Source organism: Pedobacter sp. ASV28, assembly GCF_016428855.1.
Lineage (GTDB): Bacteria > Bacteroidota > Bacteroidia > Sphingobacteriales > Sphingobacteriaceae > Pedobacter.
Map to the genome: position 1 here is coordinate 1 of NZ_JAELTN010000027.1, position 57671 is coordinate 57671.

Below are 57671 nucleotides of genomic sequence, written 5' to 3' on the forward strand. Positions count from 1 at the left end.
TGGTACTGGTTGTTTATGTTTTACTTTAAACGACGGTACTGCAGCGCTAGACAATCAAACTTTTTTTGGCCCAGGATTACAAATTGCCGGTAAGGTAAGTGTAGATAAAACTTTTGCGGTAATTAATGGGGCTAATAGTACCGTTTATACACCGCTTAGGCTGCCATCTGGAAACTTTGTTTTAAGCGGAGCTTTTGATGACTATGAAACGACGAAAGTAGCAAATTTGGGATTAGGCGGAATAGTACAGGTAAACACGTTAGGTGCAGTTGATAAATCCTTAAAGTTTGGGGTTGGCGCTAACGGAGCAATAACTTCAATGACTCGAATTACCTCAGGAAGCCAAACAGGAAAGTTTTTGATTGGCGGTACGTTTTCCAGTTTTAATTCGAGACGTAGTAACAGGCAAAACATCAATTTCCTTACCCGATTAAACGTTGATGGAACATTAGATAGCACTTTTGTAGATGTGATTAACCTGAGGCCTAATGACCCTACTAAAAACAAAGATACGGTGCCTTCTTTCAATGGAGGGGTTGGTCTTTTTGGCAACGGCTTTGGAGGTGTATTTACATTAGTTAAACGCGTGTTCAGCTTAGGGGACAAAGTATATGTTGTAGGAAATTTTGACAGGTATTTAAAAGCTTTCTATGAACGTTCTACTTTCGATACCAAGGTGTATGACAACACTACGATTAGACAAGTGGTACGTATGAGTGCAGATGGATCTATGGATTCTACCTACAGATTTGATGTTTCCACCAAAACTTCTCCAGCATCAGGTAATGGCGTAGTGAATGATGCCGTTCAACTGGCAGATGGAAGTTTGATATTGGTAGGTAGCTTTACCACTTTTGATGGAAGTACGAAAAATAGGATAGTTAAATTAAAACCAGATGGAACTGTAGATCAAACATTTGCTACAGGAACTGGTGCCAATGGTGATATTTTATCAATAGGATACAATGCAACTACTAATAAAATTGTAGTAGCTGGTGTTTTTACCACTTTTAATGGTCAACCCCTGGCTGGAGTAGCCTTGCTAAACGTAGATGGTTCATTAAGCTCAGGATTTACATTCCCTAGTCTAAGCGGGGGATTTCCAAGCTTCGCTCGTCAAATGAATAGTGGAAAAATTATTGTTTCAGGTGCATTTAATCGTTACAATGGCGTGCTTAGACAAGGTTTCATGGTGTTAAATCCCAATGGTAGCTTAGCTAATGGCTACAACAACACCGGAGTGTTTATTGGTCAAATTTTAGATATGATTGAAGTGACATCTAGCGACGGTAATCCGGCTGCCATTTTGGTGGGAGATATTATCCGCTTTAATAATAGTGCGGCTCACAATGTGATAAAGGTTGAATTTCAAAATTAATGGAAACTATGTCTAGAGATATTAAAAAATATAATGGAGCTAAATTATTTGGAAGCTCGTTATTAACAATGTTATGCTGTGTGGTTGCAATGGCTGTTACCTCTTGTAACAAAGATTTTGAAGGAGTGCCCACTACAAAATATAACAATGATAGCTTGGCGGTAAGCGCTGGGAAGAAGAAAGTTTTATACTTGATTTTGGATGGTGTTCGTGGTTCAGTTTTATCAACAATGAAACCGGTAAATGTTGTTAAAATCAATAAAAACGCAATTTATACCTTCAGTGGTTTAAACGATAGTACCGCTGTAGTACCAACAAATGCAGGTAGTTGGACAGACATGATCACAGGTGCCCCTGTAAAATCTCACAAAGTTATTTCTGAAGATTTTGCGGGCAATCAGTTGGCTCAATTCCCGTCAATTTTTACACGTTTAAAACAAGTGAACCCGAATTTGAAAACGGTTTCATTGGCGGCAAGTTCAAGCTTTGATACCAATTTAGCAGGTGATGCTTCAGAACATAGCCTTTTTAGTTCTGATGCAGCGGTGCAAACAGCGTTAAAAAGCAAAATTGGAACTACTGATGCAGACCTGATTGTGGCACAGTTTCATAGTGCCGATGTTGCCGGTACAGCTGGTGGTTACCATGCAGGGACTACGAATTATATCACCGCAATTACTACTTTGGATGGTTATCTAGGCGAGGCACTTAATGCGCTCAAAGCACGCCCTACCTATAAAGAAGAAAATTGGTTGGTCATTATAGCCTCTAATAAGGGAGGTGTGGATACGTCTACACCCATAACAGATGCCACATTGTTTGGAGATCCCGCTAAAAACACTTACGTGGCGTTGTATAACCCAGCTTATGATGCTAAACCTTATAATAAGCCAAATACCAACGAAATAGCTTATACAGGTAAAGCCCCTAGATTTCAATCTACCACAACTACGAATATTTATGCTACGTTGGCCAATACCACCGTAGGTAATTTTGGTAGCACTGGAGATTATACCATGATGCTTAAGATACGTGTTGATGAAACTACGAGTCAAACTTGGCCTCAATTTATTGGTAAATCACCTAGCACGGCCGATGTAATTGCAAATGGTTGGGAATTCGCAATGTCGGGAAATAATTACTTCTTCGACTATGGTAATTCGACTAGACCTGCACTAAAAGTTATTCGCGATGCGCAATGGCACACTATAGCTGTAAAATTCTACATGGTAGGAAGTAGTCGTTTTCTAACTGTATTTAATGATGGGGTGAAAGAAACAGGTGGTACAAATGCCAATACAGGTTTACCAATATATCCGTATGACATTACAGGTAGAAGCGTTTCCAATACCAACCCATTGAGAATTGGTTCGGGTTCTAATAAACCTACTAATTTTTTAATCAGGGATTTAGCTATTTTTAATATGGCCATTCCAGATAACGATTTGATCACCTACATGAAGCGTGAAGTAAATGGAAGCAATCCTTACTTTGCGAACTTACTGGGCTGGTGGCCTTGTAATGAAGGTAGCGGCACCGTATTGAAAGATCGTTCTGGAAAAGGCAATGACTTTACCATCACTGGAAACGTTGCATGGACTTCTCATAGCGATTTGTCACCAAACATCAGTCCATCAATTAGTGGTGTTGTTTATAGAACAGTACCAAATGGTGTAGATTTGCCATTTACCATATATAATTGGTTCAAAGTACTACCTCCGGCTAGCTGGGGTTTGTCTGGCCGCTCGTTTTCTCCTGTTTATTTAAGCCTTTCAACTAACTAATAAATATTTATAAGATGAAATTTTATAAACTATTGACATTTTCCCTTTTACTTACCGGAATAATTTTTTCTGGGTGTAAAAAATACGGATACGATTTCGCAGATGGCTACGATGATGCTTCCGGAAATCCACAAGCTGGAGTTTTAGATACTAATATGGCTGTTATTGATCGTTCGGCATATGCAAAGGCCAGGTTATTCCCTGGTTTGGTAGATGTATCAGAACCTCGGTTAACAGATTCAAAATTTACACTGGATCTAAATTTTGCCAACCAAACAAAAGATAATTTGAGGATTCAGGAAGCGCCTGAACCTCAGTTTAGTACTGGCTATTATGCTGCTCCTGGTGAATTGATTAAAATTATTGTACCAGCGGGAGTAAATGGATTGAGTATGCAGATTGGTTGTCATACTGATAATTTAACAGGAAAACCAGTTTTGTTACGTGATCCTGTTATTACAGCTAGAAAGGCATTATATCCTGGGGTTAATTATATGCGAAACCTATACGGTGGTCACATTTATATCAGAGCCTCTTTTGCCATACCTCAACCGGTAGAGTTTACCATCAGTGGGGCAGTTGCTTCACCAGATTTTATTTTAGATCAAAGTAACCACACCGAATGGAAGGCTAGGGTACTGGCTTCTAAAGTGCCTTGGTTAGAGTTAAGGTCGAAATATGTAATCTTTACCGTTCCAAGAGACAAGATAGTAGCACAATTTACCAATGCTGCTGAGCCTTTGAATGATATGGCACAGCCATTACGTTTATGGTCTGACGTTTTTAGATTAGATTACAACGGTTGGATGGGCTTGTCTGATAATGCCGCAAACGAGGTAGACCGTAGCCCACAAAGTGCTTGGAGAGGGGTGTTGGATATACAATTGTCTGCTGGTTACGGACATTCGGGTTTCCCTTTTGTAGGGCAAAACGACAGCGAATGGTTCGGTGCCTTCACCAGCGTAAAGCGCTTAACCACCAGTGAGCTAACATGGGGAGCCTACCACGAGTTTGGCCATAATTGTCAGCAACCTACAGTTTGGAGCTGGAGTACCTTGGGCGAAACCACCAACAACTTGTTTAGCTTTAAGGTGGCCAAAAGAATTAATGCGAATTACAGTGTATTACACGCTGCCGTGAATAGTGGTTTTCCTCAGGCCCTTGCTTATGCCGCAACTGCTGGAAGTAAGAATTTTGATACGGATGCCGCCATGAATGATCCTTTTAAAAGAATGACCCCTTTCGTGCAAATTTTTGAGCAATATGGTTACGGTGCTATGACTTACTTGTATACCGAAGCCAGACATGCAAAAAGATTGTCTAATAACGATCAAGATAAAAGAGATTTTGTTTTTGAGAAATTATGTGATTACACAGGGACCAATTTAATCGCATTTTTTCAAGCTTGGGGTATTCTTATTAGCCCAATATCTGAGAATAAAGTTGCTGCATTAGGATATCCGCTTTTAAATAAAGCCATTTGGACCTATAACCCTTTGACTAAAACAGGGGGTACGGGATCAGTTACTTATGCCACTTCAGTCGTTTCTGTTAGCTCCAACGCAAGTGGCGATGGAACTCCTGGTGCCTTGGTTGATGGCATTATATCTGCTGCTTCTTATTGGCATTCTAATTACTCAACCGCTACTCCTACAAATACAATAGGTTTTCCAATTAATATTATTTTGTCTACTGGAACACCTGTAGCCATACCTGTAAAGGGAATGACTTTTGCGCAAAGACAAAACAATTCAAATGGTTATGTGAAAGATTTAGAGGTTTTTGTAAGTAATGACAATGTAACTTATACGAGTGTAGGTACTTATACTATGGCACAAAATATAGCTTCTCAGATTTTTACCTTTCCAGGCGGACCTGTTAATGCTCGCTATGTAAAAGTGGTCATCAAGAGTGGTGTGAATACCGACTATGTAAGTATGTCAGAATGTAATATAATTAAGCAATAATCTAATAGCAAAAGTCAAATGAAAAATAAAATTTTTAAGATATTGTTAGTAACAGGATCGCTGCTTTCGATAGGATATATGGGTTGTAAAAAGTTTGACAATCCGCCACCTTTTTTTGAAGAAAAAGTTAATAAACCATCTCTCCAGAGAAAAGTGTTAATCATCAGTATAGATGGCGTTACTGGAAGTGAATTGCAAACTATAGCGCCTCCGGTAATAGAGGAGTTAAAAAAGACAGGTAAATATACTTACGATGTACTGAGGGGATCGGTATCAAATGATGCTTCTTCTTGGGCTTCAATGATAACGGGAGCCAGTTATAGTAAACACCTTATTAAAACCGATGCTTTTCAGCCAACGCCTAAAGAGAATTCTCATGATGCTCCGCCAACATATAGAACGGTATTAGATTACATTTTACAATATAAGTCGGTAAAAACTGCGGTGGTTACACCTTGGGCACCCTTACGCACTTATTTAAAATTGGCAGATATCAATCCTGTGGTAAGTACAGACTTGGCTGTTAAAGACTCTGTAGTAAATATATTGAATACACAGTCTGCTGTGGGTACAGTTGTTGTAAACTTTAGGGAAGTGTTAACAGCAGGAGCAAATGGAGGTTTTTTAGCAAGTAATAGTAATTATAAAAACGCGATTTTAAAAGCTGATGAATATGTTGGCAATATTGTTACGGCGTTAAAGGCACGCAAAAATTTTGCTAACGAAGATTGGTTAATTATTGTAACATCTAACCATGGAGGTAGTGATAGTGATACAAAACCAGGTTTTTTAATTGCTTCGTATAAGGATTTGAAAACAGAGTTGTTGAAGAAAAGTGGTTTTAATACCGTTTTATTTAAAGGATCAAATATATTGGCTGAAGTGCCTAATGATAATAATTTATACGACCCTGGAGAAACGAAAGATTTTACAGTACAAATGCAAGTAAAATTTAATGTACAAACTTCTTATCCAGGCTTTCTTTCTAAAGGGACCTCTATGATAGGCTCTTCCATTACGGGATGGATGTTTAGACAAGGTGGATCTGGTGTTTCTGCAGCTGTTGGTGGGACTTTAAACGGAGGTTCGGGTAAAGTTGAGTATTCTATCGGAAATGGTGCTAATGGTTCTTGGCATACACTTACAATGACCGTAAAAATGGACAATGGCACTACAAGAACTTTGACTACCTATCTTGACGGGGTACAGGTAACAACAGCAAATATTCTATCTAGAAAGAGCATGAGTACTAGCGAAAAGCTTACTATTGGATATAAGAATGTTGATAATGGCGGTACAGCATTATCTTTCTATGCGGCAGATTTGTGTTATTTTAACACAGCTTTAAGTGCTGCCACTATTTTGGGTAATAAAGATCTAAAGGATATTACGAAACATCCTAATTATGCCAATTTAACAGGTTATTGGCCAATTAATGAAGGGGCAGAAGCTATTATAAGCAACAAAGTTCCTGGGGGATATGATATGTTGTTAAGTGGCCCATTTACTTGGGTTGCTTTAGGGACAGATGTACCTCCATCTGTTACGCCAGATACTAATGCTAGCAATAGGTCTATTACGGTAACCCCTGCATCAGTTGCGGCTTTAACTTTATACTGGATGAATATCAGTATTTTACCAGACTTTGGCATTGATGGTAATCCCTTTTTAAATCAATTTGAAATAGAGTTCGTAAAATAAATTTTAAAATTTTAATGATCAAACTGCAAGAATTCGGGATTATGCCGTTTCTTGCAGTTTTTATTTTTAAAAAACGCATGTAAAATTGCTAAATTTACATTGTGTTAAATACAAAATCATTAAGCCCACTATTTGAAAAGCTCAGTTCTACCTTTGAAGGAGAACTCTATTTCGATAATTCTGCAGCGCATGAAGCGCAGAAGTTGATTTATGCAACCGATGCTTCCGTATATCAGGAAAAACCAATTGCCATAGCCATTCCCAAAACCAATGAAGATATCAAGCGCCTCATTAGCTTTGCCAATGAAAACCAATTGACCCTTATCCCAAGAGCTGCGGGTACATCCTTGGCTGGACAGGTAGTGGGTAATGGTATCGTGGTAGACATCTCTAAATATTTTGATCGAATACTGGAAGTTAATGAGAAAGAACGCTATGTAAGGGTACAGCCAGGGGTAATTAGGGATGACCTCAACGCGGCGTTGAAACCTTTCGGTTTAATGTTCGGGCCAGAAACCTCAACGGCAAGTAGGGCTATGATAGGGGGGATGATTGGCAATAATTCTTGTGGCCTGCATTCTATTGTTTGGGGAGATACCCGCGGAAACCTACTGGAGGCGACAGCCTTTTTAAGTAATGGCGATAAGATGGTCTTTAAACCTTTATCCTATACAGAAGTTGCTGAAAAATCAAAGTTGAACAGCCTGGAAGGAGTAATCTATAAAGGTATTGATGAGCTGGTAAATAACCCCCAAAATATTGAGGCGATTGAAAAGGGATATCCAAAAAAAACATTAACGCGAAGAAATACGGGATATGCACTTGATTTTTTAATTCCCGACAAGGATAAGACAACGCTTAACCTTTGCGAACTTTTGGCCGGATCAGAAGGTACACTGGCCTTTGTAACCGAAGCGAAATTAAAATTGTTGCCTTTACCGCCCAAGGAAGAAGCATTGGTCTGTGTTCATTTTAATTCATTGGCAGAATCCCTTTTAGCCAATATTATCATCTTGAAACATCAGCCTATGGCTTCGGAGTTGGTCGATAAATATATTATGGACTTTACCAAGGGACATCCTGTTTACCAACATAATAGGTTTTTTATCGAAGGCGAACCAGAAGCACTGTTAATGGTAGAGTTTTTTACCGAAACTAAAGCCGAACTAGATAAGAAGACCAATGCTTTAATTGCCGATTTAAAAGCCGCAGGATTAGGTTATGCCTATCCCATAGTTTATGGTCAACAAACCAAATTGGCGTGGGATGTAAGAAAGGCAGGCTTAGGTTTGATACGCAACCTGCCGGGCGACAAACAACCTGTAAATTTGATAGAAGATTGTGCGGTATCACCTGAAGATCTTCCTGCTTATATTGCAGAGTTACAGCAATTGTTGGACAGACACCAATTGAAGGCTTCGTACTATGCTCATGCCGGTGCTGGCGAACTCCATGTAGAGCCTATGATCAATCTTAAAACCAGTGAAGGAAAAGAACTGTTCAGAACGGTACTGCAAGAAACGGCTATTTTGGTTAAAAAGCATCAGGGATCATTGAGTGGTGAACATGGCGATGGTCGGTTGCGTGGAGAATTTATTCGCGATGTATTGGGCAATGAAGTATATGAATTATTAAAAGAGGTAAAACAGCTTTTTGACCCATTGGGCATATTCAATGCAAACAAAATTGTAGATACGCCTCCTATGAACGAGTTTTTAAGGTATGAAGCAGATAAAGAGATTAAGCCGGTACATACCATCTTTGATTTTGCTAAAAATGAGGGTATCTTAAGGTTGGCAGAAAAATGTTCTGGCTCTGGCGACTGCCGAAAAACACACGTTAGCGGAGGAACCATGTGTCCATCTTATATGGCCACCCACCAAGAGAAAGATACCACTAGGGCAAGAGCCAACATCTTAAGACAGTTCCTGACCAATTCTGTACAAGAAAATCCATTTGACCATCAAGAAATAAAAGAAGTGATGGACTTATGCCTTAGCTGTAAAGCATGTAAATCTGAATGTCCATCGGGCGTTGATGTGGCCAAAATGAAGGCAGAGTTTCTACAGCATTATTATGATGCTAATGGGGTGCCCTTTCGTACCAAAATGGTAGGCAATTTTACCAAATCTCAACAATTAGCATCCATATTTCCATCCTTGTATAATGGCTTAATCACCAATAGGTTTACAGGCAGATTGATAAAAAAGATAATTGGTTTTGCCCCAGATAGATCTTTGCCCACTGTAGGCCATACCACCCTACGTAGCTGGAAAAAGAAATGGGATGAGCAAAATAAACTGGCTGCTAAGCATGGCAAGAAAGTTTACCTGTTCTGCGATGAATTTACCAATTACAATGATGTAGAAATTGGCAAGACAACGGTTAAACTATTAACACATTTAGGTTATGAAGTTGAAATTCCCAAACATCAGGAAAGTGGACGTACCTATTTGTCAAAAGGGCTGTTGAGGGAAGCTAAAGCTTTAGCCAATGAGAATGTTGATAACCTGTCGGCTATAATAGATCATACTACCCCACTTTTGGGTATTGAGCCTTCGGCCATCCTAACCTTTAGGGATGAGTATCCCGACCTAGTGGATGATCATTTATTGGAAAAGTCGAAAGTGCTGGCGAAAAATACTTTTCTAATAGAAGAATTTTTAATGAGGGAGTTGGAGAATGAGCAGATTAGTGCATCCCAGTTTACCAATAAACATCAACTGATCAAGTTGCATGGCCATTGCTATCAGAAAGCGTTAAACGCCCTTACGCCTACTGAAAAGATATTGTCATTACCCATTAACTATAAGGTAGAGGTTATTCCTTCTGGTTGTTGTGGTATGGCCGGTTCATTTGGTTATGAAGCCGAGCATTATGACGTATCAATGAAAGTAGGAGAGTTGGTGTTGTTGCCAGAAGTAAGGAAACAAGCCGCAGATACGATTATTGCCGCTGCAGGTACAAGCTGTAGGCACCAAATTAAAGATGGTACTGCCAGAAAAGCAATGCACCCGGTAGAAATTCTATGGAAGGCATTAATTGATAATGGCTGATTACTATAGCTATCATCGTAACCTTGCAGGTTTTTAAAACCTGCAAGGTTATTTTTTACTTACTTTCCTGTCAATTCTGCTCTCCTTTCCGTCATTCCTTTTCCTTTCCTGTCATTCCGACGCTAGGAGGAATCTATACCGGAAATGCCCTTATTTAAATCCTTCACTACCGATAAATCGGTACAAGTTGAGTTCTGGATAATAATTTAGGTTAGGGGAAGGGGCTTCATAACCAAGACTGTTCAATCAAATACGAGTTAAAAGAACCATGCAGTTAAAGTGAATATTAAAATTTAATCTATTTAGTCTACCTTTTTGGTAGATTATTATTAATTTCTATATTTGCACCTGAAATTCCAATAGACAAACAACTTAACGACAAGTAAAACTAAACTTTAGGAGGTGCACTATGTGTTGAACTATACTTAAAAAATAAGGGGAATATTTATATTCCCCTTAGGTGTTAAATGAAGAAACAGGCATTCAATTGGCGTTGTCCCCTGCTTCAATTCTCTAATTAAACCCATTGTAAAATTATGCAAAAAATTGAAAAAGCAAACCGCTTTTTTCGCTCTTTGGCTGTAGCTATGCAGTTGAAAAACTCATCCATCTTTCTCTTCCTACTTTTTGTACAGTTTTCTTTTCATGCAGATGCACAAAAGAACCCTTTAATTAACTCCAAATTATCGGGCAAGGTAATCGATGCCAGAACAAAAGAACCCTTAGCAGGAGCGGTAGTACAAATAGAAGGGGTAACCAACCAAACCCAGACTGATAACGACGGAAATTTCAACCTCATCACCGGACAATCGTTCCCTTACAATTTGATAGTAAGCTATATTGGCTACGAGAAGAAAAAAGTTACCGCATCTGGCTCTCCTATTATCATTGCCCTGCAAGAGGCTACGAATGAATTAAGTGGTATAGTCATTACTGGCTATAACATACAGAAGAAACAAGACTTTACAGGATCTGCCGCAAGGATAACTGCAAAACAGATAGAAAATAGACCAGCTCAAAGCTTCGATCAACTGATAGGTGGTCAGGTTGCAGGAGTAAATATTGTACAGCCAAGTGGGGTACTTAATTCCACACCCGTTTTTCGTATTCGTGGCATCAATTCTATTTCTTCGGGTATTTATCCGTTAATTGTCATTGATGGAGTGCCTTCCTTTACCGGACAGCAAGGTGGAAATGTGGGCAATAATCCACTGGCCAATATCAATCCCAACGACATCGAATCCATCGATGTATTAAAAGATGCTTCCGCTACGGCCATTTATGGTTCTAGGGCGGCAAATGGAGTTGTTGTAGTAACGACTAAACGTGGTAAGAACGGCTCTACTAAAGTCAGTTATTATGGTTGGTTAAATGTAAGCACACCTGCCAACCTGCCCAAGCTTTTAGATGCCTATCAATATGTGGATATTAAAAATGAGTCCATGATCAATGCTGGAAAGCAGGCAGGTTTTGCTTTGCAGACCAGATCAGATGGTTCGGTAGTGAATACCGATTGGTATGATGTGGCTTACCATACTGGGGTATCACAAAACCATAATGTCAGTTTTTCAGGTGCCACGAATACCACTAATTATTACATTTCATTAGGTTATGGAAAACAGAATGGTATTTTAAGGACAAATGATCAGGAACAAAAAATAGCTAGAATTAATTTAGAGCATAAGTTATTCAGCAATATTAATCTAGGTACCCATATTTCTTATAACAATAGCCTAGGGCGGGGACCTGCTACTGGATCATTGCCTGGCCAATATATTGGTACAGATGCTTTATCACGTATGACCTATATATTGCCTCCAAATGTAGCGGTGTATAATGAGGATGGTTCCTATAATATTCAGGATAAGCAACGTGTAGGCTATGGGGCCAATAACAGTAACGCTTCAAGTTCTGGCTACATTGGCAATGTAAACGCCTATAACCTACAGCTCATTCTCGATCTCGATAAATATAGCTCCGAAAGCAATTCTTTACTGGGAGATGTATACGGAGAGTGGGAAATTGTCAAAGGATTAAAGCTTAAGACAACTTATGGTCTCAATAAGCTTTATATCGAAAATTTAAGCTTTCAGAATGGTCTTCATGGAGATGCAGGTGCTGCTAATGGTGCAGCAACCAACACCAACCGTAGGTTGAGCCGTACAGATTGGGCAAATACCTTAACCTATAATAGGACTTTTGCCGACAAACATAATTTGAATGCTTTGGTAGGCTATGAAGAGATCTTAACCACTGTAGACAGTTGGGGTGCCCAGCGTACCGGACTTTCAGACCCTTTGTTCAATAGTTACCAAGGTGGTTTTACCACCATCACACCTACTGGCAATTCACAGGGAAGAAATGGTTTTATTTCTTATTTCGCTAACCTGAACTACAGCTATGCCAGCAAATATTTGCTAAGCTACAGCTTCAGGCGAGATGGTTACTCTGGTCTGCCAAGAGATAATCGTTTCGGTAATTTCAGTGGAGGATCTATAGGTTGGGTACTTTCTGAAGAAGATTTTTATAAGAACTCTACACTGGCCACCGCAGTAAACCGTATTAAACTAAAGGCCAGCTATGGTGAGGTTGGAAACATTAATATCGGTGATTTCCCTTCGCTTGGACTTTATGGTGCAGCTACGTATAATGGTATACCAACCTTGGGATTTACCCAGGCAGGTAATGACCAGTTGAAGTGGGAAACCAGTAAAAAGAGCAATATAGGCTTGGCTATTTCATTTTTGAATGATCGTCTTAGCCTAGAAGCAGATTATTATTATAATAAGGTAGATGGCTTAATCTTAGATGCGAAACAGGCGCCTTCTAAGGGTATTCCTGGAAACGTAATTAGCGCAAATGTAGGCTCATTGTACAATAAGGGCTTAGAACTTAGCCTTAGTGCCGCTATTGTTCAACATGACGATTTCAAATGGAATGCAAACTTTAATATTTCTACCCTAAAAAATAAAGTAACTACCCTGTTCAATGGTACAGATATTTACACGCCCAGCAATTTTGGCATACAGAATATGACCAGGGAAGGGTATTCCATCGGGTCGATTTGGGCAGTACCTACCGATGGTGTAAATTCAGCTAACGGAAATAGGATTTTTATTAATCGTAACAACGAACGCGTACAATACAATCATATTGCAGCCAATAAATGGACTTATCTGGATGGTACAGTTGCGCCAGCTATAGACAACTACTTGGATGGTAGGATACAGGGACCTTCCTTGCCTACCTACTACGGAGGTTTGAACAATAGCTTCAGTTATAAACGTTTCGACCTGGACTTTGGTTTCATCTTTTCTGGCGGTAATAAATTGTATAATGGCACAAGGGCTAATCTGTTAGACCAACGTTATTTCAATAATGGCACTTTTGTATTGGACAGATGGACCACGCCAGGACAGGTGACCGATATCCCTAAACTATATTTTTCAGACAATGTATCTACCGGTTTTTCCATCACCAATGCAGCAATGGTAGAAGACGGTTCGTTCGTGAAATTAAAAAATCTGGCCCTTGGTTACCGTTTGCCAGTTCAAAAAGTATTTAATGGAAAGGTGACTGCGCTTAGACTTTATGCACAGGCCACCAACTTGTTTACCATTACCAATTATAGTGGTTCCGATCCTGAAATTTCTATTAATGGAAATGCTATTGCTTCTGGCAAAGACCATAATGCGGTAGTAAATGCAAGAACTTTTGCACTGGGTATCAACTTGCAGTTTTAACCTTATAATTTATTGACATGAGAACGATATACAGACATAAAAAAAATATAGCAGCAGGTTTAGTGGGCGGAATACTTTTTTTGATCAGCCCGTCCTGCACAAAAGATATATTGGATACGGCATCACAGACCTCTATTTCTGAGCTTACGGCCTTTAGCACACCGGAAAAGATATTGGCACAGGTAAATAATCTTTATTATAGGATACAAAGAGCCCAATTTTATGGTGGGCGCTATATCCTGTTTAATGAACAGAGAGGGGAAGAATTCAGTCAAAATTCTGGTAATGCCGCAGAAGGGGCATTAATATGGCAACATACCGCCCTGTCTACCGATAGTTTTGTAGGTAACCTATGGAGCCTAGCCTATCAGGCCATTAATAACTCGAATATATTCATTGATAGGGTAGGTAATGCTAACATCATTACGCCTGCACAACGAACACAATATCTGGCAGAGGCCAAATTCATAAGGGCCATCTCTTATTTTGTATTGGTGCAGGTATATGCCAAACCTTATGCTATAGACAATGGTGCTAGTGCGGGTTTACCACTTAGGTTAACGCCACAAACTTCAGCCGGAAACGATGACCTGCCACGCAGTTCGGTAGGAGCCATCTATAATCAGATTATTAAAGATCTGGATGAGGCAGAAGCAGGCTTGCCCGAAGGATACAGCAGTGCTGCACTGAATACTTCCAGGGCACATAAGGCATCGGCTATTGCATTGAAAACGAGGGTGTACCTCACTAAGGGAGATTACCCGAAAGTGGTAACAGAAGCCAAAAAACTTGTGTCTACTACAGCCCCTTACGTATACACGGCAGGTACGACTACACATCGCTTGGAAAATAACATAGCCACTGTTTTCGGCGGTAGCTATACAGGTAATGAAGCCATTTTTTTCCTTCCGTTTAATGCAGTAGATGCGCCCGATTCACAAAGTGCATTGGCGCATAACTATATTGGTGCGGTCATTCTATCGCTTAATAGTGCAGGCATTTATTCCAATTCCGCTTTGTCGGGTACTACATCTTCCGATGCCCGAAAAAACTTGATCACTGCTAAAAATGGGCTGAATGTATTATCGAAGTTCCCAAAATCGGCAAGTCCTTTTACCGATTACATTCCGGTATTGCGTTATGCTGAAGTCTTATTAAACTATGCCGAAGCTGCGGCAGAAACCGATGATCTGGTGACGGCAAGAGCACTCTTGGATGCAGTAAGAAAACGTGCTGATGCCACTTATGTATTCCCATCTGCGGCCACAGCACTCAAGGCGGATCTGATCAATACCATTTTAACAGAACGCAGAATAGAATTTTTGGGCGAAGGATTCAGGACACCCGACCTACAACGTAGGGTGCAACCCCTACCTGCCAAGACAGGTGGAATTGGCTCCTCTGCTCAGGTATTGCCTACGGCCAATAACTACATATGGCCAATCCCGGCAGATGAACAGGGTACGAATGGTTCAATCTAATGCTTAATTAATACAGGAACAATGAACAAGAATATTTTTATTATACCCGGAATATTAATGCTTTTACTCTTGCTATCGTTTAAAGAGTGGAAAAGGGAAAAGGCACAAGAGGCTGACCAGATTTTTATTAATGGCCACATTATTACCGTAGATTCGGCAAATACCATTGCCGAAGCATTGGCGGTTAAAGAAGGAAAAATATTGGCGGTAGGTCGTACTGCAAATATTCAACAGCTGAAAGGGCAACATACTGTAGTGGTAGATCTTAAGGGAAAAACGTTATTGCCAGGTTTTATTGATGGCCATAGCCATTTCATGAGTTTGGGTAGGTCTAAAACTGCGGATATATCTCCACCACCAGTAGGCAAGGTGCGCAACATCACAGATATTATTGCGGTGCTTAAAGCTTTTCAAAAAGAAAAGAAAATTAAGCCGGGAGAGTGGATCAATGCAAGGGGATATGATCCTGACCAACTGGCCGAAAACAGGCACCCTACCAAGGAAGACCTTGATGCAGCTTTTCCAGATAACCCAGTGCTGCTAACCCATACCTCTGGACATATGTCGGTGGTAAATTCTTATGCTTTAAAAATTTCAGGCGTAGATTCTCATACCAAAGATCCTGCAGGAGGACAAATTGTACGAGAGAAAGCTACGGGTGAACCTACAGGGCTATTATTGGAAAGAGCCCGTTCTGTATTAAAAAACACTGGTGAAAGAGAAAAACCAACCATTGATGAACAGCTTAGGTTGCTGGATGAGCAACAGGAATTGTATGCTAGCGAAGGGGTGACTACTGCACAAGACGGCAGCACAGGCTTGGCCTCTATAGAATTATTACAGGAAGCAGCTAAAAGAAAACGTTTATATATTGACATTGAAGCTTTGGCCGCTTATGCCACTTTAGAACGTTTGGTAGTTAATCCACAATATGTGTTCAACAAATTCGATAACCACTTTAAGATAAAGGGAACGAAAATTTTCACCGATGGTTCGCCGCAGGGTAAAACGGCTTTTTTTACCCAACCTTATCAGGTAGAAGTGCCAGGTTGCCATGAGCACTGTACAGGCATCCCGACCATTACACAGGAAAAACTAGACGAAGCGCTACTTTTTTGCTTTAAGCATAAAATACAACCTTATACTCATTGTAATGGCGATGCGGCCATAGATATGTATATAAAAGCCATCAAAAATGCCAACCGACAATATCCAGAAAGTAGCCATAAGCTAAGGCCTGTGGTTATACACTCCCAATTTGTAAGACCAGATCAATTGAACGACTATAAGGAGCTGGGTTTGATTCCCTCTTTCTTTACCAATCATGCCTTTTTTTGGGGAGATGTACACGTACGCAATTTGGGCAAAGAAAGAGCTTGGTTTTTAAGTCCGCTAAACTCAGCGTTAAATAAAAAAATTGTTTTTACCAACCATACCGATTTTGGAGTTACACCTATTAATCAATTGTTCCTGTTATGGACTTCTGTAGCCAGAGAATCGCGTTCCGGTCAGGTGATAGGTCCCGATCAGAGATTAACGGTACTTGAAGGCATCAGGGCCATTACCCTTAATGGAGCTTATCAATATGGTGAAGAAAAAGAAAAAGGGTCTATAGAGGTAGGTAAAAAGGCCGATCTCATTATCCTGTCTGATAATCCACTGAAAGTACCAACCGCAAAAATCAAGGATCTAGTGGTATTGACTACCATTAAGGAAGGAAAGACGGTTTATCAAAGAAAGGCAAAGTCATAATGAATAAAATTTCAATTTGTGGTTTTCTGCTGGCATTTTTGGGAGCTGTTTTCGTGGCAAAGGGCCAAACGGTAGTAGCCGATAAAGTTTTCTATAATGGAATTGTACTCACCGTTGATTCTAAGAATTCGATTGCACAGGCCTTGGCGCTAAAAGAAGGCAAGATCCTTGCCGTTGGCAGTTCGGCGAGCATATTTAAACTGCGTGGGAAAAATACCAAAACCATCGATTTAAAGGGAAAGACCATTACCCCTGGATTTGTAGATGGACATAGTCATTTTCTAGGACTTGGTCAACAAGACCTGGTCAATGTATCAGCCCCGCCCGTGGGTAAGGTGACCAATATTTCCCAATTGATTGCAGAACTTGAAAAGTTTAAGCAAGAACGTCAGCTGAAAGAGGGTGAATGGATTACTGCATACGGCTATGATATAGATCAGTTGAAGGAGAAACGACATCCTATTAAAGAAGACTTGGATGTTGCATTTCCCCGTCATCCAGTGGTAGTGGCCCATATTTCGGGGCACATGTTGGTGGCCAATTCCTTAGCACTTAAACTGGCTGGAATTGATCAAAACACCAAAGATCCAGCAGGTGGTGTCATCATCAGAAAAGAAGGGACAACCGAGCCTGCAGGTCTTTTGCAGGAGAATGCACAAGGACTTATCCTAAAAGAACTGGGCAAGATTAAACCTACATTGGCACAACAGTTGGAACGTGTGGACCGTCAGCAAAAGCTCTATGCCAGTTATGGAGTAACTACCGCTCAAGATGGTTTTACCGATAAAGCAACCTTAACCATTTTACAGGCTGCTGCAGAACAGAAAAAACTGCTGATCGATGTCATAAGCCTACCCTCTTTTTTACTGTTGGACGATTTGATTGCCGATACCCTCAACTACAAGTTTAAACAATATCATAACCGCTTGAAAATAGATGGTATTAAGCTTTCTGCAGATGGCTCTCCGCAAGGAAAAACAGCCTATTTTACCAAACCTTATTTAACGCTTGTGCCAGGTTGTAGCGAACACTGTACTGGCGTGCCTACGGTAACTAGCGAGATCTTTAATTCGGTGGTATTAAAGGCCTTTAGCAATAATATCCATTTGTACACGCATTGCAACGGCGATGGGGCAATAGATATGTATATAGCTGCGGTAGAAAATGCAAACAAAGTGTTGAATAAAAGCAGTGTTGGGCGTAGGAGCGTGGTTATTCATTCTCAGTTTGTTCGTCAAGACCAGTTGGATAAATATAAGCAGTTGGATTTGTTGCCTTCCTTTTTTACCAACCATGCCTTTTTCTGGGGTGATGTTCATAAACAGAATCTAGGTCAGGAGCGTGCTTATGGACTAAGTCCGTTAAGGTCAGCGATTAATAAAGGGATCATCTTTACCAACCATACCGACTATCCAGTTACCCCTATAGATCAGTTATTCCTACTTTGGTCGGCCGTAAACCGACTTTCTAGAACTGGTGAGGTAATAGGCGGAGCCGAAAAAATCAATCCAGTACAAGCACTAAGGGCATTGACCATTAATGGCGCCTATCAGTATGGTGAAGAAAAGACTAAAGGCTCTATTGAAAAGGGTAAACTGGCCGATTTGGTAATCTTATCTGCAAATCCTTTAAATGTAGACCCTGTAAAGATAAAGGATATTGTAGTGATAGAAACCATTAAAGAAGGTCAAACCATATATAAGAAAAATTAACATGTTAGAAGAAATTAAAACGGTAGCCATCAAAACCCCACAACGCATAGCAGAAATATCATGGTTTAATGATATTATAGGTGGAGATACGGAATATTTGGGTGTTTTGGATGGAAACCGAAGGAGTAGTTTTGAGCATTGTAAGAACATTACCCTTAAGGCAGAAAGTTTAGGCTACAGTAAAATATTACTGCCCAGTGCCTATACCGTTGGACAAGATGTACTCACCTTTGCTTCGGGGGTAGCGCCATTTACCAGCAAGATTAATATTTTGGCCGCTATCAGAACGGGCGAGCTTCATCCGCCCATGTTGGCAAGGGCTTTGGCTTCTTTAGACCATATGCTTCAAGGTCGGTTAACCATTAATATCATCAATTCTGATTTGCCAGGGTTAAGGGAAGATCCGGCATTGCGCTACTTGCGTTGTGCGGAGACTATAGAAGTTTTAAAACAAGCCTGGACACAAGATCATATCAATTTTAAGGGCGAACTGTACCAATTCAATATGCCTGCAGATCCGGTAAAGCCCTATCAACAAAATGGAGGGCCATTACTGTACTTTGGAGGTACTTCCGAAGGGGCCAGAGAGGTTTGTGCCAAATATTGTGATACCTTTTTAATGTGGCCGGAAACAGAGGAAAGTATGTATGAAACCATGCAAGATATGAGCAAGAGAGCAGCGGCTTATGGTCGTAAGATCGACTTTGGTTTACGCATCCATGTTATTGTGAGGGAAACGGAAAGTGAAGCCAAGGCACAGGCCAAAAAGCTGTTGAGCCATTTCAATGAACAAAGGGCCGCAGAAATCAGGGCTAGGGGAGAAGATTCACGTTCTTTGGGAGTTATCCGCCAAGATGAAATGAGGAAACATGCTGATGAAGAAGGCTATATAGAACCTCATTTATGGACGACCATAGGAAAGGTATTTTCTGGTTGTGGCGGTGGGTTGGTAGGTGATCCGGATCAGATCGTAAATAAGTTGAACCGCTACATGGACATGGGGATCCGATCTTTTATCTTCTCGGGCTTTCCCTTAATGGAAGAATCGGAAATCTTTGCGAAATATTTGCTGAGCCGTTTGCCCAACGCATCTCTGTCCGAACTGCATGGCCGTATTCCAGCAGCTACACCCATAACACCATTGACTACTGCTATTTTACAATAATACATATTATACAGGTTGTCTCATGATACTGCATGCGGTAGGGGAGCGCTTTATCAGCCTTAAAAAACAACTGTGCTGGTTCATAAATGCCAATAAAAAAATAGAAGCTAACGGATAGTATGCTCATCGTAGCTTCATCACCATTAAAATTATATACCGATGAAAATCTTAAAAAACGAAATACAGGAAAAATCGCCGCAACTTAAGCGAGAGCTTAACCTTTTGGATGCAACACTCTTGGTAGTAGGGAGTATGATCGGTTCGGGAATTTTTATTGTAAGTGCAGATATTGCCCGTAATACCGGTTCTGTTGGGTGGCTGGTTTTGGTATGGATTATAGGGGGCTTTATGACATTGACCGCTGCCTTAAGCTACGGAGAGTTGAGCGGCATGTTTCCTAAGGCAGGCGGGCAATATGTATACCTGAAAGAAGCCTATAATCCACTTACGGCATTTCTGTACGGTTGGAGTTTGTTTGCGGTCATTCAAACGGGTACTATTGCTGCCGTGGGTGTTTCTTTTTCCAAATTCTTGGCCTATCTTATTCCTGAGGTAAGCGAAGATCTTGTGCTTTTTGCTATTGGTAATTTCAAAGTCTCTCCGGCACAGACCTTGGCCATAGGCATTATTTTCCTGCTCACTTATATCAATACCCTCGGGGTAAAAAGTGGTAAATGGATACAGTTGATTTTTACCTTAACAAAGATCTTTAGCATAGCCGGACTGATCGTTTTTGGTTTTATTTATTTCGAGGCTGATGTAGCCAAGTTAAACTGGGAAAATGCTTTTAACCTACAAAAAATACTGCCCGATGGTTCATTTTTAAATTACGAAAACCTACCCGCATTGGGTGGTGCTTTAGCTTCGGCATTGGTGGGAGCGATCATGAGCTACGAGGCCTGGAACAATGTAACCTTTGTAGCGGGCGAAATGAATAATCCAAAACGTAACATTGGCTTAAGTCTGTTACTGGGTACGCTGTTGGTAACACTCATCTATGTGCTCTTGAATCTCATGTTTACCTTTGTGCTCCCTCTACAGGAAATTGCCACCACCCCAAAAGATCGGGTGGGTATCGCCGCTTCGCAGGTCATTTTTGGTGCAGATGGAACGGTAATCATAGCCATATTGATCATGGTCGCTACCTTTGGTTGCAATAACGGATTGATATTGGCGGGAGCCAGGGTATATTATAGCATGGCAAAGGATGGGCTATTCTTTAAGCAAACGGCAAAGCTGAATAAAAATGGGGTACCGGCATTTGCATTATGGATCCAGTTTATAATGGCCTCTATCTTGTGCCTAAGTGGCAAATATGGCGATCTGTTGGATATGATTACCTTTATTGCGGTACTTTTTTATGTGCTTACCATTGCAGGAATCTATATCTTAAGGGTGAAAAGGCCATCGGCAGAGCGTCCCTATAAGGCCATCGGCTATCCGGTACTACCTGCGGTCTATATCATATTGGGCCTAAGTTTTTGTATTTTGTTGATCATATATAAACCTTATTTCACTTGGCCAGGCCTAATTATTACATTGATAGGTATTCCGTTGTATTATTTGAAGAATAAAGTAAAAGCTTAGGGTTTTTATGCAGATGGGGCATTATCTCTGACCGATCATGAAATGTTCAAAGAGGGCATTAGAAAGACATTAAGGTGATGTACCCGCTGGCGTTTGTCAAAAATATAACAGTTCCTTAAGGTATTCGTTATTTCAAAGCATTCTAATTATAAATTGAATACAATTCAACAAGTTGAACATAAAATCGTTTATCTTAGAATGGGCCGAAGCTTAGCATCGTGGATAGGCTGCTAGAGAAAAAAGCTAAAGGAACTTTAAAAATAATGACATGAAACGCTTTAATTCCAAAAAACTATTGTTGGTTTTAGTTTTGATCCTGCTGGGCATTCAATTGTTCAGGCCAGAAAAGAATATTTCTATAGCTGTGCCTGCACAGGCCATATCGCCAACTTTGGTTCCAATGCAGGTGGGCACTATTCTCAAGACCAGTTGCTACGATTGTCATTCCAATAATACTTCTTACCCTTGGTATAGTCATATACAGCCAATTGCATGGTGGTTAAATAGCCACATAAAAGATGGTAAAAGGCATCTTAATTTTGATGAATTTGAAAGCTATCCCATTGTCAAGCAAAAGAAAAAGCTAGGCGAGATTGCAGCAACCGTAAAGAGCGAAGAAATGCCTTTGTCCTCCTATACTTTAATACACCGAAATGCCAGTTTAAGTAAGGCAGAACAACAAATTATTGTAAATTGGGCCAATCATTTAAAACAGGCCAAATGAAGAGCTACCTCGTTGTGATCATGCTTATGCTGACCTGCTATTGGCAAAATTTGAATGCACAAAATCAGGTTGTTCAGATAGATACACTTGATCATGAACAAGAGAATGCACATCAATTTTCAACTAAAAAACTGATCATACCAAGTGTATTGATTTCGTATGGTTTCTTAAGCTTGATTTCGGAACCCTTAAAAGAACTGAATGGGTCAACACGTTATGAAATCAATGAGCACCAGCCGGATAAGATAGTATTAGATAATTATACCCAGTACGCTCCAGCAATAGCAGTGTATGGCTTAAACCTTTTTGGCCTGAAAGGTAGGCATAACTTTAGGGACAGGACTCTGATTTATGCAACCTCACAAGTTATCGTTACGGCTATTGTATTGCCTTTAAAACATATCATTAAAGAAGAACGCCCTGACGGATCGAACCGTCTTTCTTTTCCTTCCGGGCATACTTCAACGGCTTTTTCGTCAGCTCAGTTTTTATTTCGCGAATATCAACAACAAAATTTCTTGTTGAGCCTTTGTGGTTACCCTATCGCCATTTTTACTGGTGTTTATCGTACATTGAACGATAAACATTGGGTAGGAGATGTGGTGGCTGGTGCAGGAATAGGTATCCTGTCAACAGAAGCGGCCTATTGGCTTTTCCCAAAGATCAATGGTTGGGTACAAGGCAAAAAAGATCCTAATGCAAGTATAGTCTATCCCTACTATCAATCCGGAGCAATTGGTTTAGGACTGATGAAAAGATTTTAAATCTCAAAATATACAGGTATGGCACTACATATTTTTGAAAAACATTATGTAAATAGGGTCGGATGGCTAAGAGCCTCGGTATTGGGGGCCAATGATGGGATTTTGTCAACAACCAGTATCGCTATTGGTGTAGCCGCAGCGGGTCCAGATCGAAATACCATTATTCTTGCCGCATTAGCGGGCTTAGTCTCGGGAGCCATGTCTATGGCGGCAGGAGAATACGTTTCGGTTAGCTCACAGGCCGACACCGAGAAAGCCGATCTAGTAAGAGAAGCGCAAGAGCTGAAAGAAATGCCCGAATTGGAACTTAAAGAACTGGCAGATATCTACAAAGAGAGGGGGCTAACCCCAGAATTGGCCCTGCAGGTGGCCGAACAGCTAATGCAGCACAATGCATTAGAAGCACATGCCAAAGATGAATTGGGTATCAACGACTTGACACAGGCTAAACCATTATTGGCCGCAATAGCCTCTTTTGCATCCTTTTCTCTAGGGGCTTTATTGCCATTTACGGTATCTATGTTCGCTCCCATCAAACAAATGATCTATTATCAATATGGCCTATCTATTCTTTTCTTAATGATACTTGGGGCAGTTGCCGCAAAGGCTGGTGGTTCAAACATTGGCATTGCCGTAGCACGTATCTGTTTTTGGGGTACGGTAGCCATGGCCATGACCGCTATGGTGGGACATTTCTTTGGGGTAAATATTACGTAGCTATAGAGAAACCTAAAATGTGTTTCGTAACACCTAATAACCAGCAAAAACATAAAAGCAAGATGGGATATGAAGTGATGGATATCATAAAAATAGTTTAATCCTAATCATTTAGGCAAAATAAAGATTAGCCTAATTTTAATACACCAGAGGGAAAAGGAGGCAACGCCGTATTAAAATAATAATGATGGAAAAACTCAGTAAGTTATCTGCCAAGTATTTGACCTATTATGTTCATGCACGAAGATGGAAATCGGAACTTGATTTTTTTACCATCGAAGTAGGCTTTTATATGCACGTATTTAGTGAAGAATTGATCAAATGGATTAAAAGTGATCAGCTGGAAACACTGAAACAACAGCTTATAAAGCTCACAGAGCTGATCAATGAAAAACATAAGATCAGTGAATTGCTAGAAAATCAGTTGCAAGACCTTGAATTAATGGCCGAGAATATGCTGTTGAAAAGTGAAGAGGAAATAGCCAAAGAACAAGTTAACTTGGAATATTTGATGAACGATCTGGTACATGAATTTAGGGAAACAAAAAAAATACTCTTCAAGAGTATAGAATATATAATAGCCGGGGCTAATCTAAAAGTAGGCTGAATGATATGATGTGTCCATACCCAACAATAGGAGGGAATAAATACACATTGGTACTGATAACGAATAGTAACAACAGATTCATAAATTTATACTGTGATGAAAAAAACAAACACAAGAAACATCTACTATGCAATTTCCAATTGGAGGTTAATGTTGTTTGCAGGGTTGCTCCTTATTTCCATAGGAATCTATTTGGTGAGTTTACCCTCCTATTCTTATTGGTCTATCAGTATAGCCTTTATTATCGGGATGTTGTTGACCGGTTTATTGGAAATTATTTTTGCGGTGACCAACAGTACCTATATTAAAGGCTGGGGATGGCTTTTGGTAGGAGGTATGATGGACTTCATATTCGGCATTTATATGGCAAACTATCCCCTGCTTTCACTATTGGTTATTCCATTTATAGTTGGAGCCTGGATGCTTTTTAGAGGGTTCATGGCCATAGGAAGTGCTATAGAGCTAAGGGCCATTGGTTTAACGGGTTGGGGTTGGTTATTGTTTTTGGGCGTTTTTATTATTCTTCTTTCCCTGATTATTTTAAGCTATCCTAATTTTGCCGCATTTAATATTGTGGTTTGGACAGGGGCCACCTTAATTATTTCAGGAGTGTTTCGCGTGGTACTGTCCATAAAGATCAGGAAGATTGAGCGTAGCATCAGGCACCTATAAAGCTGATCTGGCCTTCAAGAACGACCGCTGTCCGTACTATATTAGCTGTTCATTAAGGCATTTCTGGCGAGATGATCGGACCTATTTGTACCATGACGGTAGTCAATGTAACAGGTGATCTTTGTCAAGAGTTTTTGGGGTATACTATCATAATGGAACCTGATATAGGTCATAGGTAAACGATCAATAAATAGAGAGATTTACCTCATGAAGCTGAGTATGATAAAAACCTATGTTTATTCGATCTTTCTACTTTGTTCAACAGGTGTGGTTAAGGCTCAGGATAATTTGGTGGTTAAGGAAATTAGCACGTTGTTTGAAGAAAATGCTACACTAACAAAATTAAACTTTCCCAATTCAACTCAAAGGTTCTACCAAAATACCTTGCAACAGGTATGGACAAAAGCATCGGACCATGCCAATAAAACATTAGAAGCCATGTCGCTACTCAGTGGTGTATGTCAATTTGGTCTTTACCAGAATGATTATCAGTCAGATACGGTGTTCAATTTTAAAGTGGTGGTAGGAAAACCGCACAGCCAAACCCCAACCCTGCAAAGTTCTATTACCTATTTTACCACTGCTCCAGATTGGAGGGTTCCGCGTAGCATTTTCGAAAAAGAATTTTTGCCAAAAGCAATTAAGAACAACAACTATTTTAATGATAACCATTATGCTGTATATAACTTGGCGGGTCAATATGTCGAAACCAATGTAGCCAACCTTCAAGAGATTAGGAAAAATCCAGCTGCTTATTATGTAAAACAAAGTTCTGGATGTGATAATGCATTGGGTGTGGTCGTATTCAGGTTTGCCAATGCCTTTGATATCTATCTGCACGATACACCAGAACAGCGATTGTTCAATGAAGATAAGAGGGCTCTCAGCCACGGATGTGTAAGGGTGCAGCATGCCGAGCAATTGGCAGGGCTTTTACTGAAGCAAGATGGAGCAAAAGATAAAAATAGAGAAATGACCAATGCCATCAGCTCTCTCCAAAAGAAAGATTTTAAGCTTAATAAACCTATATCAATAAAGATTATCTATCTCACCTGTCTGATAAAAGATGGATTGCCGGTAAATTACGAAGATGTATACCAACTGGATCAGGAACTGGAAAAAATAGGCTTTACCATGCTAAAAATTAAGATCAATGAACTCACTAGAACAGTTTGAAATGAAAACGATTTTAATACCAACAGATTTTTCCAAGTCGGCAACCAATGCAGCAATCTACGCTCTGTATATGGCACAAGAATTAAACGCAAATATCATTTTGTGCCATGCGTTTATGGTGTTTGGGGAAACGCCAATGGCCACCCAGTTGGCTTGGCCAGCGTATGACTATGAGACGATGAAAAAAGAAACAGATGCATCATTAGGCAGCTTGAGCAAATTGCTTAATACTAAAGCAGAGGCTTTGGACAAGCTCAATTCCTTTCGGCCCACCATAACCTGCCATGCGGCAAGAGGAACGCTTGTCGATGTGGCAAGTAGCCTAATGACGGAAAATAAAATCTGCCTCATAGTAATGGGGGGATCTGAAAAGGGAGAAATTACGCAGTTTTTTATGGGAAGTAGCACACGCGAGATGATCGAATATGCCAATTGTCCAGTATTGATCGTACCACCTAAATTTGTATTTAAAAAGATCCGTAGAATGACATTTGCTACCGACCTTCGCCAGTCGGATATCAATATTCTCCATGTGCTCTCTACCATGGCCCTAAGGTTTAATGCCGATCTGATAGTGTCACATATTTTCTCGGGAAAGAAAATACAGCAAGATAAGGCAGAAACGATTTTTTTAAATGAGGTGACCAATAAGATCAACTACAACAAGATCTATTATCATGCGCTAAAAGACCAAAATATTACCAATGGATTGGAATGGATAAACGAACAGGGTAAGTTCGATATGATGGTTATGGTGCATCGTAAAAGAGGATTTTTGCAAAGATGGTTTGTACCAAGCCACACTAAAAAACAAATAGGTAATCTAGCTATTCCCTTAATGGTTTTTTCGGCAAAATCAAAAAACGTTCTCTACTGACTTTTAGATACTATCATTCGCTCACCTACCTGCGGTAAGCAGGACTTCATCAACCATTAAATCATATTCCGATGAAAACTATATTAGTTGCAACAGACTTAGCCATACCTTCAGAAAATGCTGCTCGATATACATTGGGACTTGCCAAGAAAATAAAAGCTGATATTTTGTTGTGTAATGCCATTAAAGTAGATAGGCAGTCCGACTTGTTCTTTCAGCCAAGAATGCCCATTCAAAACTACCTGGCACAAAAAAATGCAATAGACCTTCAGCTCGGTTTTCTGGCCAATAAGTTAAGGGCTGATATTGATACCACGGTCAGATCTTATATACCCATTATTTCCTTTACCAGCCGTACAGGTTCTATAACAGAAGTATTGCGTGAGGTACAGGAAGAACAAAAAATTGATATGGTGGTGATGGGCATGTATGGTGCACCGGAAATATCAAAGCTCTTGTTGGGCAGCAAAACAGCGGCCATGTTGGAAAAGATCAATCTGCCTTTACTACTCGTCCCTTTTAGCATGTTTTCCAGTCAGTTGAACCACGTGGCATTTGCCAGCGAACTCTGCGAACATGAAATGTCCGCTATTGCATTCCTGTTGGAGATTGTTCGTGCCTATAGTGCTACCCTATCCATAGTACATATCATTAAAGATGACCATGTTGATAATCAACAGCAAAATCAGGTAGAAGACTTCTTTAATAGAGTGTCTGCAATGGCAAATTATAGTAAAGTAAATCTTAAACAGATTGAAAATACGGAGATCGATGCAGGACTAAAACAATTAGGTAAACATGGCGCTATTGAAATGTTGGCGATGGTGCACCATCGCGATTCTATATTGAAAAGAATTTTTACGATTGGCCATGCCCAAAAGATGGCCAGTAACAGTAGTATTCCATTATTGGTTTTTCCGGCAACCGAGTAATGAAGGAAGTTGGCCTCTTTGAATGAACAGTGGGCAAATGATAACGTTATCTTTAAGGAGAATGATCATTTTGCAGTTGGCACTAGAATAAATCATAGCCCGCCAAACTTATTGCACTAACTGTTGGCTTTGCTGGAAATGGCCGCTAAACCTTATACCTGATGTTTCCCTGCCAATAGCAATAAACCTGTTCGAAGTTAAATTAATGAGCCGAGTGTTGGCCACAAATCCTAACGGCCAGTTACTGTACCATAATCTTTGAGCATATGCTTAAGTACTTTTCTTGCTTGGTAGATATTGGTTTTGATGGTCCCCATGGGTTTGCACAGCTTTTGGGCAATTTCCATGTACTTGAAACCCTCAAAATATAATTGAAAGGGAACAGATTGATCTTTTGGCAACTGGGCCAATGCAGCACTAAGGTCATCAAATATGAGTTTTGATTGAACACCACCCTCCACGCCCTGTTCCATGAAGTTTGCAACTTGAACTTTCCTAACCACATCACAGTAGTTTTGCGATCTTCTCAGTTTTCTGTAACCGTTAATAAAACTGTTCTTCATAATCACATGCAGCCATTTTTTTAAATGCGTTCCACTTTCAAAAGTATGCCAAAATCTACTGGCCTTTAAGATGGTTTCCTGTACCAGGTCCTTAATTTCATCGCTATCCGAAGTAAATCTTCTGGCCAAAAGTTTTAGGTTGTCTATTTCACTGATCAAGAGCCTATCAAATTCTATACGGGCCAATGAATTTTTAGGGAAAGATGCCATCTTAATATATTTTTATCAAATGTCGATATAAATGCAATGAACGGATATGATAGGGGTCAATCATATATATTGATCCTGTTACTCCATTGGGGCTATAGCTAAACTAGCCCCTACTTTTGCATTTAGATCGTCAAAAGGCGAAAAAAGATGGGGAGGGCCATATATTGCCTATACAGAGATGGTTCTACCTAACCTTCGTCAACCCAATACATGATCAACATCAAGTATGGCTAAAAAGAATAAGTCTAATTTTATTTCTATGGCAATTTCTAAAGCGCAATTAACATGAACAAATCAGAAATAGTTTTCCTCGAAGGGCCACACTCTAGATGGGCCGAATTCAAATTTACATTGCATACCATGTTGGAACTGATTAGGGGGTTTAGGGGGCTGCATTTTATGGGGCCATGCATTACCATATTCGGCTCTGCCCGGTTTAAAGAAGGGCATAGCTATTATGAATTTACCCGTAAGGCTGCAGCAGCTTTTGCCAAATTGGGCTTTACCATTTTAACAGGAGGAGGGCCTGGCCTAATGGAGGCTGCCAACAGGGGAGCAAAAGACGTAGGTGGTCGTTCGGTAGGCTGTAACATAGAACTGGCAAAAGAACAGCAGCCCAACCTATATCTAGACAAATGGGTAAATATGAAGCATTTTTTCATCCGAAAAATACTGTTGGTGAAATACTCTTTTGCCTTTGTGGTAATGCCTGGTGGCTATGGAACGCTCGATGAGTATTTCGAGGCCCTTACCCTAATCCAAACCAAAAAAATCAAGAACTTTCCGATTATTATTTTTGGAAAGGAATATCATGCCGAGCTGTTGCTGCATATTGAGCACATGAGAAAAAATGCAACCATAAGTGAAGATGATATGGAGCTCTTTTTGGTTACCGACGATATTGAAGAGGCTGTAAAACTTATTTCGGAAAAAAGCATAAAGCAATATGACCTAAAGCCAAAGCATAAAGTCAAGCCCTATAGGTGGCTTTTTGAAAAATAAGATTTTTAAGAACTTTGAAATAATGAATTGATAATTAAAGTGTTAGTTTGATGATGTAATTGCTTATATTTGATAAGATAGGCCTTAAGTATGGACAGTTCTAAACTACTTCATTCAATTATTGCCACCGCTATCGATGGAATTTTGACTATTGATGAAAGCGGAAAGGTAGAAAGCCTTAATCCGGCAGCACTCGATATATTTGGCTATACCGAAGCAGAAGTTATCGGTCAAAATATCTCTATGCTCATGCCAGAGCCAGACAAGAGCAAGCATGATAGTTATCTTCAAAACCATCAAAAAACAGGCGAAAAGAAAATTATAGGTAAGGGAAGAGAAGTAAGGGGATTAAGAAAAGATGGTTCTACCTTTCCTTTTAGGCTGGCGGTTAGCGAAGTGAACTACGGAGACAGGACCATATATACGGGTTTTGTACATGACCTGTCCAAGGAAAAGGAATCTGATGAAATGTTAAGGCGATATGCTTCAGAGCTAGAAGATTTGGTAAAGGAACGAACAAAATCATTAAATGTACTGATAGAAGCCTTAAGCGCAGCGAAAGAAGAAATAACCACTTCGCTCAAAAAAGAAAAAGAACTTAATCATATGAAAAGCAGGTTTGTTTCTATGGCCTCGCATGAATTTAGAACCCCGCTAAGTTCTATACAGCTATCTTCCATCCTCATTGAAAAATATGCCACAGCAACAGGTCAGACACAGATTATTAAGCATGTGAATAAGATCAATAATGCCGTGAGAAACTTAACCACCATATTGAGCGACTTTCTTTCTCTAGAAAGGGTAGAAATGGGAAATATTACACCGAGTTTAGATTCTTTTAACCTGCTTACCTTTGCTAAGGAAATTGTAGAGGAAATGCAATTGACGGCAAAAGTAGACCAACAGATTATCTATCAGCATAGTGGAGAAGAACAGATGGTTAAACTTGATCAGAACCTGTTGCGTAATTGTCTGATCAATCTTATTGGCAATGCCATTAAATATTCCGGAGAACATACTGCTATTGAATTTACCACATCAATAAGCCCAGAATATTATGGTTTTACTGTAAAAGACAATGGTATGGGCATTCCTGATGCAGATCAAAAAGAACTTTTTCACCCCTTTTTTAGGGCACATAATGCAGGCAATATTCCAGGTACCGGACTTGGACTGCATATTGTTCAACGGTATGCCCAATTAATGGGTGGTGAATTGAACTTTCAGAGCAAGCTTGGCGAGGGCGCAAAGTTCGAGCTCATTTTCAAAAGACAACTTTAATCTCCTAAATTATATTTTTAATCAATAATAACATGTCAGCGCAAACTAAAATCCTTATTATTGAAGACAATGACGACATCAGGGAAAGTACTGCAGAAATTTTGGAATTGGCAGATTTCGAAGTGTTTCATGCTACAGATGGTAAACAAGGTGTAGAGCAGGCCATTAAAATAAAGCCCGATCTTATCTTGTGTGATATCATGATGCCAGAACTGGATGGCTACGAGGTGCTCTATATGTTGGAAAAAAACCTGCATACCTCAACTATCCCTTTTATTTTTTTAACGGCCAAAAATGACAGGGTCGACATGCGTAGGGGAATGGAAATGGGGGCAGACGACTACCTGACCAAGCCTTTTGGAGAACTGGAACTGTTAAATGCCATTAGCAGTAGGTTGAAAAAATTCGACCACCATAAAAAAGTCTTTGGTAACTCGTTAGATAGTATAAATGAACTTTTTAACAATGCGCATGGTTTGGATGAACTTAAGCGCTTATTCTCCGAACGAAAGATTAGGCACATCAAGAAAAAACAGATCATTTACTACGAAGGCGATTCTGTTAACGGCATCTACCTTATTGCTTCAGGTCGGGTAAAGACCATGAAAATAGCTGAGGATGGCAGAGAGCTGCTCATTAGTATTTTTGGTCCCGAAGAGTATTTTGGGGTGGCAGCCCTTTTGGCCAATGAAGATTATAAAGAGACGGCCGAAGCTATGGAAGATACCTCTTTGTGCCTGCTGCCCAGGGAACTGGTGCAGGAACTGATCGGTAAGTATCCAGATGTGGCATCCAAGTTTATCAATATCCTAGCTAATAGTGTACTGGAGAGTGAACAGCAATTGCTGCAGCTTGCCTATTATTCGGTAAGAAAGAGAATGGCCGAACTGCTGCTCCGACTTAGACACCGGAGTGGTGAAGACGACCTGACCAAATTGAACATTTCAAGAGATAACCTCGCTTCGATGGCGGGCATTGCTACAGAAACGGTAAGCAGAATATTAAGTGATTTTAAAGAGGAGGGAATAATAGCCAAAGACCTCGGTCAGCTCATTATTTTAGATCAGCAGAAACTTGAAAAGATGAAGAACTGATCCACTTCCCCCTTAACCAATAACAATATAGCCCGAATGGCAGGTTTAATACCCTAATCAGGTTCTGGTACAATCACAATAGGTAATTTTACCCGATCTATCAAGTGTGTTATCTCTTCGGCAAGTAGACAATTGTTGCTTTGTCCGCCCATAATAACCATTAATAACGTTTTTTCATGGGCAATGCTCTGTGCATTATCGCCTAGCGTCCCTTCGTTATGAAACGCTGTTACCATTGGTTTGTATTTGGCTTGATGGCTTTCAATAAGCATACGCATTCTGTTGGCCTCCTTTTCCAAGTTGGCCTTGCTTTTCCCAATCAGCACATTATGGCTTTCGCTCGACTGGTTGTCGTAAGCCGAATTTGGCATAAAATAGGAATTGAACAATACAATATTGGCATTCAAGGCTTCTCCTAGTAATATAGCATGATCAGCGGCGTGTCTGGCACAGCTTCCAAAATCGGTAAGTACCAATATATTCTGGTCATCTTGTTTAATTTGATCAGCTTCCATGATAATCGATATTGATCGGGTTATAGGCAAAGATCAGAAGCTTCCATCAGAAATAAAGTGATCCATGTCAAACATAGCCATTGATGATAAACAGTCTGTGCGCATAAATGGAGTATGGCTGCACCAATTATTTATGTTTTTTAGCATTAAAGTGTTGGATTATAGGTGGGTATTTCGATTGGTATCATGGTTAAGGATGATGGCCATCATGTGCAATGGATGAAATATAGGGTAAATTGGCAGAAGGAAATAGAGAAAAATGCAAGGCTGATACAATCTTTTTACATACGATGACGAATCAACACAAAAGGGAAAAAGTGGCCATTATTGTAGCACACCCAGACGATGAAACCTTATGGGCAGGAGGAACATTGCTCAGTCATCCCAATTGGGAGTGTTTTGTCGTCTGTCTTTCTAGAAAAGATGACGATGAAAGAAAGCTTAAATTTACCCAGGCACTCAAGGTGCTACTGGCCAAGGGAATAATGGGAGATATGGATGATGGACCAGAACAAATGCCATTGGCCAATGAAGAGGTAAAGCTCAAGATATTGGAGTTAATGCCTTCGCTACATTTTGATATCATTATTACCCATGATCCAGCTGGCGAATATACACGGCACCTCAGGCATGAAGAAATCAGTAGGGCTGTAATCCATTTATGGAATGAAGATAAAATATACTGCAACCAGCTCCGAACATTTGCCTATGAAGATGGAAACAAGAAATATTTCCCAAGGGCCATAAAAACAGCAGATAGCTATATAAAGCTACCATTAAAGACTTGGAAATATAAATATGAGATCATGAAGAATATTTATGGTTTTGGTCTGCACAGTTGGGAGCTCAGCACCACGCCAAAACAGGAAGCCTTTTGGTTATTTGAGAAAAAGGAAGAAGCCATGCACTGGCTGGCCAAAAAGGAAAAACAGCAATAAAAGAGCAATCAAAGCAATAAGGATAAAATAGATGAAAATATTGGTATTATATGATTATCCACCCTCACCAGGAGGTCTGGCTACACAGGGAGATCTTCTTTATAAGGGGTTGTTGGAAATTGGAGTTGACGCACATGGTGTCAATTTTCAGTCCATGCAGGAAAAAGAATGGTACTATAAATGGTTCAAACCCGATGTGGTTATTGGAATTGGTTATTGGGGACATACCCCGCAAGTGGTGCTACACCCTATTGCACATGGCATGACGGCTGTGCCTTGGTTTGTGGCCGATGGTTATATAGCCAACTACCAGGACGTATTGAATAAACTACCGCTGATTTTGGTCACTTCCAATTGGGTAAAGGAAATGTATGTGCGAGATGGTATAGATGCTTCATTGATTGAAGTGGTTCCAGTAGGCTGTAATACAGAAATATTTATCCCTTTTGAAAAAAATGACCCTAAAATATTGGCGGTAAGAGAAGCATTGGGCATTAGGCCCGATCAACTGATGATACTGACCGTAGGTGGCGATGCGAGCTCCAAAGGGGGAAGAGAAGTAATGGAGGCATTGGCCCGTATTAATGTTCCAGTACCCGAATGGAAATATGTATGCAAAGTATGGCCACAACCCCGTACCGAAGCACAGAACGTTTCCGACCTGCAATTGGCCCAAGAGCTTGGTATAGCCAACCAGGTTACCTTTGCTACCAGTATCATTTCTAGAACGTTTGTGCCCTATCTGTTGGGTGCATGTGATATTTATGCGGCCCCCTCCCGATTGGAAGGATTTGGCATGCTTCAGGTAGAGGCAGGTGCCTGTGGTAAGCCCGTTATAGGTATTAATGCCATGGGTATGTTAGATACCTTGGTGCAAAATAAAACCGCATTTATGGCAGGAGTAGCCGAAAAAATCGTATTAGATGAGGTAGTGCTAGGGCCGGAGTCTGGATACAAACCCGGGACCCATTTACATTTCGATAAACCAAGAACGGTAGATTACCGGGCCGATATAAAAGATATTGAAACCGCATTGGTCATGCTCATGAATAACGAAGCCCTGCGAAAGCAAATGGGAATGGAGGGAAGAGAAAGAGTAGTGGCTCATTTCGACTATCGGGTGGTGGCCCAAAAAATGGTCAATGTGCTCCGTGAAAAATTAGGCATCAGTTAACAAAATGAATAATGAACTCATACCAAAGCCAAGAAATAGCATTAGCCAAACAGGCTGCTATTAAGGTCTTGCTCCATAATGCCCATGGACCTTTTCATGGCCTACCACGTACTGCAGGTTGGGGATATCCCGAACCCTATACCAGAGACCTCATGCTTTCTACATTGGGATTTGCCGTGTCGGGTAATGTTAAACTTGTCCAATTGATCGAACGTACCCTGGTCACGCTTTCCAAAAACCAGTCTGAAAATGGGCATATCCCTTCCATGGTACACGATGCCGAAAATCGTGGAGCTAGTGATACCACGCCGCTGTTTTTGTTGGCTACAGCTATATTTAGGGATTTATCAGGTCAATACCAATTTTTGGAAGAAGCGGTAAACAAGGCCGTAAAATGGATGGAGTACCAAAGACCATCAGACGACTATCTTATTGCACAACTGCCTACCAGCGATTGGCGGGACGAACAGTGGGTGCTTGGTTATGGACTTTATGTAAATACCATCGTGTACAGTTACCTAAGTATGTTAAACATGGATAAAGCTGCGGCCTACATTAGGGAACAGATGCATTGTTTTACCATTACCAAAAAAACAGTACACGCTCATGTACATGGTGGACTTACGGTTAAATACAAACCATATTATGCCATGTGGGCCTATAAGGTATACAGTAGTGAAAGATTTGACCTGCTGGGCAATTCGATGGCCATATTGTCGGGTATAGCCCCACCTACAAGAGCAGTGAAGATGACCAATTGGATTGCTCTCGAATGTAAGGAAATGATGAAAAAAGGTGAATTGGGTATCGATCTAGCCCCCAATTTTTTCCCCTTTATCTACCCGGGTCAACCAGACTGGATAGACCGTTATGCCGAATTTAATTTGCCTGGTCATTACCACAATGGTGGTGTATGGCCCTTTGTGTCGGCATTCCATGTGGCGGCTCTGGTGGCTGCAGGTAGGCCATCTATGGCATTGAATAACCTAATGGCCCTCACCCAACTGGTAAAGAAAGGTGTAAATACCGAACTGGAATACGGCTTTAATGAATGGTATGATCCGGTCAATGGTAAACCCATGGGCCAAGACTGGCAAACTTGGTCAGCAGCCCTCTATCTGTATGCAGCAGTTTGTGTAGAAACTAACCATACTCCGTTTTTTGATCAGATGAGAAAGAGGAATTGATGAACAATAGGGTTTAGGAAAACAAAGATGATTGCCCACTGTCATCTTTTCCAATGACGGGTGTCATAAATTGTTAACCATTAAGGTGGTAATTTTAAATAAAAAATGATGAAAACAATCAACGATAATGGTTTGAATACCGAACTACAGGAACTCTACCTGGTCAATAAGCAATGGTTGCAGGATCTCGAATTTTTGGATACCGAACTCAGGTTTTTAGAAAATCGTTTTGCCGAATCATTTGCGCCGTTAATGAGCAAGAACAATGTGGCCACCATGAAGGAGCTACTTATGGCAGCTACGTCCATCGATAAGGTAAATTTGCTTTTGAAAAAAGAGATCCACTCCTTCCTGAAACAAATAGAAGGACAGCTCTTAAAGCAGGAGGCAGATTTTGGAATGGAACTGCTCGAACGACATGCGCAGCTAATGAATGAAATAACTGAAATAATGCAAGCCTACCACTTGGTCAAAAGCAAGGTGTTCAAATTGGCGCAAAAAGCTTTGAAATCAGATCCCTACCTAAATGTGAGCGCTATAGGGTAGCTAATATTTGATCCATTGACTTTTGCCTTTTTTTGTAGGTCGAATTTGTGAAACATCACTTAAAATAAAATAATATGGATACGCTAGCAAAAAATACCAAATTACCAAAAGAACGGTCAATGACCGAAAATTTTTGGGACATTGACACCTTTGAAAATCCTGATGAACCCAGATACCCGGTAAATATCAGGGAAACAGATAGCAAATATGAATTGGAAGTGGCGGTGCCCAACTTTAGAAAGAAAGACTTTAAGGTAACTACCGAAAATGGTATACTCTCCATTATGGCCGAGTGTAGCAAAAACAAAAGTAAAACAGGTAATTACATTCGAAAAGAATTCTCGCATGCTTCGTTTACGGGTTCCTTTAGGCTCCCTGAAAATATAGCGGAAGACCATATCCTGGCCAAATATCGCAAAGGCCTGTTTGCCATTAGCCTTAAGAAATCAGACCAGCAGGGAAAACTGCTTAAAAAACACCTTATCAAAATTCGTTGATGTACATTATTAGGTATAGATTCCTCCTATCGTCGGAATGACAAGAAGGGGAGCAGAATTGCCAGAAAGAAAGTGGAACGGTGAAAAATGGGGGGAAGCCCCCTTTCTGGCCTGAATTGTCATCTTGAGCGCAACCTGTACCGATTTATCGGTTTTTTCAAAATCTAATGGGCGATCAATTAGTCATTTCCTCAACGAAGATTATAGCACCGCAACACACCAATGGAAGGAATTGATATGGGACGGGTAATGGTTTTTCTGATGTGAAGATAAAAAATGGCGTTTTAAGTGTAAACTTTGAATGACTAGGGGGTGTTTTTAGCTAAATGGGGGCTACAATTATAAATTACTTCCAGCCGAATAGAAACTTGTGGTGATAACTCAAATTATGCTAATAAAAAGATTTTTTTTAAATTTATTAATTTAACAATTGTCTTTAATTAACTTAAAAATCTCATTTTTATGAAAATCACTAAATTTATACTAACTACAATGGTATTAACCGTTGTTTCTGTATTTGGCGCACCGGAAAAAATGGACGCCTGTACAAGAGTGGTTTACAAGGGGCCGAACAATACAATCCTTACCGCCAGGAGCATGGATTTCACCATCCCTATTCCTTCTAACTTATGGCTGTTCCCCAGAGGAATGGAACGTGACGGAAGCACAGGGAAAAACACGGTGAAATGGAGCGCTAAATATGGCAGTATGACCACTAGTTCTTGGGATATTGCAGTATCAGATGGAATGAATGAGAAAGGTCTTGTTGCCAATCTGCTTTGGCTTGTAAGTTCAAAATATCCTCAGTTTTCGAAAGAAGGTAATAGTAAAAAAGGCTTATCCGTTTCATTATGGGCACAATATGCTTTGGATAATTTTGCTACAGTAGCCGAAGCTGTGGAAGAGTTTAAGAAAGAAGCATTTGTAGTGGTGACAGATTTTATCCCAGGAACTGATAAATTTACAACAGTACACTTGTCCTTATCAGATGCCACTGGCGACAACGCTATCTTGGAATATATAAACGGTAAGTTAGTAATCCATCACGATCCTTCTTATACTGTAATGACAAACGACCCGGTATTTGAAGAACAATTAGCCATAAACGAATATTGGAAAGGCATTCCTGGTAATATATTTCTTCCTGGCACTAACAGAGCGGCAGATCGATATGTTCGTGCCTCCTACTATATCAAAGCCATTCCGCAAACAGACGAAACCAGAATTGCTGTAGCTGGGGCCTTCAGTGTCATCAGACAGTGCTCTGTTCCTTATGGTATTTCTACCGAAGGTTTCCCAAATCTATCCACTACCAGATGGAGAACTGTTTCTGACCAGAAAAATCTGGTATATTATTTCGAAGATGCCCTTAGCCCAAATGCCATTTGGGTTGATTTGAAAAAATTGGATTTCAGTAAAACTGGAAAAGTCAAAAAACTTGCATTAGATAAAAACCAAATTTATGCAGGAGAAACTTCTAAGCAATTTGTTGAAACAAAACCTTTTGTATTCCAGGGTATTTAGGTTATGAAAATTCACAACTTAAAAATGGTATTGATGAAGTTGCGCTCATTATGAGCCCTCTTTTGGTCGTACTTACTATTATAAGTAGTTAGATGTGCTAGGAATATCTCATCTCGTGATGTTGTTCGGGACTTGTTCGGGAAAATGGCCCTTTTAGCGAAGCCGACTCGAACAAGCCCCGAACAACACCCGAAGAAAGCCCCATTTTCTTAGCTTAAAATAGCGTATGTCTTAGGGTTAAAAGAAATCAAAAAAGTATAGTTTTGGCTTTCACCTATTTTAACTTTAATGGGCAGATACCTGATGTTATAAAGAAGTGAGGCGGTGCTTGTATCTCCAATATATAGTGAAGGATTCGGGCAAGGGTATTCCATGGTATAGGTTCCTCCTTTCGTCGGAATGATGTGAGGGGGAGTGAAATTATCAAAAAGAAAAGAAGAACGGTGAACCATAGGGAAGCCCCCTTTCCCAGCCTAAATTATCACCTAGAATGCAACCTGTACCGATTTATCGGTAGCAAAGGATCCAAACAAGGACATTTTTGGTATAGATTCTTCCTGCCGTCGGAATGACGGAAAGGAGAATAAAATGATAAAAAGGAAGCAGCTATGAAGTGCCCTAGCCGAGTTCGAGTTCAATTCTCTTGACAATTTCTATGCAGGCCCTGCCATTGTGGTAGGGGCATTTCCAGAACCCCGCTTTATCTTCATGCTGCATAACATAAAACTGAAAGTCTACGCCCCAAAACCATTCCCCGTGCTCCTTGTCTTTTATATGTTGTTTCACGAAATTCCAGGTTTTTATGGACTGTTCGAGGTAGTATATGTTGCCGGAGACTTGCCAGGCATTGAATAGGCCCACCATGGCCTCGGCCTGTGGCCACCAGTGGAACTCCTTGATCCAATGTTGTGTATGGGGATCATATTCATATAATAGTCCGCCGTTTTTATGAACGCCATTTAGCGCGGCATCTGTCATCTTTAAGGCTAAATCTTGGAAGATGAGTATTTCTGCTGCATCGTCAATCAGCGCTGCTGCTTCTAACAGTAGCCAGGCCGCTTCTATATCATGCCCAAATGAAATCAGGGTTGATCTAACCGTCCAGTTTTCGGTGAAGAACAATTGGAGGTGGCCTTTTTGCGGATGGATGATATGGGTTTTGAAATTGTAGAGTAAACGCTTTATCGATGTTTTTAAATCGGTATTTTGCCAAACGGTATACAGGTTGGCATAGGCTTCGATTACGTGCAGGTGAGTATTCATCGACTTTTTTTCATTCTGGTCTTTTTCGCTCAGCCTTAAATCATCAATGGCATGCCAGTCTTGGGTGTGGGCCTCGATATAGCCGGTATGTACTTTATCATAGCTGTGTTTTTCCAATAAGCCATAGGTCGCTTTGGCTAAATTTAAGGCTCGTTCTTCGTTCGTAGCCTTATAATATTCCGCTAGTGCGTAAATGGCAAAGGCCTGTCCGTACACCTGTTTTTTCCCATCCAAAAGCTGTCCTTCTGCGGTGAGCGACCAATAAAACCCACCTTCTTTTTCATCTAGAAAGAAACGGTTAAGGTAGTTAAAGGCCCTGCTGGCCAGCTCCAGGTATCGGGCTTCTTTTTTTAAGAGATAGGCCGAAGAAAAGGTATAAAGGATGCGGGCATTCAGCACTACGCCCTTGGGGGCTGGAAAAGCTTCGTTTTTAGAATTTATTTTGCCATAAAACCCACCATTTTCTTCATCTACGGCATAAACGTCCCACCAGTTGAGCAATTGCGAAAGCTCTTGGTCAAGTTCGTTACGAAGGTTGGTTAACAGCTGGTGATGCATTAGGAAACAGTAGATTGGCCATTCAAATGTACATTAACATTTGGCGTAAAATCAAATGCCCTATTTTGATCAATAAGGTTAATAATGGTTTGTACCGTAGTGGCCGACCGAAGTCCGTCTTCCGGATTGTTCACCACATAATCTACAAGTTGATCAATCGTACTAGTGGCAACATGTATACGTGTATCCGACGATGCATAGTAGATATAAACGGTGCCATCATCATCGGCAATCCAGCCATTGCAGAACACTACATTAGAAACATCGCCAACCCTTTCTTCACCTTCTGGTGCAATAAAATAGCCGGCAGGTTTATGGATAACCTTGGTTAGATCGTGAAGATCGGTCATGAACATATAAAGTACGTATCTTAAACCTGCTGCGGTATTTCTAACGCCATGTGCCAAATGTAGCCAGCCCTTACTGGTTTTGATGGGTGCAGGCCCTTGCCCATTTTTTGCTTCGTAAACCGTATGGTAAACTTTTTTGTCGATGACGGTCTCTTCGGTGATGATAGCATGTTCTATGGAAGCAGATAAACCAAAGCCAATGCCCCCCCCTTTTCCTGCTTCGATAAAACTATCTTGCGGACGTGTATAAAAAGCATATTTCCCTTCTACAAATTCTGGATGCAGTACTACATTTCTCTGCTGTGCAGAATTGGTTTTTAAATCGGCCAATCTTTCCCAATCTATCAGGTTCTTGGTACGTGCTATGCCACATTGTGCTATGGCTGCAGACTGGTCGCTATCACTGGCATTGGCATCTCTTCTTTCGGTGCAAAACAAACCGTAAATCCATCCATCTTCATGTATAACCAGCCTGATATCATATATGTTCGTGTCGGGATCTGCTGTTTCGGGCATAACAATGGGGTAGTCCCAAAATCTGAAATGATCAATGCCGTTAGGACTTTCGGCAATGGCGAAGAACGATTTCCGGTCTGTACCCTCCACTCTTACCATCAGAATGTATTTATCATTCCATTTGATGGCACCCGGATTTAAAACGGCGTTGATGCCAAACCTTTCTATCAGGAACGGATTGGTGCTGGGATTAAGATCGTATTTCCACTGAAAAGGTACATGTTTAGCAGTTAGAATAGGGTTTTTATAACGTTGGTACAGGCCATTGTTAGGTTTGGCCTTTATGTTGGCCGTTTGCCATAGTAGCTCTTGTTCTCGGATCATTTGCGAGATGCGTTGTTCGAAATTTGTGTTCATAAGTTTAATCTTCTAATCTATTCCACCAGGTTCTTTTTAAAATGCTGATAATGACAGCTAAAATGGCAATGGTCACCAACAGCGGTTGGTACATGCCAATAATCAAATACATTGGAAATATGGTTAGGCATAGTTGGGCAATAATGCCCAAGGCTACGTTAAACATATCGAGTTTGAAATTCTTGTTGGCCTTAAAGGAAGGGTCTTCTTCGGCTACCAACACATGTATGGGCTGCCAAAAGCCCCATGGCCTTATGTTTTTATAAAATGATTTTAGTACGGTAAGTTCGGTTGGCGGTGCGGTATAGGTGCCAATTAAGCATCCACCCAACGACAACAGGAAGAGCAGTGGCCACCAGAATAGGGGAAGTCCGGTGGTGACATAGGGCATGAGTAGGGCGGCACCAACGCCTACGGCCATGCCCCAAAAGAAACCATGTGCATTGAAACGCCACCAATACCACTTTAAGCAGTTTGCGGCCACATAACCACCATACAGGCCACCTACAATCCATTGTAGAATGTTGTTCACATCTTTGGTCAAAAAGCCAAAGCCTATGCCTGCGGCCACTACTAGCACCCCCACCATGTAGTTCATGGAAATGATCTTTTTTGTGGGGGCCTGGGGGTTGATGTATTTCAGGTAAATATCGTTTACGATGTAAGCTTGTGCCGCATTTAAGGTACCGCTAAACGTACCCATAAAGGCACCTAAAAGTCCGGTTAAGACTAGGCCCAATACGCCTACTGGTAAAAAGTTGTTTATGGTAGCAGGCAATATCCTTTCAAAGTCGGTGATGCCATCTGGTCCTTTTAAATACAATTGATTATAGTACAACAAGGCCAAAACCGTTAATCCGGTAATCATCGAATAGCGGATAGGCAATAAGACGATGCTGACAAAGCCTGTCATCTTACTGGCTTCTTTAGGACTTCTGGTACTCAGTATCTTTTGCATGTCGTAGTTTGGTGCCGGGCCGGCCAATGAAGCAAACACACCTTTCATCAACATCATCATAAAAAAGGCACCGAACAAACTAAAGCCATCTTCTGCTATTTTTTTGTTGGCATCGGCGGCAATCTTGCTCCAATCGAGCTCTAAATTCCATCCGAAGAAAGGGTTGTTCCATCCTTTTGGCACATGCAAGCTTTGATGCTGCAGGTGCTGTACCGCGATAACGCCTATCGCTATACAGGCAATGGTCATGATCGAATATTTGATGGCATCGCCTAAAACGATACTGTGCATGCCGCCTATAATGGAATAGAACATGGCGAATAAGGTAAATATGATACCATAAAAATGAGATACATACTTATCGGGTACATGGAAAGGCACATAATCCCTTACATACTCCCAGGGAACAAAAACCTGGATAAATTTACCCAGCCCAATAAAACCATAGGCCAAAAAGCCCAAACAGCTGATGAGGGCAAAAGCAATAACAATGGCATGTGAACTGTTTACCCCTTTACCCACTTGCCCAAACCTGGTTTTTAGCCATTCGGCACCCGTAGTGGCATTAGATCTTCTTAGCCATTTGGATAGGAACATCATCATGAATACCTGGTTGAAAACTGGCCACAACCAAGGGATCCATATACTTTTAAAACCGTATACAAAACATAGGGCAACCATCCACATGGTGCCGCTAATGTCAAACATGTCGCTGGCATCGCTAAGCCCAAGCATATACCAGGGCAGTTTCTTGCCGCCCATTAAATAGCTTTCTTTGTCTTGTTTGGCTTTGTTTTTCATGTAAAAGCCAATCAGCACCATGGTAAGGAGATAAATGACAAGAATAGCAATGTCGATGAGTTGTAGTTTCATTTATTGGTATATTTTTTTGGTGCCCAGTTTTCTTTCGAAAAGTATGTTTTTGTTTTGGTAGAACTTCCTGAAATCGTTGGATGAAGTGTCATCCTTGTAGGGCGCGTAGTAATGCATTTTTTTCATGGTAGAGGAATAACCTGCGTTGCGCCATACCAGTACATAAGATAAGGGGTAGCCTTTTATGGCCGGCCATAAGGTTTCCGTCCACCACTTTGGATCTGGTACGGCCTCAAATCCTGTTTCGGCAAAGGCCACCAATTTATGTTTTTGCTCAGCAAGTGGCGTCAAAATTTGAAGCGCTTGTCGAACAGATTTAATAAATTCATTTTGTTGTTTCTTTTCAAATTGATAAAGGTCGAAGCTCAGTATGTCTACCATATCATCGCCGGGGTAGCTGGCCATGAATTCTTCCAGGCTGGCCACACCATTGGTGTTGTATACCATAATGAGGTTGTTCAGCTTTTTGGTGTTTCGCAGGTAGTCTACAGAAAAGCGCCAAATGGCTTTAAAATCCGCTGGCGTGGTATTGTTCTTGCCCCACCAGAACCAGTTTCCCGTAAGTTCGTGAAAAGGCCGGAACAAGATAGGGATCGCTTCCCCCTGGCTCCCCTTTAAGCTGTGCATAAAGGTGGCCGCATGATCTAGCCAGACTTTGAAAAGCTCATGCTTAGCTCCACCCGGTAAAATAGACTTAACGGTATTTCGGGTAGTGTCCCAAGAAGAGCCCCCCGAAAGTGGATTGTCTACATGCCAACTGATCGTCATTACGGCACCGCGTTCATAGGCCTGCTTAATGTATTGGCGCATCTTGACAAAAGGAACACCGTCTATATTGTTTAGGGCCTGGTGTTCTATCTTGCTAATGTCCCATCCATAAAGGGCAGGATAATCGTTTGTCACCTCCTTAATGTCGCTTCTCCCTTCTGTATACTTCCAATTTACACCATAGGCCAAATCATCTTGATGGCCAAACAGCACATGGCTTTTGCTTAAGTTGTGCAGGTTCTTATACAAGGCCTTGGTTTGAGCCGTGGAATTAGGGTTGCTTAACTTTTGGGCCAAGACTGCTTGTAGGCCAGCCATGGTCATAAAGAAAAACAACAACGAGTTTTTTTTAGTCATATAAATTTAGGGCTATACCAATTTAATAAAAACCAACATCATCAATAAACATAGGGGAGGCAAAGCCACTGATTTCTTGAAAAGTAAGGTATTCTATGATTGCCGGATTGCCAATATTGATCAATGGTACCTGATAGTCGGTCCATTTGCCCTCATTCAAAACAATGTCATAAGTGCCTGATGTGACCGAGTTGTTACTGGAAGATATCCTTACCTTTTTGCCCTGAGTGCCTAAACCACCAAAAATAGAAATCTTAATGGTACTATATCCCGCCATAGTCAATTTGGCTACCAACCTGAAGCGCACCGCCGAAAATGCCTTATGGCTAACGTTAATTGAAGTGGTACCCCTGCGTACATTCAAGGTGCTGGCAAGATCAAGACTGTTGGTCGAATAGGAGGTGTTGGTCCATGCGTTTCTAAGTGCATCGTCATAAATGACATATTTTAGCCCGAAGGTTTTGGTGGCTGTTACCGATCCTACTGGGGTGGTGACCACAATAAGACCATAGGTAACTCCTGTGGGTACTTTTACCTTTATTTCGGTCTGTGTGCTGGAAATAATGGTGGCCGCTACGCCGTTAATGGTTACACCGGTTAGCCCCTTAAAGTAGTTGCCTTCAATAGTGATGATGTCGTCAGCTACACCTGCGCCGGGATTAAAATCGGCAATTTGTGGACCTGGTTGCATAATCTTAAAGTTTAAAGTAGCCGTACCATATTTGGTGCTTACCGTAATGGGGTTGTTGATCGGATCGACCAAATTGTTGGGGATCTTTACCGTAATGCTGTTGTCTTCGGCATAGGTTAACGAATCGGCAGCCAAAGTGCCATTGAAATCGACCTTAAAGGTAGAGCTCAGATGGGTGCCTTTAATGATGATCCACTCGCCATATCCGATAGCTTGCAGTGGAGTAGCCCTATTGGTTAAATTGGTTACTTCGCTAAGTGTTGGAGGTGTAGTGTCTTCAGTTTGATCTTTTTTGCAGGCGCTGATGATCAAAAATGTCAGTAGTACGAAACTGACGCCCATATATTTTCTTAACATGCTCATACAGATAAAATTTTAATTGTAAATAATTACCAGTCAGGATTATTTCCCTTAATGGCTGTATTTGAGTTTAATTCGTTTAGTGGTATAGGTAGCAATAGGTTTTTTCGTTGACGAACTTTAGAAATATTGTTTTGTCCGGTCGAAATTTTGTTCATTACCTGTAGGTAAATGCCCCAGCGCATCAAATCGAAACGTCTAATGCCCTCAAGGTTGAACTCTCTGGCCCTTTCTGCCAATACGTAACTGCGAAATTGTTCTGGGTTCATGTTGGCTGGGGCATAAGCTTCAGGTACGGGTACTGGGGTTTGCGATGCGGGTGGAGGCGCAGGGATATAGGTTGGGAAAGAACGGAACCTTACCGTATTCAAAGCGTTGTAAGCTTCGGTAGTCGCACCATTCACTTCGTTTTCTGCTTCTGCGTACATCAAATAAACTTCGGCATAACGAAGTAGGGGATAGAAAGCATCACTATTGGCTACCGTTGGATCGGCCACGCCACTGTATTTAATGGTATAGGCTCTTTCTGCAGTAGCACTTCCTGTATTGCTGTAGGTAATTCCGCCTACTATTTTATATTGTGCAGCTTGCCAGGATGGATAGAAAATATAGGTGCCTTGCAGGGTTTGGTAGTTATGTGTGATGCCGTCTAATACACGTTTATCTTGTATATCGTAATCATTGTAGTGGTTGTTGGTGGTCCAAACAGCGCCTACGCCAAACGTAGACCGGGCAGAAAAGTAAACGCCTAAATTGTTAATGAAAGCGGTTCCCGCCAAAGATTGCAATTCCCACATGTGCTCTTTATTATTTCTTCCTGCTATGCTCCATAAATCTTTCCAGCTTGCGGTAAGTACATAAGGATTATTATTGGAAGACAACAATTCTTGGGCCTTATCCCTTGCCAAAGTATAATAAGCTCTTGCATCTAATCCTTCTAATCCTTTAACGACCTCTTTAGTGTAGGTATAATAGCCATTGTCTGTACCACCGCGAACGGTAATATTACCAGTTGAAGCACCAGAAGCCATTGTTAAATAGGTTTTGGCCAAAAATGCCTTAGCTACTCCTTGGTTTACCCTGCCCACTTCGCCAGCTTTGGGATGGCCCAAGGGGAAGAGGTGGGTTTCTGCTTCCTTAAAGTCTGCAATAATGGCATCGTAGGTTTGTTTAACGGTGGCCCTGGGTACGTTGGTTTCTGGGTTATTGGCCGATACGGGTTTAAGCCTTAAGGGTACACCACCATATAACTGTACCAATTGAAAGTAGGCCCAGCCCCTTAAAAAGTAGGCCTCTCCTAAAATCCGTTTTTTGATATCCGGATCAATTTCGGTAATGTTTGGAATGTTTTTCAGTACGGTGTTGGTGCGGGCAATAATGGTATAAGAGCCTACCCAAGGGCCGTCTATGCCCCAGTAAGACTGTGGGTTACCTGCTCCGGTAGTTCCCAAAAACCAATCTGCGCCAGCTACATGGTCATCGTCTAAGATGGTGATGTTCCAGAAGGGTTGAAGGTAGAGGTCGTAGGTATAGAGTTCGCTATAAACACCGTTAATGGCGGCCTTCGCATCGCTTTCGTTTCTATAAGAGTTTTCCGGCGAATAAAATGAGAAGGGTTTTTCTTCTAAAGCCTTTTTGCATGAGCTGGTACTTAGCAGAGCCAGACCTAAAACCGATGCCATAAAATATGTCGAAATTGCTTTCATGTAATTATTTTATTAAGGTTAAAAATTGCAACGTAATGAAAAGTTGTAGGTTCTTGAATTGGGAAATCCACCTAGGTCTACTCCAAATAGGGCAGGATTATCGCCATAGCTGTTCACCTCTGGATCGTAGCCCGAATAGTTGGTGAAGGTGAACAGGTTATTTACGCCTACAGCTACCCTCATTTTTGAAATAATGGTCGATTTGATTGGCACATCATAGCCCAACGTTACGTTCTTGATCCTTACAAAGCTGCCGTCCTCAATAAATCTTCTGGTAAAGAACATATTCCTGAAAAATTGGCGCATAATTTTTGGACCAGTGGCATTGCTGTTGTCTTGGCCTTGTGTCCAGGCACCATCGGCCATTTCTTGGGTAATGTTCTTGTTGGTGCCCAGATTGGCATTGAACCTGGTGTTCATGTTAATGATATCGTTGCCCTGTACGCCATTTACAAAAATGCTAAGGTCAAATTTTTTGTATTTGAAATTATTGGTAAAACCAAAGGTGTAATCGGGGTTAACATCACCTATAAAGGTCCTATCGCTCTGCGAAATGGAAGTAGGATCGTTATCCAGGTTTTTATATTTTATTTCGCCAATGGTACGTAAGATAATGGCATTGCCCTGATTGGTGTAGGCGGGGTCGTTCCTTACCTCGGCCTCATTATCATAATAACCATCCTCTACATAGCCATAAAGTGCACCGATGGGCTTGCCTACTTTTTGTATAAATGGCGCATCTCCCGTAGAAATATTGCGGGCGTACTGCTCCGTTACATCTGGACCTAGACTTAAAATTTTATTTCTGTTAAATGAAATATTGAAATTGGTGTTCCATTCAAAATCTTTGGCCTTGGCAACCACACCGTTTAAGGTAATTTCCAGACCTTTGTTCTCTATAGATCCCGAATTAACCAGCTTGGTCCTAAATCCTGTTGATGAAGGAATGATCAGGTTTTGCAAAAGGTCGTCGGTAATTTTCTTATAAAGTTCTACATGGAGGTTAATCCTGCTTTTAAATAGACCAAGGTCTAGGCCAAGGTTGTAGGCGCTGGTGGTTTCCCATTTTAACTTTTCGTTGGCGGGTCCGGCGAGTAGGTCGTTGGCCAGACCTGTTTGTACGGCACCACCGAATACGTAGTTGTATACGCTAAGTTTGGCCAGTGAAGCATAAGAACCAATACCTTGGTTACCTGTTTTGCCATAGCTAAAACGTAATTTCAGGTCGCTGATCGGCTTCACGTTTTTCATGAATTCTTCGCTAGAGATTTTCCAGGCAACAGCTGCCGAAGGGAAGCCGGCCCATTTGTTGTCTTTACCGAATTTACTCGATCCGTCCTGACGGTAAGAAACGGTGAAGAGGTAGCGGTCGTCAAAATTATAGTTTGCACGACCTAAGAAGGAGATCAGGGTAGATTGATAGCGTGAACTTACTACGGGCATTAAAACTTCGCCAGCGGCCAGGTTCTCATTTTGCAGGGCATCATTGGGGAAAGTTTTCGCTTCCGCTCTTTTGCTCTGCCCGTTCGTACGCTCATAGGTACCGGCGCCCATTACGTTTATGCTATGCCTGTTAATTTTTTTGTCGTAGGTTAGGATACTTTCGGCAGTGGCATTATTCCAGATATTGTCGGCCTTTAGCCCCCAGCCTTTCATGGCAAAGCCTTCATAAACACTTCGCGGATAATACTGGTCTCTTGCGCTACTTGAGTAATTGAAACCAACATTTTGTCTAAACTTAAAATCTTTTAAGAATTTAGCTTCCAGGTAATTGGAAGAAAAGATGTTGAGGCCTCTCACCCTGTTCAGTACGTCGCTTACATAGATGTAAGGGTTGGTAATAAAGGCATCGCCAACACCGTCATAGGCGATGGGATCTGAAATGGTGGAAGGGAAGGTAATGGCCGATCGGATAATTCCTGCGCTTGCGGCATCAGACTTGTCTGTTCCGGTTTTTACCCCATCGGTAAGTGTACTTGCCAATGAGGTGCTGGTACCGATCTTAAAGGTTTTGCTTACGTTTCTGTTCATATTTAGTCCCAGGCCAAAGCGGTTATATTTCGAATTCACAATGGTGCCTTCCTGGTCTAAATAGTTAAAGGTAATGCTGTGTGTACCCATATCGGTTCCACCAGATACATTGACCGAATAGTTTTGGTACAGCCCATTACGGAAAATCCTGTCCTGCCAATTGTTGTTGTCGCCGATATAGTCTTGTGGACCTTTTGAGTAATAGGTTTGGCCAGGATTTAAAGGGTCTGCTACCTGGGTGCCCGGATAGGGCATGTTATAATTGGTGCCGGTATAGATATTGGAATTTCGGTAGGCTAAATTCTGATAAGCAGCATATTCTGACGCATTAAGTACATCTAGTTTCTTGGATACCTGTGCAGAACCTACGGTAAAGTTGGCCTCAATTCTATCCTTGCCGCTCTTGCCCTTTCTGGTGGTGATTAAAACCACACCATTTGCCCCGCGAGAGCCGTAAATGGCCGTGGCCGAGGCGTCTTTTAAGATGTCGATGCTTTCAATATCATTAGGATTGATAAAGGACATGGCATTAAGCGTTTGCTTTTCGTCTTCACCAATAGACATTGGCGTAGCGCCAGAACTTGAATTGTTGAACGGCACACCATCAATTACGTATAGGGGCTCTGTACCACCCAAAAAAGAGTTTGAACCTCTAATTCTAATGCTGAGCCCGGCACCTGGAGCACCATCATTTTGGGTAACGTTTACCCCCGCAATTTTGCCTTGCATGGCCTGTAGGATATTGGTAGGCGCATCTCTTATAAAATCTTCCCTTTCAATTCTGGCTACTGATCCGGTAAGATCGCCTTTTTTTACGGTACCATAGCCTACAATTACCACATCAGATAAGGTAGTGCTGTTAGGTTTCAGGTTAATGTTAAAAGTTGTCCTGTTGCCAATGGAAAATTGTTGTTCTTCCATACCCAGAAATGAAAAAATAATGGTTTGGCCATTAGCGGGTGCCACGATGTTGAAATTTCCATTTTCATCGGTAATGGTTGAATATTTTGTGCTTTTGATGCTTATGGAAGCGCCGGGAAGTGGTGCGCCGCTTTCGTTGCTTACTTTTCCCGATAGCTTTTTGTCTTGTGCAAAACACCGCGCTGTGGCGAATAGACATACAAGTACTGCCAATAAATTAGTGGTTAGTTTATTCAGCATAAATAGTTTATTTGGTCAAGGTCAAAAGTAGTGGCCAAATCGGCGCAATTGATAATACTATTTTATCCATTTGTAATATTTTTAACTCATTAATGTGGCTTTAAGTTTAAATTACTCAATTTTAAGAATTGTAATTGGCTTTTTTATTAATAAATAGTCGTTTCATCCTTTATCTTTGGTGTTGATATTATTTTATCCTAATGGCTGATATTATATTCACATAAGTTATGCATTTAAATATCATAAAAGAAATTACGCCACTTACCAATAGTGACTGTTTCACTATTTTTGAGCGCAGAAAGCAAGATTTCGATTTTCCGCTTCATTACCATGAAGAGATGGAACTTAATTTTATTGCAAATGCTAGTGGGGCACGTAGGGTAGTGGGCGATCATATTGAAGAGATAGGTGACATAGAATTGGTGCTCATTGGTGCCAACCTCCCCCACGTTTGGGAAACCCATAAATTGAATGGCAAGGAAATACATGAGGTAACCATCCAATTTCATAAAGACCTGTTCGACGAGCGGTTTTTGCGCCGTAATCAGTTGCGGGTAATCAGGGAAATGTTCGAAAAGGCAAAATGTGGCATCTTATTTTCTAGTGAAACTGCTAAAAACATAGGGCCGCGTCTTATCAAGCTAAATAAACAACATGGCTTCGATTCGGTCTTGGAGCTGATGTCTATCCTACATGACCTATCTACTTCGCGCCACATGCGTATCCTTTCTGACTCTACCTTTAGCCAGGCCGAATTCTCTTATAGTAGCAGAAGGATAGAGAAGGTAATGGAGTACATTAATCTTAATTTCGATAAACAGGTCTCTTTGGCCGAAGTGGCGCGGATTGCCAACATGGCCGAAGTGTCATTTAGCCGTTTCTTTAAGAACCGAACAGGAATAAGCTTTATCGATAGTTTAATAGAGATCCGTTTGGGGCATGCCTCCAGAAAGCTGATCGATACCACTGAAACGGTTGCTGAGGTAGCGTATAACTGTGGTTTTAACAATATTTCTAACTTCAATAGAATTTTTAAAAAGAAAAAAGGCTGCACGCCAAAAGAGTTTAGGGATAACCTTTCTGGTCACCGTGTTTTTGTTTGATCCAACCATTTCCAACCCATTATAATGCATATGAAGAAACTACTATGGCTATTATTTACCTTGCTGTGCGCTGGTCATACCTTTGCCGGGCAAACAAGATTTTACAAGGCCAACCATACCTATATCCAATATACCGGAAGGGTAGACTACGGTAATCCCATGAAGCCTAAATTTTGGGCCTCTGGGGCCTATGTACAGTTTATATTTAAGGGCTCTTATTGTGCGGTACAGCTTAATGACGAGATGTTATGGGGAAATGTGCTCAATTACCTTGAAATTAAAATAGATGACCAACCGGCTTACCGAATAAGGTTAACAGGAAAGGAAAACCATGTGGTGTTGGCCAAAAACCTACCCAAAGGTAATCATACCGTACTGATCTGTAAAAATTCGGAGGCGGAGAATGGTTATGTTGAAATGGTAGGGGTTACCTGTGAGGAGTTGGTCAAACCCATGGCAAAGCCCAAAAGAAAAATAGAATTTATTGGCGATTCGATTACCTGTGGCGCCGGTAGCGACGAAAGTGAGGTGAAATGTGGGACCAAAGGATCTTCATGGCACGATCAGCACAATGCCTACTTTGCCTATGGCCCTACCACAGCCAGAGCCTTAAAGGCCCAATGGCATTTGTCGTCTGTTTCGGGTATAGGTTTAATGCATAGCTGCTGCGGTAAAAAGATTGTGATGCCACCAGTTTTTGATAAGATTAATTTGGCTGGGGATACCGTAAAATGGGATTTTTCCCGCTACCAACCTGATGTAGTAACCATTTGTCTGGGGCAGAACGATGGCATACAAGATTCGGTAAAGTTTACTTCTGCTTATATTGGTTTCGTAAAAGAACTTAGAGGCTATTATCCACAGGCCAAGTTGATCTTGTTGAGCAGTCCGATGGCTAGCGACGAGCTTAAGGCTGCCTTGATCAGGTATATTAATGCGGTAACAACATCCCTTCGCCAATCGGGGGAAAAGAATATAGGTAGTTGTTTCTTTAGCAGAAAATCGTTCAAAGGCTGTGGCGGCCATCCCTCTTTGGCGGAGCATGAACAGATTGCCGAAGAACTAACAGCTTATTTAAAGAAATCAATGAAATGGTAGGAGTGACCGATAGATAACTCGGCTTTGATGATTCGTTTCATCAATTCAATATTTCGCTTTTGAAGAGCTCTTGGATGGGTATTTGTTTTTGGCTGGTATGTGTTAGTTTATTTATAGTTTACCCAGTAGTGTAGCGTGGAATTTGTAATTTTAACAGCTACATATTATCTTGTCTGTATAATTACAGTTTAGTCATTCTTTCTCCTTTTATAGCTTGTTTAATTTGTGTATCCATTATATGGTCTTACCATGTACCATATCGAAAATCCTTACCATTGCATCGAAATGAAAAAGATAACAAGAGACGACCTTTATATCCTTGTCAGGCACAGTAACCTTGGTGCAGAAGAGGTAGGGCACGCACTTAAAAAAAATGTTTACCATGATAAAGACGCCTGGCAAAAATTTGTCAAGCAACTTCTCATTAGCCTAGGCCTTGGATTTGCCGTGGCCGGTATTGTGTTTTTCTTTGCCTACAATTGGGCCAATTTGCATAAGTTTGCTAAAATTGGACTTGCCGAAGGGCTGCTTATCACGGCGGCAAGCTGTGCATTATTTTTTAAGAACCGTACAGTTAAAAATATTATTCTTACCGTAGCGGCTATGTTGGTAGGGGTGCTCTTTGCTGTATTCGGACAAATCTATCAAACAGGTGCCAATGCCTACGATTTCTTTTTAGCTTGGACCATTTTTATTACTTTATGGGTTGTTGTTGCCAACTTTGCACCTTTGTGGCTGCTGTACCTTATTTTAATCAACACTACCTTTAGTTTGTATGCAGAGCAGGTAGCCAGCAATTGGTCGAGTGTATTGGTGATGAGCATACTTTTTGCCATCAATGCCCTTGCCCTATTTATTTTTATACTTATTTCCAAGTTTTGGCAGCAGTTAAATGTACCCAAATGGTTTTTGCAATTGCTGGCCGTGGCGGTAGCCTGTTGTGCTACAATAGGTATTTCCATAGGGATCTTTGAAAGATATACACCCGCTTTTCCAATACTCATTTTAGCCACTTTATTAGCGTATGGGCTGGGTATTAAAGAAGGGCTAGCTTCCAAAAAAATATTTTACCTAGCTGTAATTTCCCTCAGTACGATAGTAATCGGATCGTCGCTACTGTTAAAGGTTTCACATGGAGAAGGAATGTTCCTGTTGGTATCCTTATTTATTGTGGCTGCTGTTACCTTGGTTATTAAAAACCTGTTACATCTTCAAAAGAAATGGATAAATGAATAGTTATACGAACATTAAGTCGCTGTTAGATTACCTACAGGGTATTGCCAATAAACCCCTAGCTTTTGATGAAGAGGCCATCGCCTTGGCTTATCAAAAAAATAGCGATAAACAATCATTGGCAATCAAAATACTGTCGGTTGTTGGAGGGATATTGGCAAGCTTTGCTTTTTTGGGCTTTCTTTTACTTGCAGGGCTTTATGATTCGGCGGTTGGATTGTTAATATTTGGTCTATTGAGCATTATAGGGGCAATAATTATCAATAAAGTATTCGATAAAATTATCATCGATACGTTTAGTGTTTCGTCTTATATCATTGGTCTTTTTATGATTGGTTTTAGCTGCTCCCAATTCAAGATGGAAGGAGAGGCGATGAGCCTTGTTTTTTTCTTTATTGCCTTAGGTACATTGGGGGTAGTGCGTAATTATATGCTTTCCTTTATTTCTATACTTATTGCCTGTGGCAGTATTTTATCATTGTTGATTAGTGCAAACCAATATGATCTTATCCATGGTTATGTGGCAATAATGGCACTCTTTATTAGCTATTTTATACTTGGTGAAGCAAAAATCATCACCGCCAACAAGGTGATGGCCAAGCTTTATGATCCTATGCGGATAGGATTTATTTTCTCTTTCCTATTCGGATTGGTACTGTTGGGAAAAAGGGGGATATTCCCAATAAATAATAATTTTATCTGGTTGTCGGCCCCCTTTATTTTAGGGGCCATTATTTACACACTGACTAGCTTGGTAAAAGTATTGGATATCCATCAAACCAAGCACAAGATTTACATTTATCTGGCCAGTTTGCTGCTTTTATTGCCAGTGGTGGCGGCACCGGCCATAGCTGGAGCCATTCTCATCATGTTGTTGTGTTTCTTTGTCAATTATAAAACTGGATTTATTTTGGGTATTGTTTCACTGATCTATTTCATTGCGCAATACTATTATGATCTTCATTTCACGCTTTTAGCCAAGTCTATTCTCCTTTTTGCATCGGGTATACTGTTGATTGTGTTTTATCTTTTTACCTATAGAAAATTAACTGGGCATGAAAATGAAAAAATATAAGTTGTTCCTCATTGTATTAAATCTTGTGCTGCTACTGGTGTATTTTAACCATTCGCTGGTAAAGAAAGAGGAGCTGTTAAAACATGGGAAATTGATGTTGCTCGCTCTGGCTCCCGTTGATCCCCGTTCATTAATGCAGGGCGATTATATGGTCTTGCGATATCAGCTGGCATTAGATGCTGATAAGGAACATTTGGCAAAACGAGGATATTGTGTGGTGAAGCTGGTCAACGGTATTGCCCAAAGTATAAGGTTTCAAAAAGACAGAACGCCACTAAAGAAGGGGGAATATCTCATCGAATATACTTCTCCCAACTTATGGAGTATTAACATAGGTGCCGAATCTTTTTTCTTTGAAGAAGGACAGGCAAAGAAATATGAACAAGCAAAATATGGTGGGGTTAAGGTCGATGAAAATGGCAATAGTCTGTTGGTTGGGTTGTATGATGAAAAATTGAAAAAAATAGAGTAAAGTGAAAACAATAAAGAAATCTCTACGCGAATGTCATCCTCAACTTGATCTGATAGTTGGCCGAAACCTTTTACAACTATTACAATTTGATTAAAATGAATATGAAATACCTTATCATACTTCCATTTTTATTATTTTTTTCCAATGCTTTTTCCCAAGAAAAACAAATTAAAAAAGAAAAATGGCATTGGAATAACAACAAATTAAAACAAGACACAACTGCCGGCTATTGTCAAGTTTTAAAAGTTGATAATGTTCTTTATATTTCAGGTGCCGTAACAAATAATATTACTCCTGAAGGAATTACATCAGTTTATAACGATTTGAGAGCTTCTTTGGCAAGTTTTGGAGCAACTTTTGAAAATGTCGTAAAAGAAAATCTATATACAACAGATATTGATGAAATGAAAAAATTCAATTACGTTAGAAAGAAATTTTATAATAATGATTTTCCCGCAGCTACTTGGGTTCAGGTACAAAGATTGTATATGCCAAAGGCTAAGTTGGAAATTGAATTAATAGCACATCTGCCAAAATAATTTACAAAAGAGCTTCAGCTAAGAAGGGTTTTGCATGGGGCGGGCTGAAGTGAAAAGCCCAACGGCTTTTTTAGGTTGAAATTTGGTAATCATATCAGCTTTTCCCGAAGATAAATCGGAACAAGCCGTGCTTTGATTTCCCGACCGCATCTAAAGCCCCAAAAAGTTAGCGGTCATTGTAGGACGATCCATGAAACAGACTGACATATGAAAAAAGTAATTGTTGCAATCAATATGACGCTTGACGGGTTTTGTGACCATACCTCAGGTGTCCCCGACGAAGAAATACATCAACATTACGCTGACCTGTTGAGAAGCGCTGATGCCGTTTTATATGGCAGGATAACCTACCAGCTTATGGAATTTTGGCGGACCGTGCTGGAGAAACCCACAGGCGATAAGGCAGTGGACGACTTTGCGGTCGTGATAGATAAGGTCCCGAAGATTGTTTTTTCCCGCAAACTGAAAAATGTAGATTGGAAGAGTGCGAAATTGGCAAGCAAAGACCTAGAGAAAGAAGTTTTGGAACTCAAACAACAATCGGGTGCCGCCGTTTTTGTGTGCAGTCCGAGTTTGATTGTAGCTTTGACGAAACTTAATTTAATAGACGAATATCAACTTTGTGTTCACCCTGTTATTGCGGGAAGTGGTTTGCCATTATTTAAAAACATCAACGAAAAAATAACGCTTAAACTCATAAATACCAAAACGTTTAGCGGTGGTGCGGTCATTCTTTATTATAAACCGACCTCAGAAAAACCAATGAACCAATAACAAACTTTAAAGAACATCATGAAATATGCCTTCTTATTGTTTACTTTTTTGTTTGGCTCTATAGTATGCCAAGCGCAGCTCCAAGTTAAAGAAGCCATTGGTAGCATTGGTGACATAAAGTTGCCAGATCCAAAAGAACCATTATATGAAGACGATAAATATGTAGTCAGACGAACTTGTAGCGGTGAATGGGGTGGTACTGCTTGGTTTAAGAATAAGCAAACTAATATAGAATATTCGTGTGCGGCTGTTTGTCCAATATCTGTAAACAAGATTGATGGCACTTACTATGTTACCAGTACGCTTATGCATTTAATTGGCTTTTCTACTATAGTTGAAATTAAAGACCCCGATTCGATGGAAGTGTTTGTACTGCCTCCTGCTAGAAAGATAAAAGGAAAGCGTGTACGTTATGTAGGTGAAGCAGAATCTGGTTCGACACTGGGAGTAGTTATGTTGGCAGAGAGTGCTCAAAAAGTAATACTAGGTAGTTTTATTGACAATGGAATACTTTACCATTTGATGAGAGGTTATAAAGAAGTTTATGTGGCCACCATTAAAGATAAAGAACTTACTAAGGTGTTACAGGTATTAGCAGAGAATGTTAATCCCATGCATATCCCTTTTAAACGTGAAAATGAATTATTCATTCCATTTGTTGCCACGGATAATAACATAAAGGGGTATATAAAGATCGTAGGCAATATCATTACTGTGGTAAGACCTAAAGCTTAATGCTGACTTCTTCAAGGTTAAACCTTGCAGATTAACTTACATAGAAACCACTTAGTCATAGTGCTGTTGCAATAGGAAAGAAGCAAGTGAGCCTGTCTAGAAATAAAAAAAGCCCACATTGCTGTGAGCTTTCTATAGTAGCGGGGAGCAGGATCGAACTGCCGACCTCAGGGTTATGAATCCTGCGCTCTAACCATCTGAGCTACCCCGCCGAATTTTTCGAGATGCAAATATAGGATTAAATCGGATAACCAAAGAAAATTATTTAAAAAGGTTATATCTCCAGATTGACGACCCCATTAAGGGCTTATTTTGGGGTGGCGTCCCTTATTATGAAATATCGGTAAAATGGTGCTGGACACTGTTA

At 40.7% G+C, this 57671-nt stretch carries 45 protein-coding genes and 1 tRNA gene; 36 read left to right on the plus strand and 10 right to left on the minus strand.

The window, feature by feature from the left end:
- The 19 genes from JHD79_RS11545 to JHD79_RS11635 all read left to right on the plus strand — a co-directional run.
- Positions 1-1378 (plus strand): delta-60 repeat domain-containing protein (locus tag JHD79_RS11545; RefSeq protein WP_199119392.1); only part of this gene is annotated, 1378 nt, incomplete at its 5' end.
- An 8-nt stretch (positions 1379-1386) separates the two neighbouring features.
- The gene (locus JHD79_RS11550; protein ID WP_199119393.1) at positions 1387-3162 is read left to right on the plus strand and encodes a DUF4983 domain-containing protein; all 1776 of its coding nucleotides are present in this window, start codon (positions 1387-1389) and stop codon (positions 3160-3162) included.
- Between the two features lie 14 nt (positions 3163-3176).
- Positions 3177-5129 carry a M60 family metallopeptidase gene (locus JHD79_RS11555; RefSeq protein ID WP_199119394.1) on the plus strand — a complete coding sequence of 651 codons (1953 nt, stop codon included), beginning with the start codon at positions 3177-3179 and terminating at the stop codon, positions 5127-5129.
- 18 nt (positions 5130-5147) lie between these two features.
- Positions 5148-6830, plus strand: coding sequence for an alkaline phosphatase family protein (locus tag JHD79_RS11560; RefSeq protein ID WP_199119395.1), 1683 nt, complete (start codon positions 5148-5150; stop codon positions 6828-6830).
- A gap of 101 nt (positions 6831-6931) precedes the next feature.
- Positions 6932-9886, plus strand: a complete 2955-nt coding sequence (locus tag JHD79_RS11565) for an FAD-binding and (Fe-S)-binding domain-containing protein (protein WP_199119396.1) — start codon at positions 6932-6934, stop codon at positions 9884-9886.
- 536 nt (positions 9887-10422) lie between these two features.
- A complete protein-coding gene (locus JHD79_RS11570; protein ID WP_199119397.1) occupies positions 10423-13629 on the plus strand; it encodes a SusC/RagA family TonB-linked outer membrane protein in 3207 nt (1068 codons plus the stop codon).
- A 17-nt stretch (positions 13630-13646) separates the two neighbouring features.
- Positions 13647-15110 carry a RagB/SusD family nutrient uptake outer membrane protein gene (locus tag JHD79_RS11575; protein ID WP_199119398.1) on the plus strand — a complete coding sequence of 488 codons (1464 nt, stop codon included), beginning with the start codon at positions 13647-13649 and terminating at the stop codon, positions 15108-15110.
- A gap of 21 nt (positions 15111-15131) precedes the next feature.
- Positions 15132-16862: an amidohydrolase gene (locus JHD79_RS11580; protein ID WP_199119399.1), complete on the plus strand. Its 1731-nt coding sequence runs from the start codon at positions 15132-15134 to the stop codon at positions 16860-16862.
- Entirely contained in the window at positions 16862-18574 is a 1713-nt protein-coding gene (locus JHD79_RS11585) for an amidohydrolase (protein ID WP_199119400.1), read from the plus strand. The genes JHD79_RS11580 and JHD79_RS11585 overlap by 1 nt, the downstream gene beginning before the upstream one ends.
- Before the next feature lies 1 nt (position 18575).
- Positions 18576-19739 carry an LLM class flavin-dependent oxidoreductase gene (locus JHD79_RS11590; protein WP_199119401.1) on the plus strand — a complete coding sequence of 388 codons (1164 nt, stop codon included), beginning with the start codon at positions 18576-18578 and terminating at the stop codon, positions 19737-19739.
- A gap of 159 nt (positions 19740-19898) precedes the next feature.
- Positions 19899-21326, plus strand: a complete 1428-nt coding sequence (locus JHD79_RS11595; protein WP_199119402.1) for an APC family permease — start codon at positions 19899-19901, stop codon at positions 21324-21326.
- Positions 21327-21594: 268 nt separating this feature from the next.
- The gene (locus JHD79_RS11600; RefSeq protein WP_199119403.1) at positions 21595-22050 is read left to right on the plus strand and encodes a heme-binding domain-containing protein; all 456 of its coding nucleotides are present in this window, start codon (positions 21595-21597) and stop codon (positions 22048-22050) included.
- Positions 22047-22814, plus strand: a complete 768-nt coding sequence (locus JHD79_RS11605; protein WP_233164658.1) for a phosphatase PAP2 family protein — start codon at positions 22047-22049, stop codon at positions 22812-22814. Before JHD79_RS11600 ends, JHD79_RS11605 begins: the two co-directional genes overlap by 4 nt.
- 18 nt (positions 22815-22832) lie before the next feature.
- On the plus strand, positions 22833-23531 hold the full coding sequence (locus JHD79_RS11610; protein ID WP_199119404.1) for a VIT family protein: 699 nt from the start codon (positions 22833-22835) through the stop codon (positions 23529-23531).
- A 184-nt stretch (positions 23532-23715) separates the two neighbouring features.
- A complete protein-coding gene (locus JHD79_RS11615; protein WP_199119405.1) occupies positions 23716-24138 on the plus strand; it encodes a hypothetical protein in 423 nt (140 codons plus the stop codon).
- Between the two features lie 96 nt (positions 24139-24234).
- Positions 24235-24810 (plus strand): HdeD family acid-resistance protein, encoded by a 576-nt coding sequence (locus JHD79_RS11620; protein WP_199119406.1) that lies wholly within the window; start codon positions 24235-24237, stop codon positions 24808-24810.
- Between the two features lie 219 nt (positions 24811-25029).
- A complete protein-coding gene (locus JHD79_RS11625; protein ID WP_199119407.1) occupies positions 25030-25986 on the plus strand; it encodes a L,D-transpeptidase family protein in 957 nt (318 codons plus the stop codon).
- Positions 25964-26863 (plus strand): universal stress protein, encoded by a 900-nt coding sequence (locus JHD79_RS11630; protein WP_199119408.1) that lies wholly within the window; start codon positions 25964-25966, stop codon positions 26861-26863. Before JHD79_RS11625 ends, JHD79_RS11630 begins: the two co-directional genes overlap by 23 nt.
- Positions 26864-26934: 71 nt before the next feature.
- Positions 26935-27795, plus strand: a complete 861-nt coding sequence (locus JHD79_RS11635; protein WP_199119409.1) for a universal stress protein — start codon at positions 26935-26937, stop codon at positions 27793-27795.
- A 230-nt stretch (positions 27796-28025) separates the two neighbouring features.
- Here the strand turns inward: JHD79_RS11635 and JHD79_RS11640 are convergent, their stop codons facing one another.
- Positions 28026-28568: a sigma-70 family RNA polymerase sigma factor gene (locus tag JHD79_RS11640; protein ID WP_199119410.1), complete on the minus strand. Its 543-nt coding sequence runs from the start codon at positions 28566-28568 to the stop codon at positions 28026-28028.
- Between the two features lie 285 nt (positions 28569-28853).
- On the opposite strand from JHD79_RS11640, the gene JHD79_RS11645 reads away from it, so the two are divergent.
- From JHD79_RS11645 to JHD79_RS11655, 3 genes are all read left to right on the plus strand, one after another.
- Positions 28854-29570 carry a TIGR00730 family Rossman fold protein gene (locus JHD79_RS11645; RefSeq protein ID WP_199119411.1) on the plus strand — a complete coding sequence of 239 codons (717 nt, stop codon included), beginning with the start codon at positions 28854-28856 and terminating at the stop codon, positions 29568-29570.
- A 90-nt stretch (positions 29571-29660) separates the two neighbouring features.
- Complete coding sequence (locus JHD79_RS11650) at positions 29661-30851, plus strand: PAS domain-containing sensor histidine kinase (RefSeq protein WP_199119412.1); 1191 nt, start codon at positions 29661-29663, stop codon at positions 30849-30851.
- A gap of 32 nt (positions 30852-30883) precedes the next feature.
- A complete protein-coding gene (locus tag JHD79_RS11655) occupies positions 30884-31945 on the plus strand; it encodes a response regulator (protein WP_199119413.1) in 1062 nt (353 codons plus the stop codon).
- Between the two features lie 53 nt (positions 31946-31998).
- Here the strand turns inward: JHD79_RS11655 and JHD79_RS11660 are convergent, their stop codons facing one another.
- Positions 31999-32460: a universal stress protein gene (locus JHD79_RS11660; RefSeq protein WP_199119414.1), complete on the minus strand. Its 462-nt coding sequence runs from the start codon at positions 32458-32460 to the stop codon at positions 31999-32001.
- 290 nt (positions 32461-32750) lie between these two features.
- Here JHD79_RS11660 and JHD79_RS11665 point away from each other — a divergent pair, with 290 nt between their 5' ends.
- From JHD79_RS11665 to JHD79_RS11690, 6 genes are all read left to right on the plus strand, one after another.
- Entirely contained in the window at positions 32751-33398 is a 648-nt protein-coding gene (locus JHD79_RS11665) for a PIG-L deacetylase family protein (RefSeq protein WP_199119415.1), read from the plus strand.
- Between the two features lie 31 nt (positions 33399-33429).
- Positions 33430-34572 (plus strand): glycosyltransferase family 4 protein, encoded by a 1143-nt coding sequence (locus tag JHD79_RS11670; RefSeq protein WP_199119416.1) that lies wholly within the window; start codon positions 33430-33432, stop codon positions 34570-34572.
- Between the two features lie 11 nt (positions 34573-34583).
- A complete protein-coding gene (locus tag JHD79_RS11675; protein ID WP_199119417.1) occupies positions 34584-35759 on the plus strand; it encodes a glycoside hydrolase 100 family protein in 1176 nt (391 codons plus the stop codon).
- 105 nt (positions 35760-35864) lie between these two features.
- A complete protein-coding gene (locus tag JHD79_RS11680) occupies positions 35865-36305 on the plus strand; it encodes a hypothetical protein (RefSeq protein ID WP_199119418.1) in 441 nt (146 codons plus the stop codon).
- A gap of 74 nt (positions 36306-36379) precedes the next feature.
- A complete protein-coding gene (locus JHD79_RS11685) occupies positions 36380-36802 on the plus strand; it encodes an Hsp20/alpha crystallin family protein (RefSeq protein ID WP_199119419.1) in 423 nt (140 codons plus the stop codon).
- Between the two features lie 462 nt (positions 36803-37264).
- Positions 37265-38326 (plus strand): linear amide C-N hydrolase, encoded by a 1062-nt coding sequence (locus JHD79_RS11690; protein ID WP_233164659.1) that lies wholly within the window; start codon positions 37265-37267, stop codon positions 38324-38326.
- Between the two features lie 618 nt (positions 38327-38944).
- On the opposite strand, the gene JHD79_RS11695 is transcribed toward JHD79_RS11690, so the two are convergent.
- The 7 genes from JHD79_RS11695 to JHD79_RS11725 are packed head-to-tail and all read right to left on the minus strand — an operon-like array spanning position 38945 to position 50275.
- Positions 38945-40147, minus strand: coding sequence for an AGE family epimerase/isomerase (locus tag JHD79_RS11695; protein WP_199119420.1), 1203 nt, complete (start codon positions 40145-40147; stop codon positions 38945-38947).
- Positions 40147-41370 (minus strand): glycosidase, encoded by a 1224-nt coding sequence (locus tag JHD79_RS11700; RefSeq protein WP_199119421.1) that lies wholly within the window; start codon positions 41368-41370, stop codon positions 40147-40149. The genes JHD79_RS11695 and JHD79_RS11700 overlap by 1 nt, the downstream gene beginning before the upstream one ends.
- Positions 41371-41374: 4 nt before the next feature.
- Complete coding sequence (locus JHD79_RS11705; protein ID WP_199119422.1) at positions 41375-43201, minus strand: sodium:solute symporter family protein; 1827 nt, start codon at positions 43199-43201, stop codon at positions 41375-41377.
- Positions 43202-44326, minus strand: coding sequence for a glycoside hydrolase family 26 protein (locus JHD79_RS11710; RefSeq protein ID WP_199119423.1), 1125 nt, complete (start codon positions 44324-44326; stop codon positions 43202-43204). It abuts the gene before it with no gap.
- Positions 44327-44348: 22 nt separating this feature from the next.
- Entirely contained in the window at positions 44349-45380 is a 1032-nt protein-coding gene (locus tag JHD79_RS11715) for an IPT/TIG domain-containing protein (RefSeq protein WP_199119424.1), read from the minus strand.
- Positions 45381-45406: 26 nt separating this feature from the next.
- Positions 45407-47083 (minus strand): RagB/SusD family nutrient uptake outer membrane protein, encoded by a 1677-nt coding sequence (locus JHD79_RS11720; RefSeq protein WP_199119425.1) that lies wholly within the window; start codon positions 47081-47083, stop codon positions 45407-45409.
- Positions 47084-47101: 18 nt separating this feature from the next.
- Positions 47102-50275: a TonB-dependent receptor gene (locus JHD79_RS11725; protein ID WP_199119426.1), complete on the minus strand. Its 3174-nt coding sequence runs from the start codon at positions 50273-50275 to the stop codon at positions 47102-47104.
- Between the two features lie 227 nt (positions 50276-50502).
- Here JHD79_RS11725 and JHD79_RS11730 point away from each other — a divergent pair, with 227 nt between their 5' ends.
- The 8 genes from JHD79_RS11730 (at position 50503) to JHD79_RS11765 (ending at position 57304) form a co-directional block, all read left to right on the plus strand.
- The gene (locus JHD79_RS11730) at positions 50503-51378 is read left to right on the plus strand and encodes an AraC family transcriptional regulator (RefSeq protein ID WP_199119427.1); all 876 of its coding nucleotides are present in this window, start codon (positions 50503-50505) and stop codon (positions 51376-51378) included.
- A gap of 30 nt (positions 51379-51408) precedes the next feature.
- Positions 51409-52476, plus strand: coding sequence for an SGNH/GDSL hydrolase family protein (locus tag JHD79_RS11735; protein ID WP_199119428.1), 1068 nt, complete (start codon positions 51409-51411; stop codon positions 52474-52476).
- 285 nt (positions 52477-52761) lie between these two features.
- A complete protein-coding gene (locus JHD79_RS11740; RefSeq protein ID WP_199119429.1) occupies positions 52762-53712 on the plus strand; it encodes a DUF2157 domain-containing protein in 951 nt (316 codons plus the stop codon).
- Entirely contained in the window at positions 53705-54784 is a 1080-nt protein-coding gene (locus tag JHD79_RS11745; RefSeq protein ID WP_199119430.1) for a DUF4401 domain-containing protein, read from the plus strand. Before JHD79_RS11740 ends, JHD79_RS11745 begins: the two co-directional genes overlap by 8 nt.
- Complete coding sequence (locus tag JHD79_RS11750; protein WP_199119431.1) at positions 54771-55256, plus strand: GDYXXLXY domain-containing protein; 486 nt, start codon at positions 54771-54773, stop codon at positions 55254-55256. The genes JHD79_RS11745 and JHD79_RS11750 overlap by 14 nt, the downstream gene beginning before the upstream one ends.
- Before the next feature lie 101 nt (positions 55257-55357).
- The gene (locus JHD79_RS11755) at positions 55358-55795 is read left to right on the plus strand and encodes a RidA family protein (RefSeq protein WP_199119432.1); all 438 of its coding nucleotides are present in this window, start codon (positions 55358-55360) and stop codon (positions 55793-55795) included.
- A 207-nt stretch (positions 55796-56002) separates the two neighbouring features.
- On the plus strand, positions 56003-56569 hold the full coding sequence (locus JHD79_RS11760) for a dihydrofolate reductase family protein (protein ID WP_199119433.1): 567 nt from the start codon (positions 56003-56005) through the stop codon (positions 56567-56569).
- An 18-nt stretch (positions 56570-56587) separates the two neighbouring features.
- Positions 56588-57304: a hypothetical protein gene (locus JHD79_RS11765; protein ID WP_199119434.1), complete on the plus strand. Its 717-nt coding sequence runs from the start codon at positions 56588-56590 to the stop codon at positions 57302-57304.
- Between the two features lie 138 nt (positions 57305-57442).
- Here the strand turns inward: JHD79_RS11765 and JHD79_RS11770 are convergent.
- A tRNA-Met gene (locus JHD79_RS11770) sits at positions 57443-57516 on the minus strand.
- Positions 57517-57671 lie beyond the last annotated feature (155 nt).

Excerpts from the sequence above, each read along its gene's own strand:
- JHD79_RS11550 (WP_199119393.1), top strand. The coding sequence starts at position 1,387 with ATGTCTAGAGATATTAAAAAATATAATGGAGCTAAATTATTTGGAAGC.
- JHD79_RS11555 (WP_199119394.1), top strand. The coding sequence starts at position 3,177 with ATGAAATTTTATAAACTATTGACATTTTCCCTTTTACTTACCGGAATA.
- JHD79_RS11560 (WP_199119395.1), top strand. The coding sequence starts at position 5,148 with ATGAAAAATAAAATTTTTAAGATATTGTTAGTAACAGGATCGCTGCTT.
- JHD79_RS11570 (WP_199119397.1), top strand. The coding sequence starts at position 10,423 with ATGCAAAAAATTGAAAAAGCAAACCGCTTTTTTCGCTCTTTGGCTGTA.
- JHD79_RS11575 (WP_199119398.1), top strand. The coding sequence starts at position 13,647 with ATGAGAACGATATACAGACATAAAAAAAATATAGCAGCAGGTTTAGTG.
- JHD79_RS11580 (WP_199119399.1), top strand. The coding sequence starts at position 15,132 with ATGAACAAGAATATTTTTATTATACCCGGAATATTAATGCTTTTACTC.
- JHD79_RS11585 (WP_199119400.1), top strand. The coding sequence starts at position 16,862 with ATGAATAAAATTTCAATTTGTGGTTTTCTGCTGGCATTTTTGGGAGCT.
- JHD79_RS11590 (WP_199119401.1), top strand. The coding sequence starts at position 18,576 with ATGTTAGAAGAAATTAAAACGGTAGCCATCAAAACCCCACAACGCATA.
- JHD79_RS11595 (WP_199119402.1), top strand. The coding sequence starts at position 19,899 with ATGAAAATCTTAAAAAACGAAATACAGGAAAAATCGCCGCAACTTAAG.
- JHD79_RS11600 (WP_199119403.1), top strand. The coding sequence starts at position 21,595 with ATGAAACGCTTTAATTCCAAAAAACTATTGTTGGTTTTAGTTTTGATC.
- JHD79_RS11605 (WP_233164658.1), top strand. The coding sequence starts at position 22,047 with ATGAAGAGCTACCTCGTTGTGATCATGCTTATGCTGACCTGCTATTGG.
- JHD79_RS11610 (WP_199119404.1), top strand. The coding sequence starts at position 22,833 with ATGGCACTACATATTTTTGAAAAACATTATGTAAATAGGGTCGGATGG.
- JHD79_RS11615 (WP_199119405.1), top strand. The coding sequence starts at position 23,716 with ATGATGGAAAAACTCAGTAAGTTATCTGCCAAGTATTTGACCTATTAT.
- JHD79_RS11620 (WP_199119406.1), top strand. The coding sequence starts at position 24,235 with ATGAAAAAAACAAACACAAGAAACATCTACTATGCAATTTCCAATTGG.
- JHD79_RS11625 (WP_199119407.1), top strand. The coding sequence starts at position 25,030 with ATGATAAAAACCTATGTTTATTCGATCTTTCTACTTTGTTCAACAGGT.
- JHD79_RS11630 (WP_199119408.1), top strand. The coding sequence starts at position 25,964 with ATGAACTCACTAGAACAGTTTGAAATGAAAACGATTTTAATACCAACA.
- JHD79_RS11635 (WP_199119409.1), top strand. The coding sequence starts at position 26,935 with ATGAAAACTATATTAGTTGCAACAGACTTAGCCATACCTTCAGAAAAT.
- JHD79_RS11640 (WP_199119410.1), bottom strand. The coding sequence starts at position 28,568 with ATGGCATCTTTCCCTAAAAATTCATTGGCCCGTATAGAATTTGATAGG.
- JHD79_RS11645 (WP_199119411.1), top strand. The coding sequence starts at position 28,854 with ATGAACAAATCAGAAATAGTTTTCCTCGAAGGGCCACACTCTAGATGG.
- JHD79_RS11650 (WP_199119412.1), top strand. The coding sequence starts at position 29,661 with ATGGACAGTTCTAAACTACTTCATTCAATTATTGCCACCGCTATCGAT.
- JHD79_RS11655 (WP_199119413.1), top strand. The coding sequence starts at position 30,884 with ATGTCAGCGCAAACTAAAATCCTTATTATTGAAGACAATGACGACATC.
- JHD79_RS11660 (WP_199119414.1), bottom strand. The coding sequence starts at position 32,460 with ATGGAAGCTGATCAAATTAAACAAGATGACCAGAATATATTGGTACTT.
- JHD79_RS11665 (WP_199119415.1), top strand. The coding sequence starts at position 32,751 with ATGACGAATCAACACAAAAGGGAAAAAGTGGCCATTATTGTAGCACAC.
- JHD79_RS11670 (WP_199119416.1), top strand. The coding sequence starts at position 33,430 with ATGAAAATATTGGTATTATATGATTATCCACCCTCACCAGGAGGTCTG.
- JHD79_RS11675 (WP_199119417.1), top strand. The coding sequence starts at position 34,584 with ATGAACTCATACCAAAGCCAAGAAATAGCATTAGCCAAACAGGCTGCT.
- JHD79_RS11680 (WP_199119418.1), top strand. The coding sequence starts at position 35,865 with ATGATGAAAACAATCAACGATAATGGTTTGAATACCGAACTACAGGAA.
- JHD79_RS11685 (WP_199119419.1), top strand. The coding sequence starts at position 36,380 with ATGGATACGCTAGCAAAAAATACCAAATTACCAAAAGAACGGTCAATG.
- JHD79_RS11690 (WP_233164659.1), top strand. The coding sequence starts at position 37,265 with ATGAAAATCACTAAATTTATACTAACTACAATGGTATTAACCGTTGTT.
- JHD79_RS11695 (WP_199119420.1), bottom strand. The coding sequence starts at position 40,147 with ATGCATCACCAGCTGTTAACCAACCTTCGTAACGAACTTGACCAAGAG.
- JHD79_RS11700 (WP_199119421.1), bottom strand. The coding sequence starts at position 41,370 with ATGAACACAAATTTCGAACAACGCATCTCGCAAATGATCCGAGAACAA.
- JHD79_RS11705 (WP_199119422.1), bottom strand. The coding sequence starts at position 43,201 with ATGAAACTACAACTCATCGACATTGCTATTCTTGTCATTTATCTCCTT.
- JHD79_RS11710 (WP_199119423.1), bottom strand. The coding sequence starts at position 44,326 with ATGACTAAAAAAAACTCGTTGTTGTTTTTCTTTATGACCATGGCTGGC.
- JHD79_RS11715 (WP_199119424.1), bottom strand. The coding sequence starts at position 45,380 with ATGAGCATGTTAAGAAAATATATGGGCGTCAGTTTCGTACTACTGACA.
- JHD79_RS11720 (WP_199119425.1), bottom strand. The coding sequence starts at position 47,083 with ATGAAAGCAATTTCGACATATTTTATGGCATCGGTTTTAGGTCTGGCT.
- JHD79_RS11725 (WP_199119426.1), bottom strand. The coding sequence starts at position 50,275 with ATGCTGAATAAACTAACCACTAATTTATTGGCAGTACTTGTATGTCTA.
- JHD79_RS11730 (WP_199119427.1), top strand. The coding sequence starts at position 50,503 with ATGCATTTAAATATCATAAAAGAAATTACGCCACTTACCAATAGTGAC.
- JHD79_RS11735 (WP_199119428.1), top strand. The coding sequence starts at position 51,409 with ATGAAGAAACTACTATGGCTATTATTTACCTTGCTGTGCGCTGGTCAT.
- JHD79_RS11740 (WP_199119429.1), top strand. The coding sequence starts at position 52,762 with ATGAAAAAGATAACAAGAGACGACCTTTATATCCTTGTCAGGCACAGT.
- JHD79_RS11745 (WP_199119430.1), top strand. The coding sequence starts at position 53,705 with ATGAATAGTTATACGAACATTAAGTCGCTGTTAGATTACCTACAGGGT.
- JHD79_RS11750 (WP_199119431.1), top strand. The coding sequence starts at position 54,771 with ATGAAAAAATATAAGTTGTTCCTCATTGTATTAAATCTTGTGCTGCTA.
- JHD79_RS11755 (WP_199119432.1), top strand. The coding sequence starts at position 55,358 with ATGAAATACCTTATCATACTTCCATTTTTATTATTTTTTTCCAATGCT.
- JHD79_RS11760 (WP_199119433.1), top strand. The coding sequence starts at position 56,003 with ATGAAAAAAGTAATTGTTGCAATCAATATGACGCTTGACGGGTTTTGT.
- JHD79_RS11765 (WP_199119434.1), top strand. The coding sequence starts at position 56,588 with ATGAAATATGCCTTCTTATTGTTTACTTTTTTGTTTGGCTCTATAGTA.